General features: G+C 48.5%; 57 protein-coding genes. 13 read left to right on the top strand and 44 right to left on the bottom strand.

Annotated features, from left to right (window positions below):
• Together A3766_RS31290 and A3766_RS18540 are read left to right on the top strand one after the other, a co-directional pair.
• Nucleotides 1–459, top strand: a 459-nt coding sequence (locus A3766_RS31290; protein ID WP_197479625.1) for a hypothetical protein, incomplete at its 5' end; no start/stop codon positions are given.
• A 28-nt stretch (nucleotides 460–487) separates the two neighbouring features.
• Nucleotides 488–4,309, top strand: coding sequence for a helicase-related protein (locus A3766_RS18540; protein ID WP_068642742.1), 3,822 nt, complete (start codon nucleotides 488–490; stop codon nucleotides 4,307–4,309).
• Between the two features lie 13 nt (nucleotides 4,310–4,322).
• Here the strand turns inward: A3766_RS18540 and A3766_RS18535 are convergent, their stop codons facing one another.
• The 30 genes from A3766_RS18535 to A3766_RS18390 form a co-directional block, all read right to left on the bottom strand.
• Nucleotides 4,323–4,751 (bottom strand): lysozyme, encoded by a 429-nt coding sequence (locus A3766_RS18535; RefSeq protein WP_068642739.1) that lies wholly within the window; start codon nucleotides 4,749–4,751, stop codon nucleotides 4,323–4,325.
• 1 nt (nucleotide 4,752) lies between these two features.
• The gene (locus A3766_RS18530; RefSeq protein WP_197479624.1) at nucleotides 4,753–5,211 is read right to left on the bottom strand and encodes a hypothetical protein; all 459 of its coding nucleotides are present in this window, start codon (nucleotides 5,209–5,211) and stop codon (nucleotides 4,753–4,755) included.
• Between the two features lies 1 nt (nucleotide 5,212).
• Nucleotides 5,213–5,503 (bottom strand): DUF6127 family protein, encoded by a 291-nt coding sequence (locus A3766_RS18525; RefSeq protein WP_068641785.1) that lies wholly within the window; start codon nucleotides 5,501–5,503, stop codon nucleotides 5,213–5,215.
• Nucleotides 5,504–5,565: 62 nt separating this feature from the next.
• Nucleotides 5,566–6,537: a contractile injection system protein, VgrG/Pvc8 family gene (locus tag A3766_RS18520; RefSeq protein WP_068642737.1), complete on the bottom strand. Its 972-nt coding sequence runs from the start codon at nucleotides 6,535–6,537 to the stop codon at nucleotides 5,566–5,568.
• A gap of 26 nt (nucleotides 6,538–6,563) precedes the next feature.
• Entirely contained in the window at nucleotides 6,564–6,794 is a 231-nt protein-coding gene (locus A3766_RS18515; protein ID WP_068642735.1) for a tail protein X, read from the bottom strand.
• A complete protein-coding gene (locus tag A3766_RS18510; RefSeq protein WP_197479623.1) occupies nucleotides 6,791–7,189 on the bottom strand; it encodes a phage tail protein in 399 nt (132 codons plus the stop codon). The genes A3766_RS18515 and A3766_RS18510 overlap by 4 nt, the downstream gene beginning before the upstream one ends.
• Nucleotides 7,190–9,505, bottom strand: a complete 2,316-nt coding sequence (locus tag A3766_RS18505; protein WP_068642733.1) for a phage tail tape measure protein — start codon at nucleotides 9,503–9,505, stop codon at nucleotides 7,190–7,192. It abuts the gene before it with no gap.
• Between the two features lie 179 nt (nucleotides 9,506–9,684).
• Nucleotides 9,685–9,930: a phage tail assembly protein gene (locus A3766_RS18500; RefSeq protein WP_068642731.1), complete on the bottom strand. Its 246-nt coding sequence runs from the start codon at nucleotides 9,928–9,930 to the stop codon at nucleotides 9,685–9,687.
• On the bottom strand, nucleotides 9,927–10,169 hold the full coding sequence (locus tag A3766_RS18495; RefSeq protein ID WP_068642729.1) for a hypothetical protein: 243 nt from the start codon (nucleotides 10,167–10,169) through the stop codon (nucleotides 9,927–9,929). Before A3766_RS18495 ends, A3766_RS18500 begins: the two co-directional genes overlap by 4 nt.
• A gap of 9 nt (nucleotides 10,170–10,178) precedes the next feature.
• Nucleotides 10,179–10,682 (bottom strand): phage major tail tube protein, encoded by a 504-nt coding sequence (locus A3766_RS18490; protein ID WP_068642727.1) that lies wholly within the window; start codon nucleotides 10,680–10,682, stop codon nucleotides 10,179–10,181.
• 11 nt (nucleotides 10,683–10,693) lie between these two features.
• Nucleotides 10,694–11,929 carry a phage tail sheath C-terminal domain-containing protein gene (locus tag A3766_RS18485; protein ID WP_068642725.1) on the bottom strand — a complete coding sequence of 412 codons (1,236 nt, stop codon included), beginning with the start codon at nucleotides 11,927–11,929 and terminating at the stop codon, nucleotides 10,694–10,696.
• Entirely contained in the window at nucleotides 11,922–12,425 is a 504-nt protein-coding gene (locus tag A3766_RS18480) for a hypothetical protein (RefSeq protein WP_068642723.1), read from the bottom strand. Before A3766_RS18480 ends, A3766_RS18485 begins: the two co-directional genes overlap by 8 nt.
• 4 nt (nucleotides 12,426–12,429) lie before the next feature.
• Nucleotides 12,430–12,915, bottom strand: coding sequence for a hypothetical protein (locus A3766_RS18475; RefSeq protein ID WP_068642721.1), 486 nt, complete (start codon nucleotides 12,913–12,915; stop codon nucleotides 12,430–12,432).
• On the bottom strand, nucleotides 12,912–13,445 hold the full coding sequence (locus tag A3766_RS18470; RefSeq protein WP_068642719.1) for a hypothetical protein: 534 nt from the start codon (nucleotides 13,443–13,445) through the stop codon (nucleotides 12,912–12,914). Before A3766_RS18470 ends, A3766_RS18475 begins: the two co-directional genes overlap by 4 nt.
• A 3-nt stretch (nucleotides 13,446–13,448) precedes the next feature.
• Nucleotides 13,449–14,417, bottom strand: coding sequence for a phage tail protein (locus A3766_RS18465; RefSeq protein ID WP_068642717.1), 969 nt, complete (start codon nucleotides 14,415–14,417; stop codon nucleotides 13,449–13,451).
• A complete protein-coding gene (locus A3766_RS18460; RefSeq protein ID WP_068642715.1) occupies nucleotides 14,417–15,052 on the bottom strand; it encodes a phage tail protein I in 636 nt (211 codons plus the stop codon). Before A3766_RS18460 ends, A3766_RS18465 begins: the two co-directional genes overlap by 1 nt.
• Nucleotides 15,045–15,941, bottom strand: a complete 897-nt coding sequence (locus tag A3766_RS18455) for a baseplate J/gp47 family protein (RefSeq protein ID WP_068642713.1) — start codon at nucleotides 15,939–15,941, stop codon at nucleotides 15,045–15,047. The genes A3766_RS18460 and A3766_RS18455 overlap by 8 nt, the downstream gene beginning before the upstream one ends.
• Nucleotides 15,938–16,264: a GPW/gp25 family protein gene (locus tag A3766_RS18450; protein ID WP_231882926.1), complete on the bottom strand. Its 327-nt coding sequence runs from the start codon at nucleotides 16,262–16,264 to the stop codon at nucleotides 15,938–15,940. The genes A3766_RS18455 and A3766_RS18450 overlap by 4 nt, the downstream gene beginning before the upstream one ends.
• 14 nt (nucleotides 16,265–16,278) lie before the next feature.
• Nucleotides 16,279–16,860 (bottom strand): phage baseplate assembly protein V, encoded by a 582-nt coding sequence (locus tag A3766_RS18445; RefSeq protein WP_068642709.1) that lies wholly within the window; start codon nucleotides 16,858–16,860, stop codon nucleotides 16,279–16,281.
• Nucleotides 16,844–17,350, bottom strand: a complete 507-nt coding sequence (locus tag A3766_RS18440) for a hypothetical protein (RefSeq protein WP_156508970.1) — start codon at nucleotides 17,348–17,350, stop codon at nucleotides 16,844–16,846. The genes A3766_RS18445 and A3766_RS18440 overlap by 17 nt, the downstream gene beginning before the upstream one ends.
• On the bottom strand, nucleotides 17,347–17,880 hold the full coding sequence (locus tag A3766_RS18435) for a phage tail protein (protein WP_068642705.1): 534 nt from the start codon (nucleotides 17,878–17,880) through the stop codon (nucleotides 17,347–17,349). Before A3766_RS18435 ends, A3766_RS18440 begins: the two co-directional genes overlap by 4 nt.
• A 14-nt stretch (nucleotides 17,881–17,894) precedes the next feature.
• A complete protein-coding gene (locus tag A3766_RS18430; RefSeq protein WP_082907160.1) occupies nucleotides 17,895–18,218 on the bottom strand; it encodes a hypothetical protein in 324 nt (107 codons plus the stop codon).
• Nucleotides 18,208–18,552, bottom strand: coding sequence for a hypothetical protein (locus tag A3766_RS18425; RefSeq protein WP_068642702.1), 345 nt, complete (start codon nucleotides 18,550–18,552; stop codon nucleotides 18,208–18,210). The genes A3766_RS18430 and A3766_RS18425 overlap by 11 nt, the downstream gene beginning before the upstream one ends.
• An 8-nt stretch (nucleotides 18,553–18,560) precedes the next feature.
• Nucleotides 18,561–19,592: a major capsid protein gene (locus A3766_RS18420; RefSeq protein ID WP_068642700.1), complete on the bottom strand. Its 1,032-nt coding sequence runs from the start codon at nucleotides 19,590–19,592 to the stop codon at nucleotides 18,561–18,563.
• 19 nt (nucleotides 19,593–19,611) lie between these two features.
• Nucleotides 19,612–19,995 (bottom strand): head decoration protein, encoded by a 384-nt coding sequence (locus tag A3766_RS18415; RefSeq protein WP_068642698.1) that lies wholly within the window; start codon nucleotides 19,993–19,995, stop codon nucleotides 19,612–19,614.
• Nucleotides 19,992–21,284 (bottom strand): S49 family peptidase, encoded by a 1,293-nt coding sequence (locus A3766_RS18410; RefSeq protein ID WP_068642696.1) that lies wholly within the window; start codon nucleotides 21,282–21,284, stop codon nucleotides 19,992–19,994. Before A3766_RS18410 ends, A3766_RS18415 begins: the two co-directional genes overlap by 4 nt.
• A gap of 70 nt (nucleotides 21,285–21,354) precedes the next feature.
• Nucleotides 21,355–22,866, bottom strand: coding sequence for a phage portal protein (locus A3766_RS18405; RefSeq protein WP_068642694.1), 1,512 nt, complete (start codon nucleotides 22,864–22,866; stop codon nucleotides 21,355–21,357).
• A gap of 49 nt (nucleotides 22,867–22,915) precedes the next feature.
• On the bottom strand, nucleotides 22,916–23,143 hold the full coding sequence (gene gpW / locus A3766_RS18400) for a gpW family head-tail joining protein (RefSeq protein WP_068642692.1): 228 nt from the start codon (nucleotides 23,141–23,143) through the stop codon (nucleotides 22,916–22,918).
• A 21-nt stretch (nucleotides 23,144–23,164) separates the two neighbouring features.
• Entirely contained in the window at nucleotides 23,165–25,180 is a 2,016-nt protein-coding gene (locus A3766_RS18395) for a phage terminase large subunit family protein (RefSeq protein WP_156508969.1), read from the bottom strand.
• The gene (locus tag A3766_RS18390) at nucleotides 25,128–25,670 is read right to left on the bottom strand and encodes an elements of external origin (protein ID WP_068642690.1); all 543 of its coding nucleotides are present in this window, start codon (nucleotides 25,668–25,670) and stop codon (nucleotides 25,128–25,130) included. The genes A3766_RS18395 and A3766_RS18390 overlap by 53 nt, the downstream gene beginning before the upstream one ends.
• Before the next feature lie 106 nt (nucleotides 25,671–25,776).
• On the opposite strand from A3766_RS18390, the gene A3766_RS18385 reads away from it, so the two are divergent.
• From A3766_RS18385 to A3766_RS18375, 3 genes are read left to right on the top strand one after another with little or no spacing between them, the layout of a single operon-like run.
• Nucleotides 25,777–25,989 carry a hypothetical protein gene (locus tag A3766_RS18385; RefSeq protein WP_068642688.1) on the top strand — a complete coding sequence of 71 codons (213 nt, stop codon included), beginning with the start codon at nucleotides 25,777–25,779 and terminating at the stop codon, nucleotides 25,987–25,989.
• A 10-nt stretch (nucleotides 25,990–25,999) separates the two neighbouring features.
• Nucleotides 26,000–26,455: a DUF3489 domain-containing protein gene (locus A3766_RS18380; RefSeq protein WP_068642686.1), complete on the top strand. Its 456-nt coding sequence runs from the start codon at nucleotides 26,000–26,002 to the stop codon at nucleotides 26,453–26,455.
• Nucleotides 26,452–26,793 carry a hypothetical protein gene (locus tag A3766_RS18375; RefSeq protein ID WP_068641880.1) on the top strand — a complete coding sequence of 114 codons (342 nt, stop codon included), beginning with the start codon at nucleotides 26,452–26,454 and terminating at the stop codon, nucleotides 26,791–26,793. Before A3766_RS18380 ends, A3766_RS18375 begins: the two co-directional genes overlap by 4 nt.
• On the opposite strand, the gene A3766_RS18370 is transcribed toward A3766_RS18375, so the two are convergent.
• From A3766_RS18370 to A3766_RS18315, 12 genes are all read right to left on the bottom strand, one after another.
• Complete coding sequence (locus A3766_RS18370; protein WP_068642684.1) at nucleotides 26,790–28,055, bottom strand: site-specific DNA-methyltransferase; 1,266 nt, start codon at nucleotides 28,053–28,055, stop codon at nucleotides 26,790–26,792. The genes A3766_RS18375 and A3766_RS18370 overlap by 4 nt on opposite strands.
• A gap of 245 nt (nucleotides 28,056–28,300) precedes the next feature.
• A complete protein-coding gene (locus A3766_RS18365) occupies nucleotides 28,301–28,690 on the bottom strand; it encodes a DUF6362 family protein (RefSeq protein ID WP_068642682.1) in 390 nt (129 codons plus the stop codon).
• Nucleotides 28,687–29,460: a crossover junction endodeoxyribonuclease RuvC gene (locus A3766_RS32085; protein WP_231882925.1), complete on the bottom strand. Its 774-nt coding sequence runs from the start codon at nucleotides 29,458–29,460 to the stop codon at nucleotides 28,687–28,689. Before A3766_RS32085 ends, A3766_RS18365 begins: the two co-directional genes overlap by 4 nt.
• Entirely contained in the window at nucleotides 29,450–31,675 is a 2,226-nt protein-coding gene (locus A3766_RS18355; protein ID WP_082907157.1) for an AAA family ATPase, read from the bottom strand. Before A3766_RS18355 ends, A3766_RS32085 begins: the two co-directional genes overlap by 11 nt.
• The gene (locus tag A3766_RS18350; RefSeq protein WP_068642680.1) at nucleotides 31,672–32,433 is read right to left on the bottom strand and encodes a hypothetical protein; all 762 of its coding nucleotides are present in this window, start codon (nucleotides 32,431–32,433) and stop codon (nucleotides 31,672–31,674) included. Before A3766_RS18350 ends, A3766_RS18355 begins: the two co-directional genes overlap by 4 nt.
• Nucleotides 32,433–32,627: a DUF6511 domain-containing protein gene (locus A3766_RS18345; protein WP_068642678.1), complete on the bottom strand. Its 195-nt coding sequence runs from the start codon at nucleotides 32,625–32,627 to the stop codon at nucleotides 32,433–32,435. Before A3766_RS18345 ends, A3766_RS18350 begins: the two co-directional genes overlap by 1 nt.
• A 163-nt stretch (nucleotides 32,628–32,790) precedes the next feature.
• A complete protein-coding gene (locus A3766_RS18340; protein ID WP_068642676.1) occupies nucleotides 32,791–34,464 on the bottom strand; it encodes a DEAD/DEAH box helicase in 1,674 nt (557 codons plus the stop codon).
• 12 nt (nucleotides 34,465–34,476) lie between these two features.
• Entirely contained in the window at nucleotides 34,477–35,070 is a 594-nt protein-coding gene (locus tag A3766_RS18335) for a hypothetical protein (RefSeq protein ID WP_068642674.1), read from the bottom strand.
• Nucleotides 35,070–35,945, bottom strand: coding sequence for an ATP-binding protein (locus A3766_RS18330; protein ID WP_068642671.1), 876 nt, complete (start codon nucleotides 35,943–35,945; stop codon nucleotides 35,070–35,072). The genes A3766_RS18335 and A3766_RS18330 overlap by 1 nt, the downstream gene beginning before the upstream one ends.
• A complete protein-coding gene (locus tag A3766_RS18325; protein WP_068642669.1) occupies nucleotides 35,945–36,253 on the bottom strand; it encodes a hypothetical protein in 309 nt (102 codons plus the stop codon). The genes A3766_RS18330 and A3766_RS18325 overlap by 1 nt, the downstream gene beginning before the upstream one ends.
• Nucleotides 36,254–36,258: 5 nt before the next feature.
• Complete coding sequence (locus tag A3766_RS18320; RefSeq protein WP_068642666.1) at nucleotides 36,259–36,726, bottom strand: hypothetical protein; 468 nt, start codon at nucleotides 36,724–36,726, stop codon at nucleotides 36,259–36,261.
• The gene (locus A3766_RS18315; RefSeq protein ID WP_068642664.1) at nucleotides 36,723–36,932 is read right to left on the bottom strand and encodes an AlpA family transcriptional regulator; all 210 of its coding nucleotides are present in this window, start codon (nucleotides 36,930–36,932) and stop codon (nucleotides 36,723–36,725) included. The genes A3766_RS18320 and A3766_RS18315 overlap by 4 nt, the downstream gene beginning before the upstream one ends.
• A 280-nt stretch (nucleotides 36,933–37,212) precedes the next feature.
• On the opposite strand from A3766_RS18315, the gene A3766_RS18310 reads away from it, so the two are divergent.
• On the top strand, nucleotides 37,213–37,623 hold the full coding sequence (locus tag A3766_RS18310; RefSeq protein WP_197479622.1) for a hypothetical protein: 411 nt from the start codon (nucleotides 37,213–37,215) through the stop codon (nucleotides 37,621–37,623).
• Nucleotides 37,623–38,558 (top strand): nucleotidyl transferase AbiEii/AbiGii toxin family protein, encoded by a 936-nt coding sequence (locus A3766_RS18305; RefSeq protein WP_068642662.1) that lies wholly within the window; start codon nucleotides 37,623–37,625, stop codon nucleotides 38,556–38,558. The genes A3766_RS18310 and A3766_RS18305 overlap by 1 nt, the downstream gene beginning before the upstream one ends.
• Before the next feature lie 174 nt (nucleotides 38,559–38,732).
• Here the strand turns inward: A3766_RS18305 and A3766_RS18300 are convergent, their stop codons facing one another.
• Entirely contained in the window at nucleotides 38,733–39,671 is a 939-nt protein-coding gene (locus A3766_RS18300; RefSeq protein ID WP_068642660.1) for a hypothetical protein, read from the bottom strand.
• Nucleotides 39,668–40,840, bottom strand: a complete 1,173-nt coding sequence (locus tag A3766_RS18295) for a hypothetical protein (protein WP_068642658.1) — start codon at nucleotides 40,838–40,840, stop codon at nucleotides 39,668–39,670. The genes A3766_RS18300 and A3766_RS18295 overlap by 4 nt, the downstream gene beginning before the upstream one ends.
• Before the next feature lie 166 nt (nucleotides 40,841–41,006).
• On the opposite strand from A3766_RS18295, the gene A3766_RS18290 reads away from it, so the two are divergent.
• The 6 genes from A3766_RS18290 to A3766_RS18265 all read left to right on the top strand — a co-directional run.
• Nucleotides 41,007–41,327, top strand: a complete 321-nt coding sequence (locus tag A3766_RS18290) for a helix-turn-helix domain-containing protein (RefSeq protein ID WP_068642656.1) — start codon at nucleotides 41,007–41,009, stop codon at nucleotides 41,325–41,327.
• Entirely contained in the window at nucleotides 41,312–42,244 is a 933-nt protein-coding gene (locus tag A3766_RS18285) for an ImmA/IrrE family metallo-endopeptidase (RefSeq protein WP_082907156.1), read from the top strand. Before A3766_RS18290 ends, A3766_RS18285 begins: the two co-directional genes overlap by 16 nt.
• A gap of 5 nt (nucleotides 42,245–42,249) precedes the next feature.
• On the top strand, nucleotides 42,250–42,924 hold the full coding sequence (locus tag A3766_RS18280) for a hypothetical protein (protein WP_197479621.1): 675 nt from the start codon (nucleotides 42,250–42,252) through the stop codon (nucleotides 42,922–42,924).
• A gap of 115 nt (nucleotides 42,925–43,039) precedes the next feature.
• Nucleotides 43,040–43,258, top strand: a complete 219-nt coding sequence (locus A3766_RS18275; RefSeq protein ID WP_068642744.1) for a hypothetical protein — start codon at nucleotides 43,040–43,042, stop codon at nucleotides 43,256–43,258.
• The gene (locus A3766_RS18270; protein ID WP_068642654.1) at nucleotides 43,255–43,746 is read left to right on the top strand and encodes a DUF2924 domain-containing protein; all 492 of its coding nucleotides are present in this window, start codon (nucleotides 43,255–43,257) and stop codon (nucleotides 43,744–43,746) included. Before A3766_RS18275 ends, A3766_RS18270 begins: the two co-directional genes overlap by 4 nt.
• A partial coding sequence (locus A3766_RS18265) for a recombinase family protein (RefSeq protein ID WP_197479620.1) occupies nucleotides 43,746–44,576 on the top strand: 831 nt, incomplete at its 3' end. The genes A3766_RS18270 and A3766_RS18265, both read left to right, overlap by 1 nt.

Raw genomic sequence — 44,576 nt, 5'->3', positions numbered from 1 at the left:
TGGGGGCATAACGAGGCTTCCTTTACCGAAGTATTAAACCTGTCGCGCTCGCTCAATATTAGCCTCGAAACCCGCACCGGAGGTTACGGCATTGAAGGCCGCATTGTGGGTATCAACACCGAGATCAGCGGTCGTACTGCCGTTGCCGGTCAAGCTGCCGAGGACAAAGGCTACGCCGCACCATTAGTGAAAAAAGGCTCCAAGCTGCGTTTGGCTAAACCGCAAGAGCGCAGTGCTCGACGGGTTGCTAAACCACAATCAGATTGGGATGTACTGCATGGCTTGTTACTGAAATTCCGCGAAGGTGATGTACCAGTGGCACGCGCTTATTTGGATGAACAACGTGAAGGCAATGACAACATCATTCTCGACTTGCTTGAGGTTTGGGGAGAGGAAGCCGAAACGCCAGAAGCACGTAACGAAGCCCGAGCACTATTGTTTGGCTTAAGACAACAATAAGACAGGTTTGGAAGGAGCTAAGCGTCGAATGGGGCTGAAAGATTTTAACTGGGAATACAGTTATAAAACATCTCAGGTGAGAGCACCGGGAGAGCCTGCCGTAGATATTCTGCGGGAATTCTATGTGCCTTTGTTGCAACGTATTGTTCGCTATGACCGGGTAGCTGGTTTCTTCCGTTCATCGTCGCTTGCCCTTGCCAGTCGAGGCATGACCTCTTTTGTTAATCGCGATGGCAAAATGCGCCTGATTGCTGGCGTCGACATGACACCTAAAGATGTGCAAGCCATTATCAACGGTCAGCACGCCATTCTTGAATCGCATCTTGAGCAGGAGCTTACCGGCAAAGAGCAATGGCCAGAAGAGGCTGAGCGTGGTGTGGAGTTACTTTCTTGGATGGTTGCCCATGGCCACTTGGAAATAAAAGTTGCCTTAAGGAAACATGCCCAAACCGGTGAAGCGATCAGCCTAGATTCCAGTGAAGATGGCTACGTGCATGAAAAATGGGCGCTGGCTTACGACGATGAAGGCGAAACCCTTTATGCCAGTGGTTCGTGGAATGAATCAGAAACAGCGCTGAAACGTAATGCAGAGAATGTGGACGTTGATTGCTCTTGGGAAGGAAAAAAAGAGCGTGCGAAAATTGCAGACGCCGCGCAATCATTTGATGCAATGTGGAATAACACCCATCCTGCTTTTTTAGTTAAAGACCTGCCTTCGGCTGTGCGTGAAAAGTTATTGCGTTTTTCTGAAAGCATCACGGTTCCAGTAGAGATAGATAACCAACCCGCTGAGCTTGAACAACCTAAGATTTCCAGCAAGGATGCACTACGTTTTACCGCACTGAAATACGCACCTTTGATGCCTAATGGTGAGTATGTTGGCATGTATACAGCGCCAGTTGAGCCTTGGCCCCATCAAGAAGTGGTTGCTCGACGAATTATCGAGAATTTTCCAGCATCGCACCTGATGTGTGACGAGGTTGGATTGGGTAAAACCATTGAGGCAGGCCTAGCCTTCCGCTCGCTATACTTAAGCAAGCGTGCAGAAAGAATACTTATCGCAGCTCCAGCCAGTTTGACGCGCCAGTGGCAACGTGAAATGGCAACCAAGTTTTATCTTGGGTTTGACCGAGTAACAGCATCTCCATCACCGCAAAGTGAATCGATCTTTCCTCTTGAAGAGAAAAAGTCTATTGGCAGTCTATATAGCCCTAACCTAACGATCGTATCGACAGGTTTAATGGCGAGAAAGGAAAGACGCCGATTGCTGGATCAAGCAGATAAATTCGATCTGGCCTTGGTGGATGAGGCTCACTATGCCCGTCGGCAAAACTCTCAACGTGGAACGAGAGGCTTTCCTCGTTTTAATCAGCTGTATCAGACTATTGCTGATCACATGCGAGGCAATACTCACTCCTTGCTCTTGGCAACTGCAACGCCGATGCAGCTTGATCCTGTGGAAGTGAGTGACTTGATTCGGCTAACCAATCGCGTTGGCGCATTTCAATACGACCCATCATTAATGCTGGCTTACTATCGCCTTGTTAATGCGGTTGCCTCTGGAGAGAAGCTAAAGCAGGAAGAATGGGACTTTATTCGTAAGTCCGTTACGACGATAGAAAACCTGGACCCGAAACTTTGGCGATATCTTAACGACGTAGTCATTGATCCTATGTCGAAGATCTCGCTGGAGCAATGGTTAAATCGTGGCACGATCCCAATGCAACATGAGCTTGCCGCGTTAGCAAGACTATTATTTGCGGCAGCCCCTCTGTCACGAGTGATGCAACGCCATACGCGTGATTTGCTCAAAATTTATCGGCAGAAAGGCAAACTTAGCGCAAACCTAGCCGATAGAACCGTTATTCCAACACCACGTATAACCTTTACCAAGAAAGAGGCTCGCGTAGATGGCCTGCTGGGTGAATATTGCGAAGGATTGAGAGAACAGCTTCTGGCTAGTGGGCTCAATGAGCCAGGTCAGGTGGCACTAGGCTTCTATTTAAGCTTCTTGCGCCTACGATTTGCATCCAGCCTTAAGGCATTACAGCTGACACTCTCGCGACGTAAAACAAAAGTTGAAGCAACGCTCATTGAGCAACTGAAATACAGTACAGATCCTACCGATAATGAGGAGCTTCAGGAGTTACTCATTGACGGTGGTGACGATGACATTGACGCAGTTGAAATGCTGCTCAACAACAGGACCAAAGATGATCTAAGGTGGGAACGCGATATGCTCGACTCACTGCTAGGTGAGTTGGCTGATATCTATGAGGACTCGAATAAGTTCAGAGCGTTACTGACCGCACTCAAGCCCCGCATCGAGGGCAAGCGCATTAAGCAAACCGTTATTTTTACCCGCTTTCTCGACACCCTTCATGATATCCGGGAGCGACTACAAGCCAAATTCCCCGAACTACTCATAGGAACCTATTCAGGTGAAGGTGGGCATTACTACGACCCAAATAAGAATCAAATGGTGGGTGTAGAACGTGACGTGATCAAACATCGATTTGTTCAAGGCCATATCGATATTTTGCTCTGTACCGACGCCGCCGCTGAAGGTCTTAACTTACAAACCTCTGACCTACTGGTTAACTATGATTTGCCCTGGAACCCAATGAAGGTTGAACAGCGTATTGGTCGTATCGACCGTATTGGGCAAACTCACAAAGAGATTTTTGTTCTCAATCTATGTTTTGCTGACTCTGCAGAGCAATTTGTCTATGAGCGCTTATTGAATCGTTTGGCTAGCGCAAATCTTGTGGTGGGAACACAACAATTCTCGATGCTCCCTGTTACTACGGAAGAGTTCCAGAAATTGGCCGAAGGGACGATGACCGAAAAACAGGTAGAACAGGCTGCAATGGACCGAGCCAAAATCCAACAAGCGAACAATAAGCTTATGGAAGTACCTGTGGAGGAAATGTTTAATGTGTATGTAAGGCTCAGCCAAACATACCGCAAACAGCCGCTGCCAGTTTATTTAACTGAAATTTGGCAAACCCTAATTGAATCAGAGTTCCTCAAAGAAATTGGCTGCAAACTGAGTGATTGTGGAAAATACCTCACCTTAAATGGCATTGAATCGATCGTTGATGGCTCTGTATTAACTATCGATAGGTCTTTATTTGATACGGGTCTACCGGATGGCTCGCATGTGTACTTCGCCACCTATGGTGAGCCCGTTTTTGAGCGATTGGTTAATTTCGTATTGGAGCAAATTGAAGAGCCTGTCTGCCAAGTTATCCACGCAAAACAAGGCAACATTGAATGTGCAGCTGTTGCGTATGTAGATCATAACAACCGAATGCAACTAGCAACCTCTATGAAACAAGCTCTCGCTGCCGATGATGCCAAGAGTTGTGAGGACCAAACTAGCATCCAACGGGCTCAATCGCAGATAGATAAATTCGCTAAAGACACCCACCGAAACCAAAGCAAAATCGCAAATGTAGAGAGGAACAACCTGCTTCAAGCAAAGGCTCAGGTGCTATTGAACAATCAGGTCGTTCGTTCATTGATGTCTTCCAAACTCAAAACCAGCAAGCTCGATGACAACGCTACGGTCATGCTTCGAGCGTTGGAAGAGCAATTCAGTAAACGAGATACGGCCGTAAGAATCAGTAATGTCCCAAGAAGCATGGAGGCCCCGCTGACTGCAGGTATCATCGATGCAACGTTCCCACGTCAAGGCGACGGGCATATTGATACACCGGTGCTTATCGTGAATACAGCACTAGAGTCTCTTGCTAGAAGAGTTGATGGGAGTAAAGGTGGTGCTCGCAGACAAACAGCCAGTGCGATCATTGATGGGATTCAAAAAAATCCCGAAGAGATTAATTAATCAAGAAACTTGGCTATGAGTAACGCGCAGCTTCCGATCGCCTGCGATTTACCAGGCCGTTTAGCTTTCTACCACCAGCCCACACCCAGCGCATCAGTTGCGCTGGCACCTCGGCATGAGCTTGGCGATTCACCTTTCTACGAAGGGTCGATCGCTGAAAAGCCCCTGATCCTAGGTTAAAGGCAAATGAAACCAACGCATCAAACTGACCATCAGTGAGTGGGACATTCACCAAACGTAAAACCGCCCGCTCTGCTGACTCAACGTCTTTACGCAATAGTTCCTCGGCATCAGTCTCAGTGATTTCGGTAAAAGACTCGCCCGAACGGACCAAGTGTCCATAGCCGATGGTTGGGTAACCGGCGGGGCAGATATAAACTGACGAGCTAAAACCTTCGAATCGCTTGATCAAGTCGATGCCATCTTGGGTAATGTGGCGCATATTACTGCCCCCTAGATTTTGCCAAAGCACGCTGACCAAACCAAAAACTCATCACAGCAGCAAACAGTGCTTGCGTTTCTGGATCCCATATTTGTGGCAAAGCCACAACAAACTCCATACCCTGATCAACCACCAGCACATAAAGCGCACTGACTTTTACAGTGGTAAACAGCAGGAAGAAAGCGTAAGTGATTACCGGGCGTACAGAAGCTCGAAGCCCATCCACCCACCTTACTCCGGAAGGCTGACTGTCGTGTTTGAGCAAAGCGAGGCTTTCGTTGATATCCGCATTGACGGTAATTTCTTCAAGCCTCTGATTATGGCCGAGGCGTATCTGCTCCATCTGTCGATCGAGAATTTGTAGCTCGTGTTTTCTGTCTTGTTTGTCTTGCCAGATTTTCAGCAAGTCAGGAAAAGCGCTTGAAATAAAGCCAAGTAGACTACCTAACAATGTGAGCATATTATTGTCCTCCGAACACTTTCAATTTGATGGCGGCACCTAGCAGTAATGTGGCTAGAATGCCAGTGGTGGCGACTTTGATTACCGTTTGCCATGCGGTTCGCCTAGCATCTCGCCAGGCTTCCAATAGGTCCCTAAGCTCTCGAATATCACGTGCGGCATGACCGTTTTCTAAACCCAGATGTGCCAATACTCGTTCAGCTCCTCGCTCGGCAGCGTTATTCAAAAGGCTCTCAAATTCGTCTTTTGGCATGACGACCATGCCGTTCTCTTTTTCTTTGGCAGGCGCCATTTATGCTCTCCTAAAACAACAAAACCGCCTCAGGGGCGGTTTCAACAATCAAGAATATTCAATCAGTTATTGGGGACTTCAGCATCACACCGTGTTTGCAGTCCGCTCGCATCGAGCTGATGCTCAACCCGAGTAACAACCCACTCACCGTTAACCGGGTCACGAATGCCGCCGACTCGTAGCTTGCCTTCTGCTTGAACCAATGGATTCCCAAGTAGCGTAAGTGACAAGGTAGCTGTACCTCGCATCAAGCTTTTCAACTTGGCACTAGCAGCTGCCGTTGCCTGCTCAGCATCACTGTAGGTATGACGTATCGCGAAAACAGGCTCACCATCACCGACGAAGATGCTCTGTTTTTCGGCATTATTGGCATCGTGCCAGAAGGCTTTTACCTCTGAATATTTGCCACGCTCCGCCTGAGTAAATCGATGGCGTTGTATATGGGTAGGCAACACTTCTAAAGTCTCAATTGCTTGCCCTGTAGCTGAGCGGGCTTCGCCTCTTGGAACAAAAACCAAGTTACCTGCTACGGGTTTGGCAACGGCACCGTGTTCACGAGCGAGCCGTGTTAATAGGTGCAAATCAGATTCATCGGTTTGATCTATATGTTCCAGTACAAACCGATCTAAAGCCTCCGAAATTTTCGGCTCTAACTCATGCTCTGCCGCAATCGTTCGCACTAAGTCACCCAAGCTCAGGTTATCCCAACTGCGTGATTTAGGCGCTTTCAATGATGCTCTCATATCGGCAGCTTTGGCTCGAATCGTCAGTGTTTGAGGTGGCCCTGAATGTTCGATCTCATCAACGGTATACACACCCATGGCGACGAAATTATCTTTGGTGACGCCCAGCGACACGACCAATTCTGCACCATGGGCAGGCCATTCAATGATTGAATCTCGATCATCCAGCTGGATCTCCAAAGCGTCGGATTGGGTACCAGATTCATCGGTAAGTCGAAGGGATAACAAACGATCACGAATCACCTCTGTAATATCTTGCGCATCAGCAATGATTCGAAAGTCAGGCCGCACATTTCACTCCAAATTAAATTTTCCAGTCAGTCCCAAAGCCGCACACGATCGGTTTGCCCCTGTAGTTTTAGTTCAGGCCTCTTTAAGTCAGGTAAGGCAATGATCACACCTGACTCATACACAGAACCAAGCGCAGCTAAGCCGGGGTTGTGCTTCAGCACTGCTTCAACGGCCTCACTCGAATACCCATAGAATTCAAGGCAAATGCGGTCGAGCATGTCGCCTTGTCGAGTCCGATACTTCGCAGCCGTATTCATCGGGTATCATCTCCATAGCGAGAAAGGCTCAGTTGAAACGTCTGCTTGAGTGGTTGCCCGTTTGGCTGGAAAACCGTTTGGCCTTCGCTGATCTGTTTGATGACCCATTGCCCCCAGACAAAACCAAGCCCATCAACCAACACAAGTGGCAAGCCTTTGCTGGCCTCAATACGCATGGCCTCCACTTGAGTTAAGCCGCCGCGAAAATGCGGGTAAATGAGCCCGTTCAATTCGATGGTTTCTTCCCCTAGTCCAATAAATTGCAAAGCAGGTCTGCGTAGCAATCGCTCTTGTGATTGCCAGCGATACGTTTGGCTTCGTTTAAAGTCTTGGTAGGCGGCGGTATCTAAAGAAAAACGAAAAACTCCCAATGCCATCATGGTTTCACTCATCATTCACCCTCCGTCAAAAAGCGCACCTCGACGCTCAGTGGCAGCTCTCGCTTCACGCTGCTCTAAGGCACGTTGTACTTCTCCAGCAATCGCCCGTTCATCCATGCCAGGTGCGGCATGAATTGTGATGGGCGCATCAATAGCGACACTGTTTTGCTGATAATTTGCAGGGGAAACAGCTTCGATTCTGGGAGTGACTTCGTTGCTGCCATCAGGTAATGCCATCACTGGCTGAGCGGCCAAAACACTACCAACCGCTGCAGTCGCGACATTACGTTTTCGTTGACCATTGCCAGAACTTGGAGACTGGGACTCGTCATCATCAAACCAGCCAGCCACAGCATCCCAGGCAGCACCGAGTAACTGAAAGGGTTTAGCGAGCAAGTCCAACTTACCAAGAAGCCAATCCACAGCGCCGCTCGTGATTTCTTTTACGCCATCCCAAAGGCCAGAGAAAAACTCGCCAATAGGCTCCCAATGCTGAAACAGTAGATAAGCTGCACCAGCCATTGCAGCAATACCCGCGATAATTAGACCAATGGGGTTGGCAGTCATAGCAATATTAAGCGCCCACTGAGCCGCCGTGACGACCCCCATGCGCACAGCACTTAATGCTGACAACACATTCACTCGAGCCATACCCAGTTGCGCCAGCGCTAAACCAGCACTTAAGGTTCGGTAGGCTGTTATCAACGAAAGCACACCGCCTTTGAGAAAGGTAAAGGCGTAAGCACCTGCAATGGCAGAAACCTTTATGGCGACCAAGCCCACGGTTGCACCCACAATCACTTTCGTGAGCATGGGGTATTCTTGTGCGGCACCAGACACCCAACTTGCCATGCCCGCAAACAGTTCAGCGCCTGCAGCAATGGTTGGTAGCAATAAACTACCGACACTAATGGCCACGCTCTCTAGCGCACTGCCCAGTCGTTTGAGGCTACCAGAGGTAGTTGCACTCATTTTTTGAGCCATGGCATCAGCCGTACCCTGGGCTTTTTGTAGTTGTTGAATGTAGCTATCCAGCGCGCCGGTTCCGGCTTGCTTAAGTAGCTCGGTCATACCGGCCGAAGCTTCTTCACCGAATATTTGTTTGATTGCTTCGGCTCGCTCTGCCGATCCCAACCCCTCAGTCGCTTGTGCTAGTTCCTGCAACAACTCGAGAACCGAGCGCAAATTACCACCAAGGTCTTTGACCTCAACACCCAGTGTCGCCAAGGCATCGGCAGCCTTTTTAGGTGGTGCCGATAACCTGAGGAACGCAGCCCTTAATGCGGTACCCGCCATACTGCCTTGGATGCCCACATTGCCAAGTAAACCTGCCATCGCGGCAACTTCTTCGATGCTGGCACCTGCGCTACTGGCAACTGGTGCTGCATACTTCAGGGTGTCACCCAACATCTGCAAGGTAGTGTTCGACGTAGTAAAAGTCGCCGCCAGTACATCACCCACACGATTCATATCCTGGGCTTGTAGCGAAAAACCGCTCAATATATTGGAGGCAATATCGGCTGTATCAGCCAATTCGCTGCCTGCGGCTTGAGCAAGGTTCAACATGCCAGGCGTAGCTGCAACAATCTGATTGGTGTTAAAGCCTGCCATCCCCAAGAAAGTCATGGCCGACGCTGCCTCAGAAGCTGAGAACTGAGTTGTCTCACCCAAGCTTCGTGCAGTCTGCTCAAGGCTTTTTAGAGACTCATCGCTAGATCGAGTAATGGCTCCCAGTCTTGCGATGGATTGCTCAAAGTTCACCGCTATGCTCACCGGTGCTGCAACACTGGCTCCTAAGGCAACCACATCGAATAGCTGTCCACGCAAATCTGCTCGACGCGACTTGTTGGCTTCTTGAGCCTGCATGGCTTGATTCAACCTGCGATACTTCTGACTTAAGCGATCGAGTGATGCACCAAGACGAGTGTTTTCACGCAATAGCTCTCGCGTATTCACACCAGCTTGTTGAAGCTCTCGTCGACTACGCTGAAGTCGCTCACGCTGTTTGGCCAGTTCTGCAGATAAGCGTTGTGTTTTTTGCTTAGCGGCTTCAAAAGATTGCGTCAGTTGTTTTGACGGTTGCTCTGTTGAGGCCACCTCACGACGCAAACGAGATAGTTCTCGGCTAGCTGCTTCGTAAGCAACTCGCGCTTTACCAACATTGGCCTCGCCCAACTCGACTTTACGAATCGCACTCTGCTGATTCTTCAGACGATTAATGGATGTGCCTAACTGGTTTAACTGCGCTTGCGAGCCACGAACAGATGTCCGAAAACTCTGGCCAATGGAGGCACCAATTTGAAGTGCCAACTTAAATGACGAGTTAGCCATTAAGACACTCCTTAAAGACAAACTGGCACTAACACCATTAGAACCTTGGGATTAGGGCCGTTTTGGCAATACGTCGAGCCAGGCCATCAATTCATGACCATCAAGCTCTAACAGTTCAGATAATTGCCAGCCGGTATGGCTAGCCAAGGCGATCAAAGCTCTGCGAGCATCGCGAGGGTTTAAGACAAAAAATCCTGATAGGCCTTTTGCAGTTTTGCGTAATCGGCCATGTCCAACTCCAACAAATTATCGGGCGATAACTCACTTAAATTGGCAAAGAGCTGGATTTCTTTTTCAGCATCGTTATCCACGCTTTTTTCAACACTGAGCATGTCTCGAACCTTTGGCCTGCGCAGTTGAATAACTCCAACCTTCGCACCATCGATTTCTATCGAGTGCGTTAATTCAATTTTTACCTTGCTCATGCTTTTTCAACCTCGCTGTCTTTGGTTTCTTCGGTAGTCTCTGTCGGCTGGCTGGCCTTTAACTCGGTATTTTCTTTTACCAGTTCAGAAATCCGGTCGGCAGCGGCTTTATCTGGAGTGATAAAACCACCATTGCGAAGCGGCCTTGCTTGCGACTCGGTCAGAGAAAGCTGGTCACCTAGCGTGACTTTCTTTCGGGCATGCGTAGTGGGTTTAATTACATAGTACGTTGCAGTCATAGCGGCCTCTTATAAACCTAATGCGCTGCGCGTAGCAGCCAGTTGATCAACCCCACCGATGGTGCGAACCATATTGGGTATATCGATTTCATGGAGAACGTCACCACCGTGTGTCAGCTTGTAGTAACGTAAAGACAAGCTGACTTTGAGCGTGGCTTTGTCTCCTGGCTTCCAATTACCTGGGTCCATTTCTCGGACGATGCCTTGAAGGTTTACGACCACTGGTGTTTGTGTGCCATCATCGGAAACCACTGCGCCACGAATGCTCAGTGGTGTCAGTTGGCCGGGCGCTAAACCGAATAACTTGAGTACGTTTTTATCGAAGCGAGTGAGCGTAAATTCACTTTCGAGCTTCTCCATCCCCATCTCGACTTCAATGGGTGCATCCATACCACCGTTTCTGAACTCTTCTGTTTTAAGTGCAAGCTTTGGCAAGGTTAATTCTTCAACATTGCCTGCATAGCCACGCCCATCCACAAAGAGCGCCATGTTTTTTAAAATATCATCAAGCATAAGTCGCTCCTTTAGGCGGCATCTGGCAGTACTTCTACCAGATAGTCATTGACCAAATGGCTTCGAAAGGTAATGTGCTCGGCTGGATAAGGCGGCGTAAAATCAAAGTCGATATACACCTTGCCCTGAGAAATTTGATCAGGCGTATTCAACTCTGGATCAGCCCATGCTCGACCGTTAATAATCGCACCCACTGTTTGCAAATGACGCAAATAAGCGTTCACGCCTTCAAGCACGTCCTCGATATAGGTCTTAGTGATATTTCGATCCACCGCCCACATATGGGCTCGCAGTAACGATTCATTGATCATGTCGGCGGTTCGTCGAACACTTAAAAAGGCCCACTTGGGATCAGCGCTACAACTGCGATTACCCCAAAGTCGAAATCCATCTTTCTGGATAATGGTGGCCACTTCATTTTCATTTAGGAAATTGGCGCGTGCATTGACATCACCTAATGCAAAATCAACACTTCGAGCAGTACCCATCAAACCGCGAATTTCACGATTAGACGGTGACCACCAGAAGCCGCGCTCTGCATCTGATTTAGCAATCAACCCTGCGACTCGGGCACTGGCTGGGCGCACGACTTCGACGTTGTCTTCGGCATCCCAAACGCGAACCCAAGGATCAATTAAATACAGTCTTGGGCTACCAAACATTTGTCGGTAATCGATGGCTTCTTCATCGTTGTAATTCGGGCCATCGGCAATCACAACGGCTCGGAGCCGTTCAGCGACAGACAGAAGTTCGTTGGCTACGGCCGGGTGATGACTAAACTCAGGCGCGATTAAAATACGGGGCGTGACATGCACTTCGCTTTCGGCAGCGAGGAATGCCTGAATACCAAGATACTGGCCGGTTTCATCATCAATACCACCGATGACCTGGCCGATGTTTGAAAACCAAGGGCCTGCCATTGCCAAACGAGGACCCTCTTCTTCGATGAGCGAGGGCCATTCCTCATCTTCACCAAACCAGTCCGGCACACGGATCAGAACGATCATCGCTCCCGTTTGATCGAAGATATCGTCAATGGCTGCAGGCAAGGTTCCGGTTCGTCCCAAACCAGCCGCTTCACTGCGTTTACCCGCAATTAAAATAGGCGTGTGATAAGGGAATCGGTCTTCATCTGCATCGGGCGCTGTGCCGATCAAACCGATAACGGATGAGCGAACCGTTTTTATTGGGCGTGGACCAGAGTCGATTTCAACGACTTCCACGCCATGGAGAAATTGTTCAGGCATTTGGCTTCACCTCAATATGATGTAAAAACAGGAAACAGAGGTACCAGTCATCCTGCTGAGTGACAGGTACTTGATGTTCGTTTGCCAAAGAAAAGAAGTAAGCATCTCCGGCCTTGTTGGTTAGCGCTTCGGCTTTGCCTGAATCCCACAATTCAAATACACCGCCATCGTTAAGCGGTATGGATAGGCAGTTAAATAATGGTTTGGATGCTAGATAGCGATCTAATTGCCCCCCTTTGGGAAAGTGGAGTAACCATGCTTCATTGGCATTTTTTCGAAGATCGGGTGGAAGCGAAGCATCCACCATAGATTTAAGTGAATCCGGCATGTGCCAGTATTTGAGAAACTGGTATTCGGATAGCACGTCATTGCCGCTGGCTCCCATTCGCCTTAATACGCCTTGGCTTGCTTTAAACAAGCTGATATTTTCCTGAGCTGCAGACAATAGCTGTCCGCACTGCTCATGACTGAGCAGTGATGTGAATATTTGATGCATGGGTTTACCTGTATAGAAAGACGATGACGTATCGTTCGGAATGCGTTGGAGGCACTGCGTGGATTAAGTCGACCTGATCAAAGCGAATAACTTGCCCAGCTTCATCATGAATCTGTTCTGGCTTACTTAAGTCATTCCCGTGATACCACTCAAAGCAACCGCTGCCCGACTGTAAGCACAACAATGCAACCGCCAAATACCCTTCATTATCGATGTGCGGAGGCATACCGCCTTGCTTAGGTGTTTTATTTACAACCCAGTCTTCCAACTCATAGCCAAAGAAATTAGGCGCAGTGTCATCAATTAACTGTCGGACTTCCTGAGGGACAGATTCACGGCCACAAGAGAAGTAGTGACCAACCTCTCCACTAAGACCAACATTCGGTTTATGGCTTCGGCGATCACGCCAATAGGCGGTATCAAGCGCGCTTAATTGAGCCCTAATGTTGGCTGCCACATTTGACTCGAGGTGCTGACATCGAGAAATCATTGCGGTGTTCCTGGGTGCGCTTCACGGCCCAAAACCTCATGTAAGCCGCCCTCAAGCTGGGCGTTCAATACCTCACGCTCCTTGGCTTTATCTCGATACTCATATCCGTCTTGAGCAGCGTATGCCAGCTTGTATCGCTCATTATTCGACACAATTGAATCAATGTATTGGCGCATCGAGCGATACTCACTCAACAATGACTCATCAATGGTTGAATCTTCGATAAGTTTGTCGAGCACGCCATAAACTACATTTAGCTGATGATAGTAACGGTACTCTCGAAAGATTTTATCCTGACAATCGGCGTCTAATTCCGTTTCAGTAATGACTGTTTTTTGCTGCCCTAAAGGGACTACGGCACCTTCGGCAAAATTGCCTTGCCACACCTCGGCTTCTGGATCCATGTCGACTGTTTTGTACTTGAAGTGAACATCGCAGCAAGCAGCCTCATCCAACTTCATATCATCCGTTGCATAAGTAATACCGATGTATTCGTCAGTGAATTTATTAAATACGACTATGACGTTCATGTATTACCCCCAGAAACCATTGGTGCTTGTCGCAATCGCTCGCCATGCGCCTGCTTTAACAAACGTGGTTGTGTATTCATCCGTCCACCAGGCACTGCCATTCCCTGTACCTCTCACATAACGATTTTTGTAGCGAACCTGAATATGGTCGTTATCTCTAAAACCACTGCTGGGATGAATTGCCAATGCCCAATTAAGTGCCGTACTGGCGGTTGAGGTATTCCCCGTAGACCTCACGTCGACATAGACTGCCCTGGGTGCATTAACTAAACGCAAATAGCGGTCGTCATGATTATGCGACGAGGGTGGATACGTCTTCGGCTTGCTATCAATCTGAGACCAGGTATGGCGATGCGATGAAGGCGGATAAGCTGACGGTTTACCATCGATCTCACTCCAAGGGTGCCGGTGAGATTTTCGAGCATATCGAGCGTCTCCATGTAACCGCACACCGCGTGGCGTGATCACTTCGTTATTGATGCTACCAGCGGTTGCTTCACTGTCCGTTGAAAATCGAACCACACCTAGCTTGGTCGTGGTGGCCGGTGCAAGGTTTACCGTTCCATTACCGATCACATTAATACTGTTGGCTGGTAACGCGCTTAGCACAATATCAAAGGCTAATAGTAAATCGACACCCGGCGCCTTATACGCAAGCGGTTGGGTCGGATGACTCCAAATCGCCAATAGCGTTCCATCTTCTAGGTAGAACCCAACTTCTCGCACCCAATATCCAGCTTGAGTACCATCCTCAATCGCCGTTATGTGGATTTGGTTAGGTGATATCTGATCACCATTGCCAACAGGAATACGGCGTTTTTCCCGCTTTAACTTTGTCGCACTCGCAGACGGTTCCCAACCCAGATCACCCAAAGCAACCGATACGATGTTGGCTTCGAGCCCCGAGTTTGTCGCGTTAAACACGGCGGTGATGCCTGCTTGTGTAATAACGGGTTTAAATGCTGAACTCATTACAGCTCCATACTCATTCTAGTAACCGAATGACCTTGATTAATGCCTCCAATATTGAGGTCACCATCTAGTCCGGCCCCAAGGTAAATGAACTCGCCATCTACCCGCTTTATTGCGAGGGATTGTTGAACTACGCCAATACCAAAATCGCCACCGAACAAAACACCGACTTTAAAATCGTAATGACTTCGGACTGGCTTTGAGTAATCAATGGCTCGCTTTAATGCATCGTAATAGGCCTCGGTCAACACCGGTTCGTGATCGTCACGGAAGTTTTCGCCAGCCCAAGCCATCACCGAGAAAGTATGCGGTGTGCTTTTTGTCTCGAACCATTCGCTTAACTCAACTTGAACACCGAACACGGCCATCGCTTTTTTCACCGCTGACACAGTGCCTTTGCGGCGATGAATTTCGATGCTATTAGCGATTTGCTGCCGCTTAACAGACGTTGGCCATGCACTATTCCAATTGTCGACGGACAACGACCATGCCAGCCAAGGCAATAAGTTTTCAGGGCATAGAAACGGATCCCATAAATGGTTGATATTAACTGGCAGGTTGCAGCTTCGCTTGGTTACCAGCGAAAGGTTTCGCTCAGTTTGTGTTGCATTGAAAGGCAATAAAGACTCATTCATCCACGCCCCCTAGTGTCACTTCAACCGATTGACACCAAGCCGCCTCTTGATTGACCACCTGAATAGTTTGTGTCGGCGTGATAAGTTCAACACGCTGTACACCTGGCTGATGCAATGCAGCGTATAGCCCAGATAAAGTGATGTCGTTACCGAGCAGGTGATGGTTGCGAACATAATCATTCACTGCATTCACCGAGGTTTCTTTCACGACCTCAGCATCGGGACCTTCGTATAAATACAGTTTTGCATGCACGTCGTAGTTTATGATTCGGCATGCTTTGACTGTTAGCTCGTCTGTCAAAGGCCGAACTTCGTCAGCGTTTAAAGTCTGAAAAACCTCATCCAGCAGCTCATTTGAGGGCATGCCTTTGCCTTGCGTGGACAGCACTGTGACATCGACCTTTCCGGGGGATGGACTGTCGACATCCACATCTTTAACCTGGGGGCTTGCCGCAAGAGCATGGTAAACATAACTGCCTATTGGACCAGCCGTACTATGTCCTTCTAAACTGAGTTGGACACGTTTTCTAAGTCGGTCATCGCTCTCATAAGTTGGCTTAACAGGAGGTAGCGCATCTGGATCGCCTGGACTGATCAATTGGCGTGTCACGCCGAAAAAAGCCGCTAAGTTGTCGAGGTCCGAGCCGATTGCATAGGCCAGCATGACACCATGAGCAGAGTCGTTAATTCTCGCTCTGATCAGCATCTCTCGGTATGCAGCGACCTCTAATATTTTGTAAACGGGATCACTTTCTAAAAATGCGTTAAAAGAAGCGTCTCGGCTGATTAAGTCATCTAGCATCTCTTGCAGAATTTTCTCAAAGCTTAATGGCTCAATAATGTCTGGCGATGCAAGCTCTGCTAAATCAATCGCACTGAATCCACTCATAACATTAAACCCTCCAAGCGCATTTTCTGATTCTCAGGAAGGTAGTTTCCTTCAACGGCCAGCTGTATTTTGCCCGGCGATATCGATTCGACCTGCACCCGAGTAAGTTCAAAGCGTGGCTCCCATCGCAACAAAGATTCAGCGACTGCAGAGTAAATCTCTACAAGGAGCGCTCTATTAACAGGTGCGTCAACTAAGTCATACAAACGTGAGCCATAGTCACGACGCATAACTCTTGAACCAATCGGCGTCGTTAAGATATCCACAATCGACTGGCGTAAGTGATCTACACCAGACAGTGTGTGTCCAGTGGCTCTATTCATGCCATTCATAAGATTTACTGTGATTGGTTGGGTGGTGCAGTTGAGCCAGGACCAGATTTAATACCGCTATGAGTATGTGCGTTATAAATATCCCGGTCTGCCTGCATTGAGCGAGTATGGTCTTTGATATCTTGAGTGGCAGTAATATTTCCCTTCACGAAAACATCACCAACAATTTCCACACCGCCCTCTGAAATTAATTGCGTACTTGCGCCACTGGGCAACACAGCTTTCAAATGGTGTGCTTTACGATCGTATTCGATCACTGCACCATCACTGTAAGTTATGCGATGGTTGTCTGCTGAATTGCCGTTAGCTGGTATGCTTTGCTGATTGATCGATCCAAGAACCACGCCTTGCGTTAGTTCACCGCTGGGCGATAACACAACAACTTGCTCACCAATTTCCAGCGGCCACCAGCTTCGATCATTTCCCGCTCGGTTCACCATCATGGGCAACCATGCACTAGTAATCTCACCCACAACAACCTTCACCTTGGGGATTGAGCCGCTATAGTCAGCCTCGATAACCTTTGCTAGTAACACCATGTTTGCAAGTCGACGATGTAGCTCAGCAACCTCAAATGCTAGGTTCATCTGCTGCTCCAAAATCACTGTAGGAACCATCACCCCAGCCGACATTGATTATCGACGGAATTGCATCCTCGCCATTCCAGAGGTTGTCACCAACACGAACCGCATGCGTCCACTCCAAAAGCCAGATCGAATGTCCTTGTAGTTCAGGCGAAAAATGATCAGGCGTCGCTTGTTTTATATTGGCGCGGCCAATGTTTATTTTCGACCAATGATGGTTGTAAAGCCAAGACATCGCTTGCTGTACTAAAGCCCAACCATGCCATTGTGGCTCCTGATCTGAAAATAGTATTCGCGCCTCCCAGTGAGTGGTTAACGCAAGTTCACCGGTACCAGGATCACGGCCGGGCTCAATTTCTACGAGATCAATCAACACAGCCGGAAGTCGAATATCATCTCGTCTTTTTGGAAACGCACTGCAGTGAGCAACGCCTGCTATGTCAGCAAAGCCTTCCTGTAGTGCATCGAATAGCGTTTTAACCTTATCCATCATGCTACCCGTAATAAATAATTGAGCTCTCGTTCAAAGATACGCTCGAAGTTATCCATCAAGCCCCGCTCGGATAGCGATTCCATCTCATCACGCAATCGTCCGGTGATGACAATTTGAACCTCTTGAATGGGTAACCGAGACTTCGAGCGCCGACGAAATACACCTTGGTGCCCATTTGGCATTTGCGCGAGAAACGCATGATCAAATTGGCGCTTAGCAACCCTGACGCCAGAAGCATTCTGACGCGCTGCTCCCAACTTGTGCGCTTTAATCACACCAGCCTTTTGGTTCAGCCCCACAACAATCGAGGGTTTGGATGGTCTGGCACGAACCACAGATAAACTGTTTCTCACCAACCCAACTTTTACATTGGATTTTTTCGCCGTGATACTTGCAAGGTGTGACCTTGCCCAGCGAGCTGTTTTATTCAAAGCGCGCACTGCTGCGGTATTCACCTGCCGCTCGGTCGCCGTTAGCGCTTGCTGCCATGACGCCAAGTCTGGCGTTGTTACAATATTTACTGCCAGCATGAACGCCTCCTGACTTAGTCATAAATGGGTAATGCTGGAGCCACCCAAACCAGTTGATGAAGATCCAAGCGCGGTTCGGCTTCTATTCGATAAACCCGTCCATCAATTTCAATTTCATCACCTCGACTGGGTGAGCTTACTTCCGACACGCGAAATTCCAGTTGTGGTTGTTCGGCATGCATATGACCATCTCCCAACTCAAACAGCTGCTCAGGTCGGCGAGCAATAACTCTTACCGACAGAGACTGGCTGTTTGATTGGGTATAAGTGGCATCTCTGCCTAGGTGATTAAATTGACTATCAATGGCTCGTCGAAATCGAGACTGACTATCCATCATTGGTCAGCGCTTGATATTCATCCCACGCTTTATCGCGATCAGAAGCACTGATGCTTTGACCAATGATGTCCTCGATCGCTTTTACTGCTGGCTTACCATCTTTACCAAAATCATTAGGCTTGAGGTCATCAATCGCATCTAAGATTGCATCAACCAGGTGATGCGCCTTGCCCGATTCATCCTTAGAGGAACAGGCTTTATCATCGGCCGCGAAGCCTCGCTGAATGAGTGTCTCAGCTTCTTCACGACTTAGATTGATGGACTCCCCTGGATAAACAAATTCATAGGCACCGGGTTCACCGGTGCGCAAGGTAACAGTTGTTGTTATCTTCATGGGGGCACCTATCGAACAGTTGCACAGAATGTAGCGTTAGGACGGTAAGGCACAATCAACGGTGCGGATTGCATCAAGAGCCAACGTACCGCAGGGTCTTCTTCCAACCACGACTTGGTAAAGTATCGGCTGGCGCGGTAGTTTGCTTTTTCATCCTGAATAACCCCGTAACAACGTGTGCCTTCGAGCAATCCCTGACTGGCCAACAGTACCGTGTACTCAGGCAGCATATTGCGGGCTACACCAGCATCGTCAACGTAGGAGTCGTTGTAGACCCAGAAATCAAAGTCGCCCACCGAGCCAACGTATCGCGCTTTATCGTTAGCCTGGCCTCGCAAGATAGGATCAATGACCAAGGTGTTTGACGTGCCTCGGCGCAGTTCTAATAGTCGCTCCACTTTTGGATCGGCCTTAAAGACACGCCAAGCTAAAGGGTCCATGACAACAGTTCGGGCTGCAGCCCCAGATTTAATCTGTACCAGACCCGCCCAGTCCTCAATATCATCGAGTACTTTAACGCCGGTTTCTCCCCAGCGAGTCGCGCCTGTTAGCGCTTGTGTCAAAGCAGGGTCACGCTGAAAATCGATGACCTGTGTTGGGTAGTCTTCGCCCGTTACAGTGATCTTACCGGTTCTCAGAGCCTCGGCTGCCATAACCTCCTCTCGACGAGTAAGGTTTTCAACCTGATTAGTCAGCGAGCGATTCAATGCCGCTTCGCGACGATCCATCGCTTTTAGGTTACCGCCAATGGTTTCGCCAATTTGGCGCTTCAACGGGGCATTAGGATCAAAGCGACGTTTATCTTTTACATAGGCCGGTTTAAAGCTACGGGTTTCAAAACCTTCAGTGGCAACCACTTTGCCTTCAACCAGAGGCGAAACAAAAGGCACCAACCGGGGTTTTGATTTATCAATATCAAAGTGAATTTCTTCACTATCTTCTGTCTGAATCGATGCGAAGAAGGTATCCAGCAAAAAGGATGCTGGACGATCCAAATGCTCAACCACACGATTGAGCACGTGAGTAGAAAAAATATCCATGAAAGAATCCTATTGCTAGTTAAGCTTGATTGTTGCGAAGAAAAATTGATCGCTCTCGAAAAGCAATCGAGACCGATGCATTTGAATGCCCGGGACCGATCGTCAATGCACCTGCATTAAACTCACCGGCAAGGTAAACGTGAGCCTGAACATCACCCAATGACGCATCAGTATCGTGAGCCAAAATTGCATCCGGCTCTTCTGATCCATCATTTTCACCTGCGTCACTCAGGACATAAGCACCTGATGCCGCTACTCGGCCAAGCACAGATCCTGCAGGCAATGTTGCTCCACCGGTGATAGTCACGACACGGGTGATACGAGGAAACTCACCTGCTATGAGGTTGTCGTGAGCCAGACTTCCTTGGTCCGTAAATCCTTCAGCTATTCCGGGCAAACTCATATGGCACCTCCATTTGAAAATTGGGCGATGCGCTTGGCGACTGCTTCTGCATCATCTGTTTCTTGTTCAGGAGCATCAGGTTCGATCGCAGGGTTGTTAACCGTTGCCATGACTTGCTCAAAACCCGTATTCGTCGCCGTAGAAGGCGCCTCGGTTTTGACCGGTGACGCGTTCAGCGTGGCCAAGGCCATATCGACCGTCATGTCCGTAGAGAATGCTAAGTGCTGAGCCAATTGCTCTCTGCCTTTAGCCGCCTCCGATGAGACAATCGCACCAATGCGCTCACGTTCCTGCTGAATGCCTTGCTGTGCAGCCTGTTGTTGGGTTGAAGCAACGGTTTCGCTTTGAATGGCTTCTACCAATTGCGGGTAATTTGCTTTTAATGTTTCCAGACTGAGGGTATGGCTCTCAGCATCCTCAGTCTTGCGGGTTTTGTCAGTCATCATGCTGTCCTCAAGTGCTAGAAAAGAAGAACCCCGCAACTTGGCGGGGTTCTGGTTGTTGATTTGCTGTTGAATAATGTTTTCAAGGCTTCCTACATCATCGGCGAGCCCTGAACGAATGGCGTTTTTGCCGACAAAGACATCGCCGCCACCAAACTCTTTTAAAACGGTGGGAGGATCAACACCGCGATGCTTAGCTATCGAATCAATAAAGACTGATGCCAAGTCATCAATACGAGATTGGAGCCGGGATTTACCGTCATCGCTGTTCGGATCTAAGCGCTTGTATGGGCTTTGTGATGACACAATTTCAAGTACATTCTGGTCGTTACTGTCTCGATACACGGCGACAACGCCAATGGAGCCCAGTAATGAAGTTTCAGAAGCAATGATTTGATCGCAGGCCGAAGCTATCCAGTAAGCACCCGACGCAGCATCACCCGATGCGTAAGCGATGATGGGTTTCGCACCTCTCGACTCATAGATCATGTTGGCAAATTCAGCACAGCCATTGACTTCGCCTCCCGGCGAGTCGATATCTAAGACAATGCTATACACATCCGGATTTTCTAGGGCTGAATTAAAATCCTTAGCCAAAATCTCATAGCTCGAAGCACCACTAACGGCGGTGAATAAGTTTGCATAGCGAAACAGCGGGCCAACAACTGGAATAACAGCGACTCCTTCTCGAACCTCGGTAACATAAGTATTATCTAACTCCCGCCCAAGCTTCGCAGACACCGCCTCGATAGATTCGTTTTGGCGTGATGCAATCGTTAATATGTTATCAAGAGCAGTCTCGGTAATGGCCCAGGGTTCACCGGCTGCATGATTCCAAAATTTCATGCAGCACCTCCCTGTGCTGCACCCTGACGGGCAGCCTTCGGCTGTGCAAAATTTCTATCCTGCAATTTTGTCATTGACTATCCTCTGCAGTTGGAGAAACGTATTGAGACTTCTCCGTGTTTAAACCCAGTTCTCGCATCTTGGCTTGTTCCCTTGCTCGTTGCTCGAGCACTTCTTCCCAATCTAAACCTTGGGTAGCGCATTCATCTTCCAGCGTCGAAAGGCCGGTTTCCAAGCGAATTTTTGATGCTTTGGCTTCCTTAACAGGGTCGATCCAACCCCGACCAGGACCAATCCATTTACATCGACACCACAAAGCTTTGTTTTGATAAAAGCCTGGTGCTTCGATCAAGCCTTTGTTGACTGCTTCCTCAAGCCATAGCTCGTAAACGGGCTTCGCCCAATAGGTTGCCAGCCAATGACGTCGGCCGATGAAATACCGCCAGGCTTCCATGAGTGCTGCACGAGCTGACGAATAATTCGTTTTTGAGAAATCCTTCATCAGCAATTCGAAGGGCAAATTTAAACCCGTTCCAATATGCCTCAGGATATTTTCAACAAAACTGCTGTAAGCCGAGTTCGGACGACTCGGTGTGAATGGCGCGACTTTATCTCCGGGAAATATTGGAATGACAGCACCACCTTGAAGCTTAACTTGCCACTCATTACGAGCAGCCATGTAGTCCTCTGCGGAACCGCCAAACATTTCGCTGATTGACTCACCATCTAAAGGAGTTTCAATAAATGCAGCGATCATGGCATTCACAACTGCCGCCTGCATTTCGGAGCGCTCGTAATGGTCGAGCATTTTAAAAAGCGGCATGATGCTGGTAAAAATCGGTTTTCCTCGATTCTGCCCGGTACGTTCTTTGTCGTGCACATGGATAACTCGTTGTCGGCCAAATCGCGTTCTTGCAGGAATTCGTTCAAACTCCTGACCAAGACCTGCAACACCAAGCAATTGATCGCCCGGATGAGTTTTCGCTATCCAATAGGCTAAGGGAGCACCATAAACATCGACCTCGATGCCTCCGCGTATTTTTCTGTCATTGAGCCGGTCATTCGGATTCCCTAAACGATCTGGCTCGACTAATTGAATCGTCGTAGCGAAAGTCTGGTTTCGTTGTGGAAGCCAAAGAGGCAAAGCAAGTGCTTCGCCATTGATAAGACCAGAGCGAAACATCTGCGTGGTCAACCCGTTAAAGGTAAGATTTCTAGCCGCATCACAATCTGTCGTTTCAGCCCAGCTGCGCCACAAAGCCTCCGTCTTTCTCGACCAGCTGTCGGCCCAGTCTTTATCTTTGCCGAGGGCTTTGTAATCAGGTAATGCCGATAGTCGCAGGCCAGTACCTACGACATTGTCCACTAGCGTTTGGATTGCTCCAGCGGCTACGCCATGGTTTCTCGCTAAATCGCGAGAGCGTGAAACCAGTGTGGACAGTTCATCAAGCAAGTCTGCATCTGGCGAACCGGCCATGGGACGCCAGCTGGATAATTCTCGTGCCGAAAGTGACGCGCCTCTATGGGCCGTATCTGCAGCAAGCGGCAAGCCATCAGGCCCTAAGATCATTTGATTGCTCATAGCGCCTCAATTAGCTCGAGTTACTTGGATAACTCAGGTTTTTCTAGTTTTAAAATCGCATGAATAAAGGTCCGCGCCTCGGGCGTCGCTCCTTTGCAGCGATCTCTGTTTTGAGTTTCGCGATATACGCATTGAGTTTGTTGATATCTGATTGCGCATATGTCGTTGCGCCATATCCACCCACGGACACGGTGACTTCTAGCTCACCGATCATCAATCGGTGAAGCGCACTTTCTGCCTCAACTAAACGCTGACGCAATGTGGATAAATCACTCATGGTTTTATTTTCCTACCCTCGTTAAAGATAAGGGTCATCTGCCACAACAGAGGCTCGTTGACGAAACGAGTTAATGGCTTTTGGCTTCGTTGGCTGGGCAGTCTCATGCTCAACTGCTGGGCTTTGCTTTGTTTCGCCCAGTGCATTCTCAAAACGCTTCCACTGCACCTCTTTAAACCTGTCCAACCCATATATGCTCGCTGCAGCACGCGCATAAACTCGGCAGTCCAATGCTTCGTTGTTTCGAGCCGGATCTTTTTCCCAAGTCGCTTTTGGAAACCCTTTGTGCATTCGAATAATGCGGTGCTCAGCGGTCAGTTGTTTAAAGTACTCCTCACCATACTGGGGAAAGTGGCAGGTACCCGGTACGAAGCTTTCACCTGTAGCAAGCTCTTCATCAGTAAGCCTCGGCAGCTTCAACCAGCGATAAAGCTCTACTTTGGCAACCGGACCACTGACATTCCAAACTCTCAATCCCCGACGTTTGCCACCGGTATCGGCTTTTGACACATTGAGGATTAGTGCGGTTTCAGTATCGCGCCCCTTAATGGCGACGACAGTTCTCGGCTGTGATGCTCTCGCACCAGCGCCACCCCATACTGCCTGAGGATACTGACGCACCCAGCCATACACATCTTGTGTGGCATAACCTGAATCGACGCACATAACTCGTATTGGTAAGGTCGAACCCAGTGCGTGCGGCCAGTCTTTTGAAAGAACCTTATCCAGTTTTTTCCAGACTTCAGGTTGTGCGGTATCACCGTCCAACACCAAATAGTCAACTGACCAAGATTCTTTATTGCGCCCCCAAGCAACAACCTCGCATTCCAATCTATCCCGCTGAACATCGACCCCCGCAGTCAGGAACAAACCACCCTCAGGCACCTTTCCTACGCTGTACGATTCACGGCGCTCGTATAAGCGTTCCCACTCAGGGGCTTCAAACTCCTCTTCGTAGGATTCGCCAAGAACCGTATTTACAAAGCCTTTCATCAAATCCGGATTTTGCTGTGCACTTTCAAACACACGTGCGGCATCTTCCCAAGAAAACCAACCTACAGGGCTGTATAGCGATGACAAGTGATAGCCTTGTGTATAACCATCGCCCTCGGCAGTGGCTTGCCAAAATCCTTGATTCAACATCTCTGTCTTTTGATGCTCAGCAATCAGAACTTCACAGGACTCACAGCAATACTGCGCTGTTTCTGGCTTACCTTCTTCCCATCGTAAGTGCGAAAATCTCAAAGGTTGAGCATGTCCGCAAGAAGGGCAAGGCACATAGAAATAGCGTTGATCTGAGTTTTCAAATTCACGCTGGATACGCGATGTGCTTTTAATGGTCGGCGTGCTCACAAGCAGTATTTTTCGTCGGCGCGCAAACGTCGCACTTCTGCGTTCTGCCAGCAAAATTGGATCGCCTTCACCTTCAACGTCTCCCGGATAACCATCTACCTCATCCATAAACAGGTAACGCGCAGGCATAGAGCGCAGACCAACCGCGCTATTTGCACCGGTCATAACCAGTACGCCGCCTGGAAACTCTTTCGAGAGCACTGTATTACCTGAATCTCTGCTTCTTGCTGGGGCAACACGTGCCCGGAGCTCCGGCACATCTTCAAGTTGCGGATCAATACGCTGGCGTGAATTACGTTTGGCCATCTCAACGGTTGGAGAAACAGCCATCATCGGACCGGGTGCCATATGAATGACATAGCCAATCCAATTATTACCGGCTTCGGTACCTCCAACTTGCGCACCTTTCATAAATACAACGCGCTGAACCGGAGACGAAACGGACAAGCAGTCCATAATTTCTTGTAGATATGGCGTTCGCTGAGTTCGCCATCGGCCAGGCTCCGCAGCAGACTTTGGCGAAAGCACCCGATACTCATCAGCCCATTGAGAAACAAGCAGCATCGGATCAGGCTTGATGCCTTCTTTCCATGCTTTTTCTAACTCTAGAGCGCCTTCATAAAACTCAGAATCAATCGACCTTGGGCTGGATGTCGCTAAGCTCGGATAGGTGCTGTCTGACATAGGACTCCAACATGACATGCATCTTGTGCGGGTCAACCTCCAACTCTGCAGCCATTTGAGCCGAAACCCTTGCTGGCCAACTTAGCCAAGCATCTCGCTCAGATCGAGCCATCCGAAAGACATGCGCTATCGCCTTGGCACGATCGACCAACTCTTTTTTAAGCTGCTGTAATTTGATTCGATTAGTTTGTGCCTTCAGCACTTCATTGGCAGTTCTGGCTTGCATATAGGTAGAGCCACCACCGGTATTGCCACTTTCGCTTAGGGTATCTGCGACCGCATCCAGTGCCGCTTTGGGGACTGCTTTGGTTGCACCCGATGATTTGCGTTGCTGGGCTCGATCTGTGTTGCGATCCCATTGCTTGTCGACTTTATCAATATCAATCGTGCCATCAGATTCCGCTTGGATACGGCCAGACTTAATCGCTTTCCGCACTGCAGTATCAGATACCCCTCGATGTTTGGCATAAGCCCGCAGTGATACGCCCATATTTTAACCTGTTGTTTTTAATCGAATTAATAAGCAGAAATGAGTTGATAAGGCCGCTGAATGAAGCGTTCATGTGCTTAACAGAACAGCATTTGGAGACAATAAAATGGCCCACAAACAAAACGCATTAGACGCTTTTCTAGCCCGAAAAGCCGAAATTGATAACGCGCTTGAGCGCCTTCAGGCACTCAGCGATGACCACTTCAACGCTCACCCCGACGAAATCAACTGGGGGCACGTGGGCGATCTGGGGCACTACGCCGAACTCCTCAAACAAATTACCGATTCAGCCTTTAAAGAAGGCGAACATGCCGAATAAGGAGCGCACTATGAGCAAATTAACTGATACCCAAGCCGCCATTTTACAAGCCGCGAGTAAGCGGCCAGATGGCAACATTGAGCCGCTACCAAGCAATATCAATGCAGGCATTAAACCCAGAGTCATCCAAGGGCTTCTAACTCGGGAGCTCATTACCCAAAATGGCGATAGCTACACCATCAATGAAAATGGCTTTGACGCCATAGGCTTAGAAGCACCTTCAAAATCAGAAACCAACAAAACCATCACCCTGCGAGAAGGCACTAAACAATCACGTATGATCGCACTAATGCAGCGCCCAGAAGGCGCCAGCATTGAAGAAATTTGTACTGAAACTGGCTGGCAAAAGCACACCGTTCGAGGTGTCTTTTCAAACACAGTTAAAAAACGATTGGGTATGACGATCACCTCATACAAAGATGATGGCCAACAACGCCGATATCGTGTGCAAGGAGGTGATCAATGAGCACCCGCTGCTTTATTGCGATGACTAAAGACAATACCAATTTCCAATCAATTTATTGCCATCACGATGGCTATGATTCAGTTAATGGTGTTGGACCAACGCTGCGGCAATATCACAATAGTGAATCCCACGCCGAAAGCCTGATTGCGTTGGGCGACATTTCCTACGTGCAGGGAGCAACAGTCTGTGCTTACCACCGTGATCGTGGCGATGCCTGGGAGCAAACCCAGCCAAGAACTACCCGAAGCGAATCAGAGCTATTTGCACTGGCCAAAGCCTGTGATGCCCAATACCTGTACCTTTTTAAACAAAGCGAATGGCACACATTTAAGCTTTAATTCGCAACTGCTTCTGTTTGCATTGATAGGGCAACTTCATCAAAGGAAAGCTCATCGCTTTCACGGATAGCCTGCTCGCCAGAATAGTCCTGCCAGCGCCTGACGATGACATCCACATACTTAGGGTCCAATTCGATCAAGCGTGCTGCACGACCTGTTTTTTCACAAGCAATCAATGTGCTTCCAGATCCACCAAAAAGATCGAGCACAATGTCTCGGCTCTTACTGGAATTGCGAAGCGCACGCTCAACCAACTCCACCGGTTTCATTGTTGGGTGCAAATCATTTTTAACGGGTTTGTTAAAAAACCAAACGTCTCCCTGATCACGAGCCCCACACCAAAAGTGGTCGTTGCCTTCGCGCCAACCATACAAAATCGGTTCATACTGACGCTGATAATCGGATCGACCTAGAGTGAAAGTATTTTTTGCCCATACGATAAATGTCGACCACTTGCCGCCTGCATCCCGAAATGCTTTTTGAAGTGTGTCTAATTCACTGGACGACATAGCGATGTAGCACGCCCCTTTAGTCACACTTAAAAGATTCGTGAGCGCATCTTTAAGAAACTGATAAAAATCATCACCCAGATTATCATTCATAATGCGCCGATCTTTACCGCGCATTTTATCTTTAGCGTTGTTGCCGTAATCAACGTTATAAGGCGGATCGGTGAACGCCATATCGGCAAGCTCACCACTCATTAATTTTTCTAAATCCTGTTTGCTGGTCGAGTCCCCACATAACAGTCGATGGTCACCCATAACCCACACGTCACCATGTCGGCTTACAGGCTCATCTTCCACCTCGGGAATTTCATCCTCATCGCTTTCACCAGATTGTTCGTCGTTACCCAGAAGCTCATCCAGCTCCTCATCAGAGAAGCCGATGAGATCAAGGTCAAAACCCAGATCGCCGAGTTCTTCAAGTTCTAGCTTGAGAAGCTCATCATTCCATCCAGCGTTTTCAGCAATCTTGTTATCTGCGATCACTAATGCTCGACGTTGTGCTTCGGTCAAGTGATGTAAAACGATCACCGGGACGGTGTCTAAACCGAGTTGCTGAGCCGCCATCAAGCGACCATGGCCTGCGATAATGACGTTGTCATCACCCACCAAAATCGGATTCACAAAGCCAAATTCTGCTATCGAACCGGCTATTTGCGATACCTGTGTATCGTCATGCGTCCTCGCATTTTTGGCATAGGGAATGAGTCGTTGAAGCGACCAGTGCTCCACCGATTCGACAGTGTTAAGTTGCATTAGATTACCTTGGAAATTGCAGTGCGAACCGCGAACCTGCGAACCCGGTTTAACGGGCTGTCGCTAGCGAAATGCGGCGGCCTTGCGACCCGCATCGATTCGATGGCCAGGAAGGACCCATTTTTTCCGGGGCCAGAAATAGCAAAGCCACGGTGTGGTGGCCGTGGCTTGTGTGCAGTTCACTCGTGAGATTAGCAAGTATTCTCGCCTAAAAACCGGGTTTTGTCCCATTGGGGGTTTTGGCATTAGCACGCAGGTCTTTGCTCTTGCGCGAGCCGCTCCGCAATTTTTATTAACGCCCCTTGCCAATAACGCTGTGCCGACGTTCTTGGAAACCCAGTCTCACGAGAGATCACTCGCCATGGCGTTCGATAAGCTCGTAACCAAATCAGGTTTCTTTCGCCATGATTGACATACGTTATCCATGACAGCGTTTCCTCCATACGAGTGATTTGGTCTGGCGTTGGACGTAAACGAATCGGCTGAACTTCTTGTCTGGCGAGCTCTCTCCGATCGTATTTGATCTCTGGCCAATAGCTCACGTAACCCAAGCTTCGCTCACCAGGCAATTTACGCAGCGTTGATACACACTCCTCAAATCGGAGAGCAACGTGTTCTGGCGTGAAGTTATTCATAATTGCTCTCCTATTCGTTGATCAATAGCCCAATAAACCAAAGCCAATGCATCGGCTTCGTTATCATCCGCTGGGAGATGGCCTCGCGCTTTCGCGGACTCAATCATCATGGTTTTATTTGCATTACCTTTGCCAGTTGCGTGCCGCTTGATGGTTCCAACCGGAACACCCTCGTAGGCAATATTTTGTTGCTCACACCAAGCAGTCAGATGCGCCATAAAACCACCGTAAGCGTGAGCCGCATCCACACCCATATGGCGACGAACTTCCTCAAAAAACACCATGCTGATAGGCCCAGCATTTTCGTTTAGCTCATTCAAGAAACGGTTGAACTTCAAAAAGCGCATACCGCCACCTTGCCAGCGATCGTTTTTAAAACTGATGGTGCCGCTGGTGATCACGCCTTGTTTGGAATGAATTGCCCATCCAGTTGTTGTACCCAAATCCAAGCACAGCACTACAGGCAATGTTCGGTTGATACTCTCTTTCTCACCGAGATGGAGAGCCTCCCCTTTAGGGGGCTCTCCTCTCTCGAAGAGAGAGGGGGTTTGCGTGCAATCTGGATTTATCTCTGAAACCCTTGAATTATCTGGGATTGCGTTCAGTTTGCAGGGGGTATCCGCAATCTGGACTCCGCAATCTGCAATCTGGCTGGATGCCTTGTTATTGCTGACGTCCAGTTTGCGGGTAGTTTGCAGATTGCAGCAAACTGGTTCAGATTGCAGACTGCAAACGGCCATGTTCGAGGCCTTATTTTGATCATGATTCATGGCTTGTTTCCTCCTGGTACACCCAAACATCCGGATTCTCGACGGGGAGCACCGCACCGGTTTGAGCACATTTGTAATGGGTGGGTTTAACTAACAAGTGAGACTGTTTGACCTCACCGGTATCGGTATCAATGGTTTCCCCTGCGGGAACCGTCATACCCTCAACACAGAGGTAGCCGTACTTGCTTCGGGTCAGCGCTGGTAAGTTGTAGTCCTCCGGATTACGGAAGAACTTGATATCGCCTTTTGTGGCATGGACAGCAATGCGCTCATTGATGGTCCGATTGGCACCGAGTCCAGCTTGGCCTTCGAACGATTCTGCAAACTGATTCGAGGTGTAAACTCGGCCTTGCGACGCTTCATCAAAGATCATTTGTACAATGACATCGCGCTTGCGTTGTCGCTCCGCATCGAGCTTGGCGCCATAGTCTTGATTGACCAAACGATCACTGTGAGGATCCAATTCAATCCAGCGCCCCTGACTTTTATCTACCCGCTTGGCAGGTAAGCCAGGTCCATTGCGCAGCTCGAACACCAAGGTGCGATCCGTCAGCATTTCATCAGGTCGATACAGCAACATGCCGGTGGTGTAGTAACCACGCAAACTGCCTGCACCTGACAAGGCTAGAAATGGATCTTCCTCGACCTGTTTTTTACTGATTTTCTTGGTGTGGTGAGCAAGGATGATTCCCGCATCGGGATTGACCGCATCACGCAATTGCTCAACTCGCTCACGCAAGAAAAACAACATCGCGTTGTTGTCGTTTTCGCTATTGCCTTCAGGGCCACCGTCGAACACATTGCGAATAGGGTCAATTACCAGAATGTCGACACCACCTTGAGACGCAGCCCGCTGCAGTGCCTCGATCACTTGCTCAACACCCTGATCATTGAGCACTAAACGAAGCTGAGGTGTGACCAAAAGGTTATTGGCAGCTTGGCGACTTACTGCTTCTGGCAAACCCATGGACTGGATCCGCTCACGCAAGTAGTGATACTGAACCTCGGCTTGCAAGTAAAACACCCGCAATGGCCTTGAGGGCGTGAGCTCAAGAAAGGGCACGCCTGCCGCCATATGCGTTAACCAAGACAACAGAAAATCACTTTTCCCCACCTTAGGCGCACCACCAAATACAATCATGCCGCCGGGCGTTAAAACCCTCGGTGCAATCAAATCGTCTGGCATCGGCGAGGTATCGGCTAACAACTCCCCTAATGAATGCAGCGCTATCGGCTCAGCATCTTTAACAATGGTTCTCGGTGCCGACTGAACGAAAGCCCACACATCCATCCCTTCATCGACTGCATCATAGGCGTCCCACTTAACGGATTTATCACCCGGAATATGCAAAACCGCCACAGAAGCGGCACCGCCGCATGCGATCGCTTCCGATGCTTTTCTGGCATACTCAGCACCCGCATCATCATTGTCAGGCCAGACTAAAACGTGTTTATCTTTCAGTGGCGACCAATCCGTTTTCGCTATTGGAGCATTAGCGCCATTCATGGCAGTGGTTGCCACCAAACCTAAGCGAATGAGTGCGTCCGCAGCTTTCTCACCTTCGACCAGCACCACTTGATTGGCGCTTAAGATTTGAGGCTGGTTGTAGAGCGGTCTTGGATCCGGTGCTTTCATTGAGCGTGATCGCACATCCCACGGCCTGAACTCTTTGCCCGACTCGTTATCGTATCGATATACGCAGGCAATTAGCTGACCTTGGCTATCACGATAATCCCATTTTCCGGTTGCTGGTCCTAGGTCATCGGTAGGTTGTTGTCGAGCAGGCATTGCGGGTTTATTAGCTTTCTCATAAGTCGCGGACAATGGCCGTGATTGATCAACAGACACACCTAACCATTGAGCGACAGAATCCACCAGCTCAGGAAATTGGCTGGCGGTATCAAAGCCATTAACACGTGCCCAGGCATCAAAGATGTCACCACCTTCTCCGGTAGCAAAATCCATCCACATCCCTGCACGAGAGCCTGCAAGTTCAACGACTAAACTTTTACCGGGATTGCCTTCCAGATCGCCTACAATGAACTGCTTGCCTCGATACTTTCCTGCAGGAAACAGATAGGTCAACACAGCATCTAACGAATCGATTAATCGTTGCTTGAGCTCTCGGGCATCATGCTTTGGTTTTGTTGATTCACCCTGCTCAGGTGCGTCGTTAAAATCGAGCCAGATCACTTTATCGGTGCTGCTGTTCATTGCGCACCCCCTCGCCAGCAGCGATCCTGCCAAGAGCAAAACTTACACTCGTAATGGGCTGGGTCTTTACTGATTCTGGGTAGAAGTTCTCCTGCATCAGTCGCCTGAATGACACGCACACCTCGATCGGATGCCCGTTGAGCCAACTCACCGTTAAAAGGAACCCACTCGAAATACAATTCGGCGGTATCTTTATTGATGGCAGTGAACAAGGCGGGATTGGAGGAAATGCCAGGAATCTGTTCTTCCATGTAAGCCTGATACAACGCTATCTGTGCCGCATAAACGGGTTTAGAAAGAGTCACACCACGTTTGACCGTGTCCTTCCAAGACTTTGCATTCAGTGATTTACACTCCCACAAAGCAGGAAAGCCTTCGCCAATTGATTCAGGTCCTCCGGCAAGCACGCCATCTACGTGTCCACGCAAACGGCCATCCACTGCAGAAAACCCGAACTGTCCACCGGTGGATGTTTCCGTATACAGATCAAAGCCTGCTTTACGCAACCAATCGATAGCGAGCTCTTCAAAGACATGACCCGCCGCAAAAATTCTAAGAGTACGTCCAGTAAATGATCTACCTTCGTCGACAGGTGTATGTGTGAACTCAAACTGCAAAGCACGATCGCAAGACACTCCAAGTCTTGAAGCACCAAGATAGTTTCTCGAAACCTGTGATCGCTGCTCTTGCTGTAATGCTAAGTCGATGCGTTCACTGATCTGTTCCGACAAGGTTGGTCGATGATTAAAATCCAACATCAGAAAGGCACCTCGTCTTTGTACAACTCCTGCAAAGTCAGGTGATAGGACTCAAGAACTGTATCCACCAAACCAACAATTTCTGTTTTGCTGTAATCACCCAGTCCTTTGTCCATACCAACAGCCATTACATAATCAGCAAGTGGGGCCAAGACAGACTCAGCAGCTTTTTGTTCTAAATCAGTTCTGTTCATGGCCACTCCCTTACGATGCAACTGGTAATGGATGTCTTGGCACTGCTTGGAACAGAATCGTTTAAAGCTAGCGCGCCGACTGTCGCTGGATTGGTTGCGGTTTGGATCAAGCCAGCAAAAGCCTCGAGGCGGTTTGTGGCAAATAAAGCAACGGTAATGCACATCAAGCAGCCTCCTTGCCTTCGACTTTGTTGAAAATACGGGACTGGATATCACGCTTGTTAAACTGGAAGGCCAAGAGGCAGGAAGCTTGATAGCGTGTTAAGCCAAAGTCCTGGCGATACGCAGGAGGTAGATACCGAAGTTGTTGAGCGGTCGCAGCTTGGTTTAACCACTTGCGGGATTTGCTGGCAGCATCTTCGGTTTCATGCTCATTCAACCAGTCATCTGCAGCGGCTAGGCAAACCGTTCGCTCCCCCATGGCGAGTAATCTCGCAGGCAGTTTTTTACCACCGCCCATTCCAAACCAGTGACCTGCCAGAAAGAACACACCTGCCCACGCCTCGAAGCCAGTCGCCATCAAAGCGGCATCGTCACCAAACAAATCACACCAACGGAAAGAAGAGCGTTTAAGCAGGTCAATTTCAGACATCACAAAGTCCGTCAGATCAACTTTCCCATCGCCCTCTGTTCGCTCCCAAACATGACCGCAAAGAGAACACTCCTTTGCGGCAGCAGGTAACATTGCACCGCATTCTGGGCACTCTTTTTGTGGCGCTTCGCCTTGCCCCTCGTGGCCATCCAAGTTCACATCCTGCTCTAATGACCCGTGAAGCATGGTGCTTGTGCCGAAGTCGAGCACCACACAATCACTTTTCACAACGCCCGGATGCTCGTTTGGGTCGACAGTTCGAAGACCGCGCCCAATCATTTGAATCAGCGTCGATTTATAAGAACTTGGCCGTAGCAGAACAACACAACTGGTTGGAGGGAAATCCCAGCCTTCGGTGAGCACCGCAACATTAACAACAACCTGAGACTCACCAGATTCAAAGCGAGACAGAGCTGCCTTTCTCGCCTCACTTGATAATTCGCCATGAATAACTTCAGCACTGATACCTGATGCTGAGAAGGCTTCCGCTACATTCTTGGCGTGCTGGACGGTCGAACAAAACACCACAGTAGGACGGTCATGAGCCTTGTCTTTCCAGTGACGTATTACCGCTTCGGTGATAGGAGCTTTGTTCATAATGGCGTCGACAGCCGCCATGTCGAAATCATCAGCAGTACGTTTGACTTGAGACAGCTCTCCTTGGGTCCCCACATCAACTACGTAAGTTCTGGGTGGAACCAAGAGTCCTGATTGAATGAGTTCAGCCAAGGTGATTTGATCACTCACATTGCTGAATACGGGACGCAATGCTTTGTTATCACCCCGGTTGGGAGTAGCAGTGACACCAAAAATTGCCACATCGGGATTGCGATCACGAACACTATCAATGATGCGACGATAGGTCGGTGCCGCCGCATGATGCGCTTCATCGATAACCAGGAGATCAAGTTTCGGCATCTTCTTTAAGTTCGATTCGCGCCCTAAGGTTTGCACCATGGCGAAGGTCGTTTGACCGTTCCACGACTTTTCTTTTGCGTCATAAATCGAAGTCGAGATACTCGGATTAACACGACTGAACTTGGCAGCATTTTGTGTTGTGAGCTCATCACGATGAGCAAGCACACAAGCTTTGGCATCTTCATTTTCTAACCACTGTCCGGTGACACCGGACAACATGATCGTTTTACCGGCGCCCGTAGGCGCCACCCCCAGTGTGTTTTGGTGTTTATCAAGCGCAGTTAGACTGCGCTCAACAAACAGTTTTTGACGAGGTCGCAATAACATGAGTCGACCTCCTTATTGTGCCCAACTGGGACGACCAGTCGGAGCGCTAGCTGAAGCTTGTGGTGATGAAGCTGGCTGCGTTGAAGCGGCAGCTTGAACCGTGTTGCCTGACACTGCTGCATAGTCTTTGTGGTCTGGTGTGATAGCAGTTTTAATTACATTCTTATCATCACCGTTTTGGTCTTTGTCCATCTCAACCTTTGCAACAAACTCAATCCCATCCAGATCAGCAAAGCCTTGAATACGACGAGCCTGTTGAGCTTGTGCCGAGTTATCTTGCGAGTGAAGACCACGTGAGGAATTCAAGATCCCTTTAACAAACGCTCTGCCCATGTTTGCCCATTCAGGACCTTTAGGGCTGTGTAAACCGATAAGACTCCACATCTTGCGTTTAGCGTATGGACCATCAAGCACAACAAACTCGCAGTTCAGATAGACAGAGCCTGTCGTCATGCTTTGTGTTGCATATCCGCCCGTCCAACCCTGTGACGCATCGTCATAGCCGCCGGGGCGAATCGTCATGCGCACTTTTACCAGCGTGCCTTTTGGGATTACGTCAAAATTGTTTTGGTCTTCTGCCGAGTTAAAATCATTCCAAGTCGTCATTATTGGACTCCTTCTTCAGTATTGGTTTGAGTTTCGATAGGTGCTGGGCGAGCAAAGCTCAGGCGATCAGAGGCAGGTGTCACTGGCCCATGAATTTTGGTCATCAGTCGACCGAGGTGGGGTTCTTCAATAACATCAAGACGCCCACTGCGGTCTTTGGCGGGATAGCCATAGGGATTAAGGGTGTGGTTAATGAAGGCGCGATAACGCTGACCATCATCGCTTTGGATCTCTGCAAGCGTGATGACTTGATCGACAATGCCAGGCAACTCAAGCGCTGTTTTTGAGCCATCAATTTGCGGAGCAAAAACCTTGCGATTAAAGTCGTCGATCTTCTCGTCGAGAATACCGACAAACCAGATGTTCTTGTTGCGGGTATGCTGAAGATGAGTCAGCCACGCAATCATCTCTTGACCATGCAGACCATATGCGCCTCGCGTATCGGGCTTTCCACTTCGCTCACTGAACGCTTGGGGTTGGCCTTTGCACCACTGCAGACACAAACGTCCTGCAACCGTAATGGAGTCGATAAAGACGGTGTCGTATTTATCTAAGCTGGTGGGATCACCAAACTTTTCACATACGGCGTCATAGTGGGCTTGGCTGTATGGTTGCTCATCACGAAGCGCGGGATTAGGACCGCCAATAAATACCGCGAAATCTCGACACTCCTGCCAGGTACGCGGCCGAATCGCATCGCCCGTCCAGCCCTCAACAGCCAAGTCACCCGCTTCTAAATCGAAGAACAGAGTCTTGTCAGCCTCGACTGTCCACAACAAGCTGGTTTTTCCGATGCCTGAAGGCCCAAGAATGCAGCCTTTAATGCCTCGCTTTTCCGCGAGCCTTTGATCGGCAGTGATAATTGGAAAGGCCATTACTTCACCTCCCCATGTTCGCGCAGAAACTCAAGCGCATAATCAGCGCCTTTAGCTCCAAGTCCTCGAGCCATGTCGTGAACTCGACGCAGCGAGTCCATTTCCTGAACGATTCGGCTGAGTTCTTTGTTCAAGCCTTGCTGTGCAAATGCGATATCGTCGACAGTGGCAAGAATTAGCGGTTTGCTTTCAGCCTCGTCGGCATCTGATACTGCGGGGATCGAAATAGCATCCGGCAGGCTCTCAAGTGAAAAGCTGCTTTTGCGCAGTGTCTCTAAGTAATTGGTTTCTTCGTTTAAAATCGTCATGCTTATTACTCCTGTGAAAGGCTGAGGCGAAAAGTGGGTTTGCCGGTTTTTAATGTCCGAGCAGGTTCAAAAACGGTGCGAAGGTTTTCTGGCCAAGCGGTGTATTTGCGCTCGGCAACCTTGTAGGTGATGTCCAAGAACTCAGCTGGGTTGTCACCGCTGGCAGCAATTCGCTGAGCGATTTCGGATAGCTGCGCTTGATCCCAGACCGGTTTCTTGGGCAGGTCTGAAGCGACACGCACACCTTCGTCATCGAAATTGATAATCCCGGTGTCTTTGCCAAGTTGAGTTCTTAGCTCGCGGACTTTTGGCTCGTACTTCATGGCAATAGCGCCATCGATCCAGTCTTTAAGGTCTTTGGCATTGCGCAGGTAGTTGGCGGCTTCAGCCTGAACACGCATCAATTCATTAGCACTTACACCTGCTAAATCGCCGATACTCATGGCTTGTGCTTGCTCTAAAGAAAGGCTCATGCGTCACCTCCAGCTACACGCTCAGAGGTACTCTTGCGAAGACAGTCGTGTTCATAGGCCTCGACATCTTCGAGGCGGTACATCACGCGACCTTGTAGTTTGAGAAAAACAGGACCGATGCCTTCAGAGCGCCAGCGCTCCAATGTGGCTTCGCTGACGCCCCAGCGGTTGGCTAATTGCCGTTGGTTCATATGATTTACACTCACGTTGCACTCCTGATGGTTATTGCGAAAACGTGAGGTAATGATGTGCTTGGGTAGGTTAGGAGCCGTTTAGGGGGAAGTTAGGTAGGAGGTTAGATTTGATCACTCGCTCATCACCCCCTATAATTGCATGCAAAAATACGACACTAAATTCAATATAATCTATATATATCAGCAGGTTGTAGAATCCATAAAGACCAGTAACTGTCGTATTTTTGATTGACTTAACAGGTAAACCCTGCTAAGTTTTATAGGAATCGTTCTCAATAGAGAGTTAACCAGCATGAAACGCTTGTCACTTAAATCAAAGGTCGCCACAAAGATATCGCGCTCGAATCGCGAGGTATTTCTGCGCTCAGACTTTGAGAAGCTGGCAGGGTACGACCAAGTTGGTCGTGCATTACGCCAACTCACCTCAGATGGTGTTCTTGTTAAGGTTGGTTATGGTCTTTATGCCAAGGCTCGACCAAACAGAATTACTGGCAAACCCATGCTGTCTGCCAAGGGTGGCTTCACTCAAGTAGCAGAAGAAGCGCTTTCTCGGCTAGGCGTAAAATGGGAGCCCTCTAAGTCGGTTCTGGATTACCAATCAGGCTCGACTCAAATCCCTGCAAATGCTGAAGTTATTATTTTTGAACGCTTCAATCGCCGCATAGGTACAGAGAAGTTCGAGCTTCAAATGGCTCGAGCTTAATGAGCACAATCGACTCTTCCCTTTTTCTGGATATTGCTGATGCGCTGGGCATAAGCAGCCCGGCCATTGTTGAAAAAGACTATTGGGCTACGCAGCTATTAAAAGAAATATCACAGCTCACACCAGAGGGCTTTCAACTTGTTTTTTCAGGCGGGACTTGTTTAGCCAAAGCACATCAAAACACCTTCAGAATGTCGGAAGATATCGACATTAAAATGATCCCCAATGCAGATACTCTGGCGCAATCCAAAAATCAGCAGCGACAATTGCGACGCGATATTCATCAGCTCATTCTGAATATCATTTCTGACTCTGGTATCTTCAAGCTTGCCGCAGATCCTAAAAAACGGAATGAAGGTAAGTATCAACAATTTTTGATTGAATACCCCAGAGATCATGACACCCTGGAAGCACTCAGACCGCATTTGCAATTGGACCTAACAGAGTCTGACTTACTTGAAGATCCAGTAGAGCTTTCCTTGAGCTCGCTTTATGCAAGTACGCTTAAAGAGCCGGGAGAAGTTCAAAGCATTGCTTGTGTCACTGTGCACTCGACTGCCAGTGAAAAATTCGTTTCACTCCTTCGCAGGACCGCATCACATGCTCGGGATAACTCCAGACCGGACGATAAAACATTAATTCGGCATGTTTATGATCTACACCTCATATACGAATCAATGACATCACCTTCCGCCTTAAAGCCAATGGTTGAACAAGTTATTGAAATCGACAAAAGTCAGTTTGGAAATCAACACAAAGAATTCGTAAACAATGCAAACTCTGAGCTTCGATATGGGCTCTCATTATTAATTGACGAAGCTCATCACCAAGAGCGGTACAATCAATTTATTGGCCCTCTCGTATATCACCCATCTCCCGCAAAATGGGACGAAGCTATTTCGAGCGTCCAAGAACTTGCCAATCATTGGCTTTAGCTATTATGATACCCGCACCAAGCATACGCCCCTTGGTCACTAAATATGAGGCAAGCAATAAAGCTTGTGGGCCCGCGCAAGCACCCATCGTGGTCAGCTCGTAAGGAGCAAATAGCGATATGAGAATGGCAGCGGCTTCTCAAAAATTACTCACATTAATCGTGGCAGGCATTTCTATTCAGTCTTCAGCCAACAATTCCCATTTCCATAGCCGACCACATTCTTCCACTCTGTCTTACAACCGCTAAAAGCCTGAGAAAACGCGCTTGCTTTAGATTCTGCGTTTTCCAATACAGCAGCTGTGCGCAGCTTTTCTTGGCCAGACTCCCAAGCTTGAAATAGCTGGCGAATAATTCGTTTATGAGTAAGACCAGTGAATATATATTGCTCACCATTTACGACCAGCTCCCCTCCATCTTCAGAGCACCATGTTGGGGGTCGATTAGCTTGATGGGAGCGCCCATAGCCTAGGAGCTCCGCCAGCAAATCTTTATCGATAGTCGATACACTTTGCTGGTCAGGCAACAGCAGATCATGAATGGCGATACATAGTGGTTCACCTGGGATTGGCGGCCCATTTTGAGATATAGCTCTATCAGTTAGGATCACAGCTGAGCGACGACGCGCAAATGAACCGAATGCTAGCTTCACTGTTGAAATGGTTTGAGCCAAATAGGCCCTCCTACAAAACAATACCGCGACACGACTTTTTCCGAGCCATATATCCCCAAGATCCCACAAAATATCACCAGCCAATTCCGCTACTGGTTGATGAGACGATATATCGAGCCACTGCTGAACAAACTGCAAAAAACGGTTGCTACTTACTTGGTATCTACCTATTGAGGTCGTGGGTACATTCACCCAACCAACCCCCGAAGAGAAATAACGAAACCCAGAGCCACTTGGGCAGGGTAATAATTCACAGTCTTGATCATCAACATTTAAAGACGTCGCAGAGTTTTCCAGAGGGTGAATCATTCTCGCGTTTATCAGCTCTTTGAAATAGGCATTAATTGATAAGTCTTCCGCATCAACCTCTTGTTTTGGCGTACCAGATATTCTGATCAGAAGCGCAAGTGCGCCCCTGCTAAGAGTGCATGTGGCGCTCATTCTTGAACCTCTTCAAGTAATCCCCATCGCTTGAGGTACTTTTCACCAATCAATCGTTCCTTGTCAGTTCTGCTTCTCAAATCACAACCATTTGGCATTGAGATTTTCACAGGAAGAACCTTACCGCGCCCATGTCCATTTTCAGGGTGGAAGCGAATATTGATCTTGGCCTGTACCGGCGCAAACCCACCAGAAGACAAAGGGTTTTGTTCACCAAAATGTTCTTGTGCGTATTCATGGAGAGCGGTATTGCTTTTAGCTGGCACCTCAATTTGCACTCGGCCATCACCAGCGAGATCTTTAATTTTCATCAGGACCAGCTGAACGGATTCAATGCCATCCTCCACATCCCAATCTAATGGCTTATTCTCCATAAGCGGCATCAAGTCAAATCGACGCAGTGGAACCTTGTCTGCTGTCACTGGCTGCTTAAGTAGATCTTCCGTGAATGCTTTTGCAATGGTATCCCGGCGCTCTTGCTTGGCGGCAACTACCTCGATAGTACCGGTGTCGGATGAGTAAGTAATGGCATGCTCAGAAACTGGTCGGCGAATTCGAGAGACAATATCTTCGTCACCTTTGAACTCAAGGTATGAGTCAGGCAACCCTTCTTGGTAAATCATGACCTGTACAACGTTGACGTCGTTACCATCTTCATCAGGTTGAACACGGTCAAATAGTTCAATCTTCACTTTTTCACCCAGGCCGAAAAGCTCCTTAATCTTGGACTTAAATGTGTCCATCGATACTTGGTCGTTATGCAGCGGCAACGATGCTTCTACTTGATAACCGGTCCACTTCTGGCCATGGCGATATTGGTCCGCATATCGAATATCTTCCGCCTGCCGGAACTTGTCGCGATGACTCTGAAACACCCATAGGCTTCTCTCGGCCGCAGTCTCATGCTTAAGAAGCTCACTGGCGTCAGGGAATGTGCTCAATAATGCAGCTTGACCCACCTCGTCGGTCATGTGCTTGATTCTTTCAAGATCAAGCGTGATTTTGATCTGCACATCAGCAGGCTGGTGGTCAAACAGCTCGATAACCTTGCTGGCTACCTCAGGCTGCTCTTTTGACCAGTCCACCTGGTCAAAACCGTCATTGGCAGAAAAGTATGATTTCAGCCCCTGAGATGAAGCATGGTTAACGAAGTTGCGAACGATTGGCATAGGCACAATTCCTCAATTAAAAGTGATAAACGGCAAACTCTCGGTACTCAGTTACAGAAAGTTCAAGATAGCGAACCTGTATAATATGGGCGCTTATATTTCTTTTCAAGTAAAAAAAGTAAGTCTATAATGAACTTTTTACACCGTTCACTTAGGAGGCACTGCCGTGGCCAACGTATTAGGGGCCAAGATTAAAGAGCTCCGCAAACAAAAAGGCCTTACTTTAGAACAACTTGCGGAGAAAATAGGCTCAGGAAAAAGCTACATCTGGGAGATCGAGAATAAAGGTGTGAAACGCCCATCTGCTGAAAAATTAGCCGCCATTGCAAAAGAGCTAGATGTAACCACCGATTACCTCATTGATGATACCCAGACAGAAGTGACTGACGACCTAGAGAAAGAAGTGTTTTATCGAAAGCTCGGTCAACTGGAAAAAGATGATCGAGACAAAATCATGGATATGATCGACGCATGGAGCAAGAAGTAGTGTCAGAAAAGAAGTTCCCGCAAAAGGAAGCTAACCGCATTACTCATATTCTCGACACTGCGCTTCCAACGCATATTCGCTTCCCGGTAGACGTTGAAATGGTGGCGAAAGAGCTCACGCCATCTTTCAGCCAAGACCCAATCACTGCCGTTAATGGCGGCAGCATGGGCAACTCGGTTGATGGCATGCTGGTGAAGCATGACAGCAAAGATGAGTGGGCCATCTTTTACAATACAGATGTGGTTCACCCTGGCCGTACTAACTTCACTAAGGCCCATGAGTTGGGCCACTACATGGTCCACCGACAATCTCTAAGCAAAACCAAATTTCAGTGCGGCGAAAAAGACATGCTGGATGAAAACCAGCAAGGTATCGACATCGAAGCAGAAGCTAATGCCTTTGCTGCCAACCTGTTAATGCCTAACAATGATTTTCGAGCACAGGCTGACGGTCAAAAGTTCAGTATTGATTTAATGCAGCATTGCGCCGACCGCTATGGCGTATCACTCACGGCGGCTGTTTTGAAATGGCTCGACTTCACGAAGAAGCGCGCAATCGGCCTGCTATCAGAAGAAGGCTTTATGCATTGGTCTAAATCTAGCGGCAGTGCTTTTCGCTCTGGCCGTTACTTCGCGACCAAGCAAGACTGTGTTGAGGTACCCGAGTTCTCATTAGCAGCACAAGAGCAGTATTCAAAAGAAGCAAGAAATGGTGTTAAGCATGGTCCTGGAATTTGGTTTCCGAATGAGGAAGTTATTGAGCACAGCATCTACTCCGATGAATACGGCAAGACATTAACCATATTGATACTTGATGATGCGGGTGGGTACAGTGACCCAGATGATTTCAATGAAGATGATGAGTTGCTTACTGATTCGTACACCAACTTTATAAACAACGGGCAAAACCCTTACTAACGATTATGCGAGACTCCTACGAACGCTTTTTCTCACAAGGCTACATATCGAAAGATCAGTTTTTCGAATTTGGCCTTAGTGAAACTATCTACGCGCCGCTAGATAAAGCAGAAGCCGCCTGGGAAAAGCTGAAACATAAAGTGCATAGCAATCAGCAAGTATTCATTCGCGGCTTTGGTCGTAATTCGAATGGCACTCATTTGTTTCAAGCATTCTATGCTGATGTTCTCGATAATAATCAGGTTACCGTTGATCCAACGAACAACGCCCAGCCGACAAAATTGATCCGAGACCTGACAGGATACTCAAAGACTAAAAGCAACAAACACGAGCCAATTCAGAACTATCAGATCTCGCATATTTTTGGCAGAACTAAAAACGTATTCGCTTTTACCGCTCCTTGGAATATCGTTTACATGCCGAAGATGCTGGATCCATTTACCGGCCATGAAGCTAAGGGCGCAATGATTGATGAGTATAAAGATCTCTTTCAAAAGCAAAGTTTCAAACACTTCGAACCGCTGATTAATGATTATAATGCGCTGATCACATCGCCAAGCCTTGTCGATTCAATTCATCACTATCTCGATAAAATCGAGCAAGATAAAAACCTTGATGAAAAAGATGTAAGCAAGCTAAAAGCTTCCATCCTCGAAGAACTTACACCGATAATTTTGTAGAACTTTATCTGCAACCCAAGTGAACCCGCACCAGCCCTAATTTACCTGATGGCCTTTTCGCCGCTCTAAAAACAAAATGTTCAACAGTATTTTGAACATTCAGAGTGGTAAGCAAATGCAGCAAACAAACCCTTTATCTCCCAAGCGGATGGCTCCTGAAAAGCGCATACAGGAAGTCGCTCATATAATAGCTAACGGCCTAATTCGGCTGAGAGCTCCAGCCTCGAATAAAGCTCAATTATTGGACTCAGATAGCGACATTTCACTTGCTATGTCTGGCTACCGAAGCGTTCATGGTGAACCAGAGAACACCAACACTTCGGAGGCAAAATGAGCTCAGATATCGTATTCGAACCATCCACTTCGGCCGTTGCGCAGATAACGCAACTATCGGAGATGAGTATGGACGAGATTAAATCTTTATGGCGTCAGCTGTACCGTAAAGAACCACCAACTCATATTCGGTCATTTCTAGAAAAGCGCCTGGCATATCGGCTACAAGAAGTCGAGTTTAGGCGAGCGCATCAAAACCTTGCAGAGAAAAATGATCGCCGTATCAGTGCCATCATCAACACCGGCAAAAAGCCACTTCGTGACCGTTATCCTCAGCCCATCCCCGGCACAGTATTAAGCCGGATTTACCAAGAAAAAGAGCACAAGGTCACTGTCACCCATGATGGTCAGTTCGAGTTTGAAGGCCGGATTTATAAAAGCCTTTCAGTTATCGCTAGAGAAATTACTGGCACTCGATGGTCAGGACCACTGTTCTTTGGTTTAAGGAAAGCAATGTACGACAAGAAAGCGAAGCGAGGTAAAAAATAATGTCAGAGCAAATTAAGAAACGACTTCGCTGCGCAGTCTATACACGCAAATCAACAGATGAGGGATTGGACCAAGATTACAACTCCATCGATGCGCAACGCGATGCGGGTCATGCCTACATTGCCAGCCAGCGCGCTGAGGGTTGGATACCGGTCGAGGATGACTACGACGACCCTGCATACTCCGGTGGCAATATGGATCGCCCGGCAATGAAGCGGCTACTTAAAGACATTCAGGATGACAAAATCGATGCGGTTGTCGTTTACAAAATTGACCGACTGACACGAAGCCTTACCGACTTCTCCAAAATGATTGAGGTATTCGAACGCCATAACACATCATTCGTCTCGGTCACCCAGCAATTTAACACCACCAACTCAATGGGTAGGCTGATGCTGAATATTCTGCTGTCATTCGCCCAATTTGAAAGAGAGGTAACCGGCGAGAGGATCCGCGACAAGATCACCGCCAGTAAGAAGAAAGGTTTATGGATGGGAGGAATTCCTCCTCTTGGTTACGATGTCAAAGATCGCTGCCTTGTGATCAATCCCAAAGAAGCCATGTTGGTACAACAAGTTTTCAAACGCTTTACTGAAATCGGCTCAACAACGCTGCTGTATAAAGAGCTGAGACTGGAAGGTGCCACCAGTAAATCCTGGACAACACAGGACGGTCGATTTCGGCCTGGAAAACCAATCGACAGAGGCCTCATCTACAAACTGCTTCATAATCGTACTTACCTCGGTGAGCTTCGGCACAAGAACCAATGGTACGAAGGCAAGCACGACGCCATCATTGATCAAAAACTTTGGGATGACGTTCACTCAATA

Source organism: Oleiphilus sp. HI0132, assembly GCF_001635845.1.
Note: the sequence above shows the minus strand (reverse complement) of the source record. Positions and strands in the feature narration are given on the sequence as shown.

Coding starts and splice junctions, on each gene's coding strand:
- A3766_RS18540 (WP_068642742.1), top strand. CDS start 488: ATGGGGCTGAAAGATTTTAACTGGGAATACAGTTATAAAACATCTCAG.
- A3766_RS18535 (WP_068642739.1), bottom strand. CDS start 4,751: ATGCGCCACATTACCCAAGATGGCATCGACTTGATCAAGCGATTCGAA.
- A3766_RS18530 (WP_197479624.1), bottom strand. CDS start 5,211: ATGCTCACATTGTTAGGTAGTCTACTTGGCTTTATTTCAAGCGCTTTT.
- A3766_RS18525 (WP_068641785.1), bottom strand. CDS start 5,503: ATGGCGCCTGCCAAAGAAAAAGAGAACGGCATGGTCGTCATGCCAAAA.
- A3766_RS18515 (WP_068642735.1), bottom strand. CDS start 6,794: ATGAATACGGCTGCGAAGTATCGGACTCGACAAGGCGACATGCTCGAC.
- A3766_RS18510 (WP_197479623.1), bottom strand. CDS start 7,189: ATGATGAGTGAAACCATGATGGCATTGGGAGTTTTTCGTTTTTCTTTA.
- A3766_RS18505 (WP_068642733.1), bottom strand. CDS start 9,505: ATGGCTAACTCGTCATTTAAGTTGGCACTTCAAATTGGTGCCTCCATT.
- A3766_RS18500 (WP_068642731.1), bottom strand. CDS start 9,930: ATGAGCAAGGTAAAAATTGAATTAACGCACTCGATAGAAATCGATGGT.
- A3766_RS18495 (WP_068642729.1), bottom strand. CDS start 10,169: ATGACTGCAACGTACTATGTAATTAAACCCACTACGCATGCCCGAAAG.
- A3766_RS18490 (WP_068642727.1), bottom strand. CDS start 10,682: ATGCTTGATGATATTTTAAAAAACATGGCGCTCTTTGTGGATGGGCGT.
- A3766_RS18485 (WP_068642725.1), bottom strand. CDS start 11,929: ATGCCTGAACAATTTCTCCATGGCGTGGAAGTCGTTGAAATCGACTCT.
- A3766_RS18480 (WP_068642723.1), bottom strand. CDS start 12,425: ATGCATCAAATATTCACATCACTGCTCAGTCATGAGCAGTGCGGACAG.
- A3766_RS18475 (WP_068642721.1), bottom strand. CDS start 12,915: ATGATTTCTCGATGTCAGCACCTCGAGTCAAATGTGGCAGCCAACATT.
- A3766_RS18470 (WP_068642719.1), bottom strand. CDS start 13,445: ATGAACGTCATAGTCGTATTTAATAAATTCACTGACGAATACATCGGT.
- A3766_RS18465 (WP_068642717.1), bottom strand. CDS start 14,417: ATGAGTTCAGCATTTAAACCCGTTATTACACAAGCAGGCATCACCGCC.
- A3766_RS18460 (WP_068642715.1), bottom strand. CDS start 15,052: ATGAATGAGTCTTTATTGCCTTTCAATGCAACACAAACTGAGCGAAAC.
- A3766_RS18455 (WP_068642713.1), bottom strand. CDS start 15,941: ATGAGTGGATTCAGTGCGATTGATTTAGCAGAGCTTGCATCGCCAGAC.
- A3766_RS18450 (WP_231882926.1), bottom strand. CDS start 16,264: ATGAATAGAGCCACTGGACACACACTGTCTGGTGTAGATCACTTACGC.
- A3766_RS18445 (WP_068642709.1), bottom strand. CDS start 16,860: ATGAACCTAGCATTTGAGGTTGCTGAGCTACATCGTCGACTTGCAAAC.
- A3766_RS18440 (WP_156508970.1), bottom strand. CDS start 17,350: ATGATGGATAAGGTTAAAACGCTATTCGATGCACTACAGGAAGGCTTT.
- A3766_RS18435 (WP_068642705.1), bottom strand. CDS start 17,880: ATGCTGGCAGTAAATATTGTAACAACGCCAGACTTGGCGTCATGGCAG.
- A3766_RS18430 (WP_082907160.1), bottom strand. CDS start 18,218: ATGATGGATAGTCAGTCTCGATTTCGACGAGCCATTGATAGTCAATTT.
- A3766_RS18425 (WP_068642702.1), bottom strand. CDS start 18,552: ATGAAGATAACAACAACTGTTACCTTGCGCACCGGTGAACCCGGTGCC.
- A3766_RS18420 (WP_068642700.1), bottom strand. CDS start 19,592: ATGGATATTTTTTCTACTCACGTGCTCAATCGTGTGGTTGAGCATTTG.
- A3766_RS18415 (WP_068642698.1), bottom strand. CDS start 19,995: ATGAGTTTGCCCGGAATAGCTGAAGGATTTACGGACCAAGGAAGTCTG.
- A3766_RS18410 (WP_068642696.1), bottom strand. CDS start 21,284: ATGAAATTTTGGAATCATGCAGCCGGTGAACCCTGGGCCATTACCGAG.
- A3766_RS18405 (WP_068642694.1), bottom strand. CDS start 22,866: ATGAGCAATCAAATGATCTTAGGGCCTGATGGCTTGCCGCTTGCTGCA.
- gpW (WP_068642692.1), bottom strand. CDS start 23,143: ATGAGTGATTTATCCACATTGCGTCAGCGTTTAGTTGAGGCAGAAAGT.
- A3766_RS18395 (WP_156508969.1), bottom strand. CDS start 25,180: ATGTCAGACAGCACCTATCCGAGCTTAGCGACATCCAGCCCAAGGTCG.
- A3766_RS18390 (WP_068642690.1), bottom strand. CDS start 25,670: ATGGGCGTATCACTGCGGGCTTATGCCAAACATCGAGGGGTATCTGAT.
- A3766_RS18385 (WP_068642688.1), top strand. CDS start 25,777: ATGGCCCACAAACAAAACGCATTAGACGCTTTTCTAGCCCGAAAAGCC.
- A3766_RS18380 (WP_068642686.1), top strand. CDS start 26,000: ATGAGCAAATTAACTGATACCCAAGCCGCCATTTTACAAGCCGCGAGT.
- A3766_RS18375 (WP_068641880.1), top strand. CDS start 26,452: ATGAGCACCCGCTGCTTTATTGCGATGACTAAAGACAATACCAATTTC.
- A3766_RS18370 (WP_068642684.1), bottom strand. CDS start 28,055: ATGCAACTTAACACTGTCGAATCGGTGGAGCACTGGTCGCTTCAACGA.
- A3766_RS18365 (WP_068642682.1), bottom strand. CDS start 28,690: ATGAATAACTTCACGCCAGAACACGTTGCTCTCCGATTTGAGGAGTGT.
- A3766_RS32085 (WP_231882925.1), bottom strand. CDS start 29,460: ATGAATCATGATCAAAATAAGGCCTCGAACATGGCCGTTTGCAGTCTG.
- A3766_RS18355 (WP_082907157.1), bottom strand. CDS start 31,675: ATGAACAGCAGCACCGATAAAGTGATCTGGCTCGATTTTAACGACGCA.
- A3766_RS18350 (WP_068642680.1), bottom strand. CDS start 32,433: ATGTTGGATTTTAATCATCGACCAACCTTGTCGGAACAGATCAGTGAA.
- A3766_RS18345 (WP_068642678.1), bottom strand. CDS start 32,627: ATGAACAGAACTGATTTAGAACAAAAAGCTGCTGAGTCTGTCTTGGCC.
- A3766_RS18340 (WP_068642676.1), bottom strand. CDS start 34,464: ATGTTATTGCGACCTCGTCAAAAACTGTTTGTTGAGCGCAGTCTAACT.
- A3766_RS18335 (WP_068642674.1), bottom strand. CDS start 35,070: ATGACGACTTGGAATGATTTTAACTCGGCAGAAGACCAAAACAATTTT.
- A3766_RS18330 (WP_068642671.1), bottom strand. CDS start 35,945: ATGGCCTTTCCAATTATCACTGCCGATCAAAGGCTCGCGGAAAAGCGA.
- A3766_RS18325 (WP_068642669.1), bottom strand. CDS start 36,253: ATGACGATTTTAAACGAAGAAACCAATTACTTAGAGACACTGCGCAAA.
- A3766_RS18320 (WP_068642666.1), bottom strand. CDS start 36,726: ATGAGCCTTTCTTTAGAGCAAGCACAAGCCATGAGTATCGGCGATTTA.
- A3766_RS18310 (WP_197479622.1), top strand. CDS start 37,213: ATGAAACGCTTGTCACTTAAATCAAAGGTCGCCACAAAGATATCGCGC.
- A3766_RS18305 (WP_068642662.1), top strand. CDS start 37,623: ATGAGCACAATCGACTCTTCCCTTTTTCTGGATATTGCTGATGCGCTG.
- A3766_RS18300 (WP_068642660.1), bottom strand. CDS start 39,671: ATGAGCGCCACATGCACTCTTAGCAGGGGCGCACTTGCGCTTCTGATC.
- A3766_RS18295 (WP_068642658.1), bottom strand. CDS start 40,840: ATGCCAATCGTTCGCAACTTCGTTAACCATGCTTCATCTCAGGGGCTG.
- A3766_RS18285 (WP_082907156.1), top strand. CDS start 41,312: ATGGAGCAAGAAGTAGTGTCAGAAAAGAAGTTCCCGCAAAAGGAAGCT.
- A3766_RS18280 (WP_197479621.1), top strand. CDS start 42,250: ATGCGAGACTCCTACGAACGCTTTTTCTCACAAGGCTACATATCGAAA.
- A3766_RS18275 (WP_068642744.1), top strand. CDS start 43,040: ATGCAGCAAACAAACCCTTTATCTCCCAAGCGGATGGCTCCTGAAAAG.
- A3766_RS18270 (WP_068642654.1), top strand. CDS start 43,255: ATGAGCTCAGATATCGTATTCGAACCATCCACTTCGGCCGTTGCGCAG.